Origin of the sequence: Mesorhizobium sp. M0514 (genome assembly GCF_040321145.1) — a bacterium.
In the GTDB taxonomy this organism is placed as follows: Bacteria; Pseudomonadota; Alphaproteobacteria; order Rhizobiales; family Rhizobiaceae; genus Mesorhizobium.
Genome location: NZ_JAMYQZ010000007.1, coordinates 1 through 57671, shown reverse-complemented (window position 1 = coordinate 57671; position 57671 = coordinate 1). Strand labels below are relative to the sequence as shown.

51 protein-coding genes and 1 riboswitch (1 of these 52 running past the window's edge) are annotated in these 57671 nt (G+C 63.0%); of the genes, 20 read left to right on the top strand and 31 right to left on the bottom strand.

Annotated features, from left to right (window positions below; genetic code table 11):
- Positions 1-473, bottom strand: the beginning of a protein-coding gene (locus NKI61_RS05130; RefSeq protein ID WP_352838952.1) for a hypothetical protein. The gene continues 1039 nt to the left of window position 1, outside the view; only the first 473 of its 1512 coding nucleotides appear in the window; its start codon is at positions 471-473; its stop codon lies off the left edge, out of view.
- 99 nt (positions 474-572) lie between these two features.
- Positions 573-1148 (bottom strand): GNAT family N-acetyltransferase, encoded by a 576-nt coding sequence (locus NKI61_RS05125; protein ID WP_023821406.1) that lies wholly within the window; start codon positions 1146-1148, stop codon positions 573-575.
- A 67-nt stretch (positions 1149-1215) separates the two neighbouring features.
- Between NKI61_RS05125 and NKI61_RS05120 the strand changes: the two genes are divergently transcribed.
- Complete coding sequence (locus NKI61_RS05120) at positions 1216-2544, top strand: DNA polymerase IV (RefSeq protein ID WP_352838951.1); 1329 nt, start codon at positions 1216-1218, stop codon at positions 2542-2544.
- 6 nt (positions 2545-2550) lie between these two features.
- Here the strand turns inward: NKI61_RS05120 and NKI61_RS05115 are convergent, their stop codons facing one another.
- Positions 2551-3057: a hypothetical protein gene (locus tag NKI61_RS05115; protein WP_023681578.1), complete on the bottom strand. Its 507-nt coding sequence runs from the start codon at positions 3055-3057 to the stop codon at positions 2551-2553.
- 183 nt (positions 3058-3240) lie between these two features.
- Here NKI61_RS05115 and NKI61_RS05110 point away from each other — a divergent pair, with 183 nt between their 5' ends.
- Positions 3241-4122, top strand: a complete 882-nt coding sequence (locus NKI61_RS05110; RefSeq protein ID WP_023695433.1) for a DMT family transporter — start codon at positions 3241-3243, stop codon at positions 4120-4122.
- A 12-nt stretch (positions 4123-4134) separates the two neighbouring features.
- Here NKI61_RS05110 and NKI61_RS05105 read toward each other — a convergent pair whose 3' ends face one another.
- From NKI61_RS05105 to NKI61_RS05090, 4 genes are all read right to left on the bottom strand, one after another.
- Positions 4135-4938: a potassium channel family protein gene (locus NKI61_RS05105; RefSeq protein WP_023695434.1), complete on the bottom strand. Its 804-nt coding sequence runs from the start codon at positions 4936-4938 to the stop codon at positions 4135-4137.
- 153 nt (positions 4939-5091) lie between these two features.
- Positions 5092-5490 carry a nuclear transport factor 2 family protein gene (locus tag NKI61_RS05100; RefSeq protein ID WP_023667583.1) on the bottom strand — a complete coding sequence of 133 codons (399 nt, stop codon included), beginning with the start codon at positions 5488-5490 and terminating at the stop codon, positions 5092-5094.
- Positions 5491-5659: 169 nt separating this feature from the next.
- Positions 5660-9187: a DNA polymerase III subunit alpha gene (dnaE, locus tag NKI61_RS05095; RefSeq protein WP_352838950.1), complete on the bottom strand. Its 3528-nt coding sequence runs from the start codon at positions 9185-9187 to the stop codon at positions 5660-5662.
- 253 nt (positions 9188-9440) lie between these two features.
- Entirely contained in the window at positions 9441-11453 is a 2013-nt protein-coding gene (locus NKI61_RS05090) for an acetyl-CoA carboxylase biotin carboxylase subunit (protein WP_023815379.1), read from the bottom strand.
- A gap of 237 nt (positions 11454-11690) precedes the next feature.
- On the opposite strand from NKI61_RS05090, the gene NKI61_RS05085 reads away from it, so the two are divergent.
- The 6 genes from NKI61_RS05085 (at position 11691) to NKI61_RS05060 (ending at position 16512) form a co-directional block, all read left to right on the top strand.
- Positions 11691-12818, top strand: a complete 1128-nt coding sequence (locus NKI61_RS05085) for an S-(hydroxymethyl)glutathione dehydrogenase/class III alcohol dehydrogenase (protein ID WP_023681583.1) — start codon at positions 11691-11693, stop codon at positions 12816-12818.
- A 67-nt stretch (positions 12819-12885) separates the two neighbouring features.
- Positions 12886-13455: an S-(hydroxymethyl)glutathione synthase gene (gene gfa / locus NKI61_RS05080; protein ID WP_023729860.1), complete on the top strand. Its 570-nt coding sequence runs from the start codon at positions 12886-12888 to the stop codon at positions 13453-13455.
- 64 nt (positions 13456-13519) lie between these two features.
- Complete coding sequence (locus NKI61_RS05075; protein WP_023695438.1) at positions 13520-13993, top strand: YaiI/YqxD family protein; 474 nt, start codon at positions 13520-13522, stop codon at positions 13991-13993.
- A gap of 21 nt (positions 13994-14014) precedes the next feature.
- Positions 14015-14707: a DUF1345 domain-containing protein gene (locus NKI61_RS05070; protein WP_023688301.1), complete on the top strand. Its 693-nt coding sequence runs from the start codon at positions 14015-14017 to the stop codon at positions 14705-14707.
- A 136-nt stretch (positions 14708-14843) separates the two neighbouring features.
- Positions 14844-15719 (top strand): cytochrome b/b6 domain-containing protein, encoded by an 876-nt coding sequence (locus tag NKI61_RS05065; protein ID WP_352838949.1) that lies wholly within the window; start codon positions 14844-14846, stop codon positions 15717-15719.
- A gap of 1 nt (position 15720) precedes the next feature.
- Positions 15721-16512: a molybdopterin-binding protein gene (locus tag NKI61_RS05060; protein ID WP_352838948.1), complete on the top strand. Its 792-nt coding sequence runs from the start codon at positions 15721-15723 to the stop codon at positions 16510-16512.
- A gap of 151 nt (positions 16513-16663) precedes the next feature.
- Here the strand turns inward: NKI61_RS05060 and NKI61_RS05055 are convergent, their stop codons facing one another.
- Positions 16664-17665, bottom strand: coding sequence for a hypothetical protein (locus tag NKI61_RS05055; protein ID WP_352838947.1), 1002 nt, complete (start codon positions 17663-17665; stop codon positions 16664-16666).
- Positions 17666-17864: 199 nt separating this feature from the next.
- Positions 17865-17951: riboswitch (glycine riboswitch) on the top strand.
- Positions 17952-18100: 149 nt separating this feature from the next.
- Here NKI61_RS05055 and gcvT point away from each other — a divergent pair.
- Genes gcvT through gcvP form a run of 3 tightly spaced genes read left to right on the top strand, consistent with a single transcriptional unit; the run spans position 18101 to position 22403 of the window.
- Complete coding sequence (gcvT, locus tag NKI61_RS05050) at positions 18101-19201, top strand: glycine cleavage system aminomethyltransferase GcvT (RefSeq protein ID WP_023691145.1); 1101 nt, start codon at positions 18101-18103, stop codon at positions 19199-19201.
- A gap of 5 nt (positions 19202-19206) precedes the next feature.
- Positions 19207-19575, top strand: a complete 369-nt coding sequence (gene gcvH, locus NKI61_RS05045) for a glycine cleavage system protein GcvH (protein ID WP_023681591.1) — start codon at positions 19207-19209, stop codon at positions 19573-19575.
- Between the two features lie 17 nt (positions 19576-19592).
- On the top strand, positions 19593-22403 hold the full coding sequence (gene gcvP / locus NKI61_RS05040; protein ID WP_352838946.1) for an aminomethyl-transferring glycine dehydrogenase: 2811 nt from the start codon (positions 19593-19595) through the stop codon (positions 22401-22403).
- 12 nt (positions 22404-22415) lie between these two features.
- Here the strand turns inward: gcvP and NKI61_RS05035 are convergent, their stop codons facing one another.
- The 10 genes from NKI61_RS05035 to cpaB form a co-directional block, all read right to left on the bottom strand.
- On the bottom strand, positions 22416-23585 hold the full coding sequence (locus NKI61_RS05035) for a GGDEF domain-containing protein (protein WP_352838945.1): 1170 nt from the start codon (positions 23583-23585) through the stop codon (positions 22416-22418).
- Between the two features lie 141 nt (positions 23586-23726).
- Complete coding sequence (locus NKI61_RS05030) at positions 23727-24197, bottom strand: hypothetical protein (RefSeq protein WP_023667596.1); 471 nt, start codon at positions 24195-24197, stop codon at positions 23727-23729.
- 133 nt (positions 24198-24330) lie between these two features.
- Positions 24331-25167 (bottom strand): PA3715 family protein, encoded by an 837-nt coding sequence (locus NKI61_RS05025; RefSeq protein WP_352838944.1) that lies wholly within the window; start codon positions 25165-25167, stop codon positions 24331-24333.
- A gap of 147 nt (positions 25168-25314) precedes the next feature.
- Positions 25315-26280: a type II secretion system F family protein gene (locus NKI61_RS05020; RefSeq protein ID WP_352838943.1), complete on the bottom strand. Its 966-nt coding sequence runs from the start codon at positions 26278-26280 to the stop codon at positions 25315-25317.
- Position 26281: 1 nt separating this feature from the next.
- Positions 26282-27247, bottom strand: a complete 966-nt coding sequence (locus tag NKI61_RS05015; protein ID WP_023704530.1) for a type II secretion system F family protein — start codon at positions 27245-27247, stop codon at positions 26282-26284.
- A 4-nt stretch (positions 27248-27251) separates the two neighbouring features.
- The gene (locus NKI61_RS05010; RefSeq protein ID WP_023667600.1) at positions 27252-28673 is read right to left on the bottom strand and encodes a TadA family conjugal transfer-associated ATPase; all 1422 of its coding nucleotides are present in this window, start codon (positions 28671-28673) and stop codon (positions 27252-27254) included.
- Entirely contained in the window at positions 28670-29884 is a 1215-nt protein-coding gene (locus NKI61_RS05005) for a CpaE/TadZ family protein (protein WP_352511669.1), read from the bottom strand. The genes NKI61_RS05010 and NKI61_RS05005 overlap by 4 nt, the downstream gene beginning before the upstream one ends.
- 44 nt (positions 29885-29928) lie before the next feature.
- A complete protein-coding gene (locus NKI61_RS05000; RefSeq protein ID WP_023667602.1) occupies positions 29929-30195 on the bottom strand; it encodes a hypothetical protein in 267 nt (88 codons plus the stop codon).
- A gap of 4 nt (positions 30196-30199) precedes the next feature.
- Positions 30200-31645, bottom strand: coding sequence for a type II and III secretion system protein family protein (locus tag NKI61_RS04995; protein ID WP_502899847.1), 1446 nt, complete (start codon positions 31643-31645; stop codon positions 30200-30202).
- Positions 31646-31678: 33 nt separating this feature from the next.
- On the bottom strand, positions 31679-32584 hold the full coding sequence (gene cpaB / locus NKI61_RS04990; RefSeq protein WP_352838942.1) for a Flp pilus assembly protein CpaB: 906 nt from the start codon (positions 32582-32584) through the stop codon (positions 31679-31681).
- A 257-nt stretch (positions 32585-32841) separates the two neighbouring features.
- On the opposite strand from cpaB, the gene parE reads away from it, so the two are divergent.
- Positions 32842-34896, top strand: a complete 2055-nt coding sequence (gene parE / locus NKI61_RS04985; protein WP_352838941.1) for a DNA topoisomerase IV subunit B — start codon at positions 32842-32844, stop codon at positions 34894-34896.
- Positions 34897-34998: 102 nt separating this feature from the next.
- Complete coding sequence (locus NKI61_RS04980) at positions 34999-37065, top strand: FUSC family protein (protein WP_352838940.1); 2067 nt, start codon at positions 34999-35001, stop codon at positions 37063-37065.
- Positions 37066-37069: 4 nt separating this feature from the next.
- On the opposite strand, the gene NKI61_RS04975 is transcribed toward NKI61_RS04980, so the two are convergent.
- On the bottom strand, positions 37070-38191 hold the full coding sequence (locus NKI61_RS04975; protein WP_023701210.1) for a DUF2336 domain-containing protein: 1122 nt from the start codon (positions 38189-38191) through the stop codon (positions 37070-37072).
- A 91-nt stretch (positions 38192-38282) separates the two neighbouring features.
- Between NKI61_RS04975 and NKI61_RS04970 the strand changes: the two genes are divergently transcribed.
- Positions 38283-38795, top strand: a complete 513-nt coding sequence (locus NKI61_RS04970) for a MaoC family dehydratase (RefSeq protein ID WP_460221791.1) — start codon at positions 38283-38285, stop codon at positions 38793-38795.
- Positions 38795-39670: an HpcH/HpaI aldolase/citrate lyase family protein gene (locus tag NKI61_RS04965; protein ID WP_352838939.1), complete on the top strand. Its 876-nt coding sequence runs from the start codon at positions 38795-38797 to the stop codon at positions 39668-39670. The genes NKI61_RS04970 and NKI61_RS04965 overlap by 1 nt, the downstream gene beginning before the upstream one ends.
- On the opposite strand, the gene NKI61_RS04960 is transcribed toward NKI61_RS04965, so the two are convergent.
- Complete coding sequence (locus tag NKI61_RS04960; RefSeq protein WP_352838938.1) at positions 39667-41568, bottom strand: CASTOR/POLLUX-related putative ion channel; 1902 nt, start codon at positions 41566-41568, stop codon at positions 39667-39669. The two genes, NKI61_RS04965 and NKI61_RS04960, sit on opposite strands and share 4 nt — an antisense overlap.
- 107 nt (positions 41569-41675) lie before the next feature.
- Positions 41676-42260 carry a nitroreductase family protein gene (locus NKI61_RS04955; protein WP_023741478.1) on the bottom strand — a complete coding sequence of 195 codons (585 nt, stop codon included), beginning with the start codon at positions 42258-42260 and terminating at the stop codon, positions 41676-41678.
- A gap of 165 nt (positions 42261-42425) precedes the next feature.
- On the opposite strand from NKI61_RS04955, the gene NKI61_RS04950 reads away from it, so the two are divergent.
- Positions 42426-43388: an RgsD C-terminal domain-containing protein gene (locus tag NKI61_RS04950; protein WP_023735302.1), complete on the top strand. Its 963-nt coding sequence runs from the start codon at positions 42426-42428 to the stop codon at positions 43386-43388.
- Positions 43389-43447: 59 nt separating this feature from the next.
- Here NKI61_RS04950 and NKI61_RS04945 read toward each other — a convergent pair whose 3' ends face one another.
- The 6 genes from NKI61_RS04945 to NKI61_RS04920 all read right to left on the bottom strand — a co-directional run bounded on the left by NKI61_RS04945 (position 43448) and on the right by NKI61_RS04920 (position 50184).
- A complete protein-coding gene (locus NKI61_RS04945; RefSeq protein ID WP_352838937.1) occupies positions 43448-44386 on the bottom strand; it encodes a lysophospholipid acyltransferase family protein in 939 nt (312 codons plus the stop codon).
- A gap of 85 nt (positions 44387-44471) precedes the next feature.
- The gene (thrS, locus tag NKI61_RS04940) at positions 44472-46445 is read right to left on the bottom strand and encodes a threonine--tRNA ligase (protein WP_352838936.1); all 1974 of its coding nucleotides are present in this window, start codon (positions 46443-46445) and stop codon (positions 44472-44474) included.
- Positions 46446-46665: 220 nt separating this feature from the next.
- A complete protein-coding gene (locus NKI61_RS04935; RefSeq protein ID WP_352838935.1) occupies positions 46666-48429 on the bottom strand; it encodes a tetratricopeptide repeat protein in 1764 nt (587 codons plus the stop codon).
- Positions 48430-48557: 128 nt separating this feature from the next.
- Positions 48558-49373, bottom strand: coding sequence for a class D beta-lactamase (gene blaOXA, locus NKI61_RS04930; RefSeq protein ID WP_352838934.1), 816 nt, complete (start codon positions 49371-49373; stop codon positions 48558-48560).
- Between the two features lie 160 nt (positions 49374-49533).
- The gene (gene yidD, locus NKI61_RS04925; protein WP_023667617.1) at positions 49534-49902 is read right to left on the bottom strand and encodes a membrane protein insertion efficiency factor YidD; all 369 of its coding nucleotides are present in this window, start codon (positions 49900-49902) and stop codon (positions 49534-49536) included.
- A gap of 123 nt (positions 49903-50025) precedes the next feature.
- Positions 50026-50184, bottom strand: a complete 159-nt coding sequence (locus tag NKI61_RS04920) for a hypothetical protein (protein WP_023667618.1) — start codon at positions 50182-50184, stop codon at positions 50026-50028.
- A 93-nt stretch (positions 50185-50277) separates the two neighbouring features.
- Here NKI61_RS04920 and NKI61_RS04915 point away from each other — a divergent pair, with 93 nt between their 5' ends.
- Complete coding sequence (locus NKI61_RS04915; RefSeq protein ID WP_352838933.1) at positions 50278-51207, top strand: LysR substrate-binding domain-containing protein; 930 nt, start codon at positions 50278-50280, stop codon at positions 51205-51207.
- Here NKI61_RS04915 and tolA read toward each other — a convergent pair.
- On the bottom strand, positions 51204-51662 hold the full coding sequence (gene tolA / locus NKI61_RS04910; RefSeq protein WP_352838932.1) for a cell envelope integrity protein TolA: 459 nt from the start codon (positions 51660-51662) through the stop codon (positions 51204-51206). The two genes, NKI61_RS04915 and tolA, sit on opposite strands and share 4 nt — an antisense overlap.
- A complete protein-coding gene (locus tag NKI61_RS04905; RefSeq protein ID WP_352838931.1) occupies positions 51659-52105 on the bottom strand; it encodes an iron-sulfur cluster assembly scaffold protein in 447 nt (148 codons plus the stop codon). The genes tolA and NKI61_RS04905 overlap by 4 nt, the downstream gene beginning before the upstream one ends.
- A 241-nt stretch (positions 52106-52346) precedes the next feature.
- Here NKI61_RS04905 and folE point away from each other — a divergent pair, with 241 nt between their 5' ends.
- The 3 genes from folE to NKI61_RS04890 all read left to right on the top strand — a co-directional run bounded on the left by folE (position 52347) and on the right by NKI61_RS04890 (position 54532).
- Complete coding sequence (gene folE, locus NKI61_RS04900) at positions 52347-52982, top strand: GTP cyclohydrolase I FolE (protein ID WP_352838930.1); 636 nt, start codon at positions 52347-52349, stop codon at positions 52980-52982.
- A 35-nt stretch (positions 52983-53017) separates the two neighbouring features.
- Positions 53018-53476, top strand: a complete 459-nt coding sequence (gene hisI, locus NKI61_RS04895) for a phosphoribosyl-AMP cyclohydrolase (protein ID WP_023741482.1) — start codon at positions 53018-53020, stop codon at positions 53474-53476.
- An 84-nt stretch (positions 53477-53560) separates the two neighbouring features.
- Entirely contained in the window at positions 53561-54532 is a 972-nt protein-coding gene (locus tag NKI61_RS04890) for a patatin family protein (protein ID WP_023667624.1), read from the top strand.
- A 15-nt stretch (positions 54533-54547) separates the two neighbouring features.
- Here NKI61_RS04890 and recJ read toward each other — a convergent pair whose 3' ends face one another.
- A complete protein-coding gene (recJ, locus tag NKI61_RS04885; RefSeq protein WP_023729883.1) occupies positions 54548-56332 on the bottom strand; it encodes a single-stranded-DNA-specific exonuclease RecJ in 1785 nt (594 codons plus the stop codon).
- 248 nt (positions 56333-56580) lie between these two features.
- Positions 56581-57671: homoserine dehydrogenase (locus tag NKI61_RS04880; protein ID WP_352838929.1), on the bottom strand; the 1091-nt coding region annotated here is incomplete at its 5' end.

Sequence of the window (57671 nt, the reverse complement as noted above, 5' to 3'; positions counted from 1 at the left end):
AATTGACTGACTTGGCGCGACGTCATCGTCATGCCCGCAATCGAACTGGTGCCGCTGGTAAATGCCGCCAGTTCCGGGTCATAGACGCCCGTGAACTTGCCATCCTTGACAACGATTTGCCCGGTGTTCAGGCCATTTGGGCCATTTACCTCGATGGACCCAGTCGTAGAGAAATCCGAGGCGACATCCCAGCCTCCGTCGCTGCGCGGTTTGATCCGCAGCGTGACGGGCGGGAAATCGAACCGCTTCAGATCCTGCTTCGGCATCTTCGCCACAAGCGCCTTCACATCGAAGGTGATCTTGTAGGCACCCTCCTCGGCTGAGATCTTCAAAATGCCTTCATTGAGCGCCTGTTTGCCGACATAGCGAGAGAGCTCATCGGAAAGTTGCTTGGCACCTTGGGCATCGACAGCCTGGCCAAAGGCAGGAGCGCTGAGGGCGAGAAGGAAAGCAAGCGGCAAGACACGGTTCACAAAATTCTCCATTTGACCAAAAAGGAACGCTTCGTTCGTCTGCTATGAAACCAACCTACAGCTTCCACAGGACATCAACAAACGCCGACGGGTAATTAACTACAACACCAGCCGCATCAGCGGCCGGCCGGCCTTGCGTTCGAGGAGCCGCTCGAAGCCGGCCTTTTCGAACACACGCGACGAGCCGACGAACAGCCCGATCGAACGCGAATCGCGCGACACGTCGATCGGACACGCCTCGACCAGCCGCGCCTTGTTCTGGCGGGCAAAAGCGATGCCGCCCTCGACCAGGCGGTGGCTGACGCCCCGGCCGCGCGCGCTGGCGCGGATGAAGAAGCAGGAGATGGCCCAGACGCCGGGATCTACGGCGTCGGTTGGATCGACCGGCGCCGAGCCCCTGCCCCGATTGTTCCATTCGGGCACGTCGGCGCGCGGGCCGATCTGCATCCAGCCGACCGCTATGCCGTCCTCGAAAGCCAAAAGCCCCGGCGGCGGCCCTGCGTCGATGCGCGCCTTGATATGATCCTTGTTGCGCTGTTTGTCGCTGGCCCGCCGGACCGCCGGCGCCATCCGGAAATGCGTGCACCAGCACCCGTAACAGGCGCCCTGCTTGCCGAAAAGATCCTCGAAATCCGCCCATAGGTCAGGCGCCAGCGGCGCTATGGTGGTGCTCATGAGTTCTCTCCCGGCTAACCGCTTGTGGCGGCTTCCGTCCTGACGTACCATTGCATCTGTTCTCTTTATGTTCGCAGCGATGGCGGCCCCTGTCAACAATCCCGAGCACGGTTTTTGCCGCGACTGCCTGACCTTTCAGCGCAGCGATACCAGGCGCTGTGAGCGTTGCGGCAGCCCTCGACTCACCCGCCATCCCGAGCTCTACCAGCTGCATCTAGCGCATATCGATTGCGACGCCTTCTATGCGGCGATCGAAAAGCGCGACAATCCGGCGCTGAAGGACAAGCCGCTGATCATCGGCGGCGGCAAGCGCGGCGTCGTCTCCACCGCCTGCTACATCGCCCGCATCAAGGGGGTGCGCTCGGCAATGCCGATGTTCAAGGCGCTCGAAGCCTGTCCGGAAGCGGTCGTCATCCCGCCCAACATGGAGAAATACGTCCGCGTCGGCCGCGATGTCCGCGCCTTGATGCAGGCGCTCACGCCGCTGGTCGAACCGCTCTCCATCGATGAGGCGTTTCTCGACCTTGCCGGCACCGAGCGCCTGCACGGCATGCCGCCGGCGGTGGTGCTGGTGCGCTTTGCGCAGACCGTCGAAAAGGAAATCGGCATCACCGTTTCGGCCGGCCTTTCCTACTGCAAGTTCCTGGCCAAGGTTGCCTCCGATTTCCGCAAGCCGCGCGGCTTTTCGGTGATCGGCGAAGCCGAGGCGCTGGGTTTCCTGGCCGAACAGCCGGTGACGCTGATCTGGGGCGTCGGCAAGGCTTTTGCCGCAACGCTCGAACGCGACGGCATCCGCAGCATCGCCCAGTTGCAGCGCATGGAGCGCGCCGATCTTATGCGCCGCTATGGCGTGATGGGCACCCGGCTCTACCATCTCTCGCGCGGCCAGGACGACCGCCGTGTCGATCCCGACCAGGATGCGAAAAGTGTGTCGGCCGAAACCACTTTCGACACCGACATAGCTGAAATGGGCGAACTGGTTCCAGTGCTGAGGGGATTGTCGGAAAAGGTCTCGGCGCGGCTGAAGAAGTCAGGCATTGCCGGGCGCACCGTGGTGCTGAAGCTGAAGACGCAGGATTTCAAGCTGCGTACCCGCAACCGCCAGCTCGGCGACCCGACCCGGCTGGCCGACCGCATTTTCCAGACCGGGCTCGAGCTGTTGCGCAAGGAGGCGGACGGGACAAAGTACCGGCTGCTTGGCATCGGTGTCAGCGATCTCTCGGATGACGAGAAGGCCGATCCGCCCGATCTCGTCGACGTCGGCTCGCGCAAGCGCGCCATGGCCGAAAGCGCCATCGATACGCTGCGCGACAAGTTCGGCAAGAAGGCGGTGGAAACCGGCTACACCTTCGGCAAAGGCCGCAACGCCAACCCGCCGGAGCCGATCGAGGAGTGAGACGGCTTAGATACGCTTGAGATCGATGCGGCTCGTCACCACGTTCTTGCCGGTTTTCGGATCGACGTCGGTAACGGTCAACCGCATTCCGTCGCCGCTGGTTTTCTCGACCGTCAACCGCGCCTTACGATCGCCATTGACCTCCGCCGCCCAGCGAATGCCGAGACTGATCGCGTTGCCAGAACGGCTGCCGGCGAGCTGTGCCGGCCCGGTGCGCGACCCGACATAGACGCCTGTATACTTCGCCCCGCGGGCCTTCAGATTGGCGCTGATGGCGCGCGTCACCACGACAAGACCACGGCAATTGCCGTCAAGCGACAATGAGCTCGAGGTCGCGTCGGAATTGAAGGTGCAGGACACATTCACCGTCGGTGCGTCGGTGGTGACCTTGACTGTCCCCTTGCCGGAGAAATTCCCTTGCAAGGAGCTGAGAAAATTCGCCTCGTCGGCATGGGCCGCGGCGCTTGCAGTTAGCAGGCAGCCGGCTAGCAGAAACCGCGCGAATGATTTCATCGGAATCTCTCCCCCCTTGATGTTTAAGAAACGATGCGTCCAGCAATTGGCCAATACCGGGAACCAACGCCTGCCGTTGCGTCAGGTTCCACTTCCAGCATGGCTGTTTTGCAACGGGTCTGGCCCAGTCGAATGCGTCGCCTAGCGGTTGCGATGGAAGCCCCGGCTTGCGACATAGCGCCTATGGCACCTTCCCCATCGATCCCCAAAGCCGCGTTCTGGATGGCGCTGTCGATCGCCTCGTTCCTGGCGATGTCGGTCGCCGGCCGCGCCACGACCGCGGAGCTCAACGTGTTCCAGGTGCTGGAACTGCGCTCGGTGATCGGCTTTTTCATCCTGCTGCCGCTGGTGATTGTGAGCGGCGGCTTTGCGGCGATGCGCACGCAGCGCCCCGTCGCCCATCTCGCCCGCAATGTCATCCACTATACCGGCCAGGCGGCATGGCTTTACGCATTGACACTGATCCCGCTGGCCGTGCTGATTTCGATCGAATTCACGACGCCGATCTGGACGGCCCTGCTGGCGGTGGCCTTCCTCGGCGAAAGGCTCTCCCGACCCAAGCTGGCGGCGATCGCGCTGGGGCTGATCGGCGTGGTGATCATCGTGCGGCCCGGCGTTGGCGCCGTCGATCCGGGGCACCTGATCGTGCTCGGCGCCGCTGTCTGCTTCGGCATTTCGGTGGTCATGGTCAAGTCGCTGACACGCACCGACAGCGTCGTGCGCATCATCTTCTGGATGCTGATCATCCAGTCAGTGGTCGGCCTGATCCCGGCGCTTTATGAATGGCGCAACCCACCGCTCGAACTCTGGCCATGGATCCTGCTGATTGCCTTCACCGGCATGTCTTCGCATTTCTGCATGGCCCGCGCACTCGCCTATGCCGACGCGACCGTCATCTCGCCGATGGACTTCTTGCGCGTGCCTTTATCGGCGCTGATCGGCTGGCTGCTCTATAGCGAGCAGATCGACGCCTTCACCGCCGGCGGCGCCCTGCTGATCCTGCTGGGCAACCTGCTCAACCTGCAGCGCAAGGCGCCGCAACCAGCGGAAGTGGCTACGTCATAGCACCGCCGCCAATCAGCTTCCTTCGTCGGGGATGTTGAGGAGATGCCCGCAGGCCTTGCAATGCACGGCGTCCGGTTCGTGCCGCTGCAGGCCGCATTGTGGACAGGGAAAGAGCACCTTGGCCGGTCGGAAGATCGCTGTCGCCAGCCTGACGAACAGCGAGATGCCGATGATCATGGTGACGATTGCGGTCAGCTTGCCGGCAATTCCCGGCAGCACGATGTCGCCGAAACCGGTCGTCGTCACCGTGGCAACGGTGAAATAAAGCGCATCGACATAGTTTTCGAGGCCGGCGCCGGAGCGGAAGAAGAAGGTGTAGACGAAACCGGTGATGACGAAGAGAAACGTCAAAAGGTTGATGACCGCCTGGCTCGCCTCGCGCCATGGCCTTAGCCCGCGCATCTCGAAATGCCGCCACAGCGAGCCGCTGCGCGACAGCGACCACAGCCGCAGGATGCGCAGGAACGCCAGATTTGCCAGCGCCGTCGGCATCAGCAGCGTCAGAAGGATGAAGACATCGACCCAGGATGTCGGCTGTTTCATCAGCCGCAGCATGTCGTTGGAGGCTAACAGCCGGGCAATCAGGTCGGCGGCGACCAATGCGGCGACGGTATAGTCGAGCCACAGGAATGACGGCTTGTCCTGGAGCACCGGCGTGGCAACGAAGAAGGCGATGATGGCGAGGTCGATGATGACCGCCACCAGCTGAAACCGGAACGCCGCCGGCGTGCGTCCGTGATAGAGCTTGCGCAGCCGGTCACGCAGCCGCGCCATCGCTGAGCTTTGCTGCAATCCGTCCTTCTCGGCTGCTTTCATCACCAAGTGCGTAACTGTCCCAGCCGGGGCCGTCTAGAGCATGATCCCAAAAAGTGGGTGCCGGTTTTTGGAAAAGATCATGCTCCAACAAAGGGTTAGATCATGATGAGATTTCAACCAAATCTCATCATGATCTAGTGGCCCCGGTGACCGTCAGCCCTCCACCACCTTGCCGTCCGGCCCGACGAGGCGCCAGGCCGAGGCGGTGTCGTAGACGAACCGCTCCTCCGCAATCCGGTCACCACGCCAGCGCTGCAGGGCCACCTCTTCCAGCCGGCGCACGGTGCCGGCCTTGTCGACACGGTCGAAGGTCCAGCGGATGGCGACATTGTCGCCATCGACCAGGAATGTCTGGACAGGATGGGTGTGCATCTTCTCGATCCGGTCGAGTGCTGCCTGCTCATGCGCCATCAGTGTTTCCTTGCCGCGCCGCGGGACGCCGAGATTTTCCTGCATGGTGGCATCGTCATGGTAGAAGTCGGCGATCGCTTTGACGTGGCTGCCTTCGACCACCTCCTTGAGGAAGGCTTCGACGCGTTCGCGGCTGGGCATGATTGTGCGTTCCTGTGAAGTTTCTGCTCAACGCATGTGGTTCAAAGGAAGGTCAGGTCAACCACGCCCCGCACGCTGGCCCTATCGGCTGCAATGTCAGGCCCAGAGCATCTTTATGCCGTCATGCACTGGCCGACGTCGATGGGATTGCCGTGTATATCAGCGCAGCCTAGACGAGCTCGACTTCGACCACACCCGGCACCGCGCGCATGGCCGACGCGATCTGCGGCGAGATGCGGTAGCGGTTGGGCAATTCGATCTCGATCTCGCCCTGCGCCTCTTCTTTGATGACGATAATGCTTACCTGACTTTCCCCACGCTGGGTAAGCTGCGATTGAATCGCCGACGCAGGCCCGTCATTTCGAACGAAGATGCGCAGCGCCTTCTGGATACGGCTGGCCTCATCCTCCAGCGACTGCACCGTCTGGATGCGCAGATTGACCCCTTCGGGCCTATCCTCGGCGGAAACGGTGATCACCACCGAACGTCCGGGCTCGAGCAGATCGCGATACTGCGCCAACCCTTCCGAAAACAGCACGGCTTCATATTGGCCAGATGTGTCGGAAAAGGCGATGACGCCCATCTTGTTGCCGGTTCGGGTCTTGCGCTCCTGCTTGGTGGTGACGGTGCCGGCGAGCCGGCCCGCGGCGGCACCGCGTTTGACCGCAGCCGAGAACTCGCCCCAGTTCTGCACGCGCATCTTCTGCAGGGCCGCCTTGTACTCGTCGAGCGGATGCGCCGAAAGATAGAAGCCGACGACCTGGAATTCACGGTGCAGCCGGTCGGCGGCAAGCCACGGATCGGTCTGCGGCAAATTGAGCGCCTGCTGCTGCGCGCCGAGCGACGCGCCGAAAATGTCGTGCTGGCCCGAAATGGCATTCTGCTGCGCCAGCGAAGCCAGCCCCATCATCCGTTCGACGCCGGCCATCATCTGGGCGCGGTCGTGGCCGAAGCAGTCGAGCGCGCCGGCCATGATCAGGCTTTCGAAGACGCGCTTGCCGACGATCTTGGGATCGACCCTTTCACAGAAATCGGCGAGATTCTTGAACGGCTTTTCGCCGCGCATGGCGACGATGTGCTCGACCGCAGCGTCGCCGACGCCCTTGAGGGCCGCCAGCGAATAGTAAATGCGGTTCTCGCCGACCTCGAAATTGCGGAAGCTGGTCATCACCGACGGCGCCACCACCTCGATGCCGAGACGCAGCGCATCCTGGCGGAAATCGGCGAGTTTGTCGGTATTGCCCATGTCGAGCGTCATCGACGCCGCCAGGAACTCGACGGGGTAATGCGCCTTGAGATAGGCGGTCTGGTAGGACACGACGGCGTAGGCGGCCGCGTGCGATTTGTTGAAGCCGTAGTCGGCGAACTTGGCCAGAAGGTCGAAGATGAAGTCGGCCTGCGGCTTGCCGACGCCGCGTTCGACCGCACCGGTGACGAAGCGCTCGCGCTGCTTGTCCATTTCGGCGCGGATCTTCTTGCCCATCGCGCGACGCAGCAGATCGGCTTCGCCGAGCGAATAGCCCGACAGTTCCTGCGCGATCTGCATCACCTGTTCCTGGTAGACGATGACGCCTTGCGTCTCCTTCACCAGATGGTCGATCTTGGGATGGATCGATGCCATCTCCTCTTCGCCATGCTTTCTGGCGTTGTAGGTCGGGATGTTCTCCATCGGGCCGGGACGGTAGAGCGCCACCAGCGCGATGATGTCCTCGATGCAGTCGGGCCGCATGCCGATCAGCGCCTTGCGCATGCCGGCACTTTCCACCTGGAACACACCGACCACTTCGCCGCGCGACAGCATGGCGTAGGTTTCAGGATCGTCGAGCGGGATCGTCGCCAGGTCGATCGCGATGCCGCGCCGGCGGATCAGCTTCACCGCCGTCTCCAGCACCGTCAGCGTCTTCAGGCCGAGGAAGTCGAATTTTACCAGCCCGGCCTGCTCGACATATTTCATGTTGAACTGGGTGACCGGCATGTCGGAGCGCGGATCGCGGTACATCGGCACCAGTTCCGACAAGGGCCGGTCGCCGATCACGATGCCGGCGGCGTGCGTCGAAGCGTGGCGGTAGAGCCCTTCCAGCTTTTGCGCCATATCGAGCAGCGTCTGCACGATCGGCTCCTTCTCGGCCTCCTCGGCAAAGCGCGGCTCGTTGGCGATGGCATCCGCCAGCTTGACCGGATTGGCCGGGTTCTGCGGCACCATCTTGGAGAGCTTGTCGACTTGGCCGTAAGGCATTTGCAGCACGCGGCCGACGTCGCGCAGCACCGCGCGCGCCTGCAGCGTACCGAAGGTGATGATTTGTCCCACCTGGTCGCGGCCATATTTCTGCTGGACGTAGCGGATGACCTCTTCGCGCCGATCCTGGCAGAAGTCGATGTCGAAGTCGGGCATCGACACGCGGTCCGGATTGAGGAAGCGCTCGAACAGCAGCGAGAAGCGCAGCGGATCGATATCGGTGATGGTGGTGGAATAAGCGACCAGCGATCCGGCGCCCGAACCACGGCCCGGCCCGACCGGAATGCCTTGCGCCTTCGCCCATTTGATGAAGTCGGCCACGATCAGGAAGTAACCGGGAAATTTCATCTTCTCGATGATGGAGAGCTCGAAATCGAGCCGCTCGCGGTATTGTTCGACCGTGTAGCCGGCGGTGGGTCCATGCGCCGCCAGCCGGGCGTCGAGACCTTCATGGGCCTGCCGGCGCAGTTCATCGGCCTCCGCTTTCAGCGCCACCTCATTGTCGGCGACATCGCCGCCGGTAAAGCGTGGCAGGATCGGATTGCGGGTCTTGGGATAATAGGAACAGCGCAGCGCGATCTCGACGGTGTTGTCGATCGCTTCCGGCAGGTCGGCGAACAGCCGCGCCATATCCGCCTGGCTGCGCAGGAAATTGTCCGAAGTCAGCCGGCGACGGTTGTCGGCGGCAACCACCGAACCCTCGGCAATGGCGATCAGAGCATCATGCGCGTCATAGTCGTCGCGGGCGGCGAAGAACGCCTCATTCGTGGCGACCAGCGGCAGATCATGGATATAGGCAAGGTCGACCGATGATTTCTCGATAGCGCGGTCATAACCGGAAACACGGTCCAGCTCGACATAGAGCCGGTCGCCGAACAGCGCCTTGAGTGCCAGAAGCCGCGTCTCGGCAAGATCTCGGCGATCCTCCTTCAGCGCCCGGCCGATCGGGCCGCGCGGCCCGCCGCTGAGGCAGATCAGGCCATCGCTATGGCCTTCCAGCATTGCTGACGTCAGATGCACGGGCTCGCCCGGCGGCGTCTCCAGATAGACCTGGCTGACCAGCCTGACGAGGTTGCTGTAGCCGGCCTCGGTGGCGGCGAGCAGCACCACGGCGTGCATCTCCGGACCATGGCGGCGGCGGTCGCGCTGCGCGTCGCTGGTCTCGCCGGAAAAGGCGAGATCGATCTGGCAACCGATAATCGGCTGGATGCCTTCCTTCACCGCCTTCTGGGCAAATTCCAGCGCGCCGAACAGATTGTTTGTGTCGGTGACTGCGATTGCCGGGCACTCGTCCTTGACGGCATGACCGACAACGGCGGCGACCTGCAAGGCGCCCTCGAGCAGCGAATACGCCGAATGCACCCGCAGATGGATGAACGGCCGCGCCGGCGCCTCCGGGCGCGCAGCAGCGAGCGCTGCTTCGCGCCTCAGGGGATCGCGTGGAAGTTTGTCATCCGCCATGATGTTTCAAATTGCTCGAAGGGCTTTGAGTCGATGGAGATGTATTGTCCCGGACCGGGCGATGCCAGTCCAGCACAAATGACCACCGACCACAGGCTTCCGTACCCAGCCGCACGGCTCAGAGATTGTTTCGAAATTCGAGTCATATGATGGTGGTTCCGAGAACCGGAGCGCAGCGGCCATTGGTCCGTGAGCACGGGAAGCGCAGAAACCACCTTCAGATGGCCGCCGGAGTAGAATTTCCAAACAATCTCTAGGCGAACTCCATGATCACCGCATCGACAGCCAGGCTGTCACCCGGCTTGGCGTTGAGCTTCGACACGACAAGATCGCGGTCGGCGCGCAGCACGTTTTCCATCTTCATCGCCTCGACCACGGCCAGCGTCTCGCCGGCCTTGACCTCCTGCCCCTCGGCAACCGCGATCGACACGACCAGGCCCGGCATCGGGCAAAGCAGCATCTTGGACGTGTCCGGCGCCACCTTCTCCGGCATCAGCCTTTCCAGCTCCGCCGTTCGCGGCAGCATGGCGCGCGCCGTCACCGACATGCCCTTCCAGGCGATGCGCAGGCCGTTCGGCAGCGGCCTGATCTGCGCCGTGACCTTGCGGGCACCGACAGTGCCGCGCCAGATGAGGTCGCCCGGCCGCCAGTCGGACGCCACGGTCAGCGCTTTGCCGCCATCGACCGACAGATCGATTTCCATCGGAATGGAGATCATGCCCTCGATGATCGAAGCCTGGAGATAGTCGTCGCCGAGCTTCACCACCCAATCGCGCTTGAGTGCGCCCGAATGCGGCGCCAGCCGCCCGCCCAGCCGGTCAAGCCGATCGCGGCGCAGAAGCTCGACCGCGGTGGCGATCGCCGCCAGCACTGCCTTTTCATCGCCATTGGGCACGATCGGCGCGAAGCCGTCAGGATATTCCTCGGCGATGAAGCCCGTCGATATCCGCCCCTCGCGCCAGCGCGGATGCTGCATCAGCGCCGCCAGGAACGGGATGTTGTGCTCGATGCCGTCGACGACGAAACTGTCCAGCGCTTCCGACATGGCATCGATGGCCTCGATACGCGTGGGCGCCCAGGTGCAGAGTTTTGCCACCATCGGATCATAGAACATCGGAATCTCGGAGCCTTCGGTGACGCCGGTGTCGTTGCGGATGACGACATCGCCGAACGTGCCCTCCTCCGGCGGCCGGTAGCGCGTCAACCGGCCGATCGAGGGCAGGAAATTGCGATAGGGATCCTCGGCATAGAGCCGGCTTTCCACCGCCCAGCCGTTCAGCGTGACGTCGCTCTGCTTGATGCCGAGCTTTTCGCCGGCGGCGACGCGGATCATCTGCTCAACCAGGTCGATGCCGGTAACAAGCTCCGTCACCGGATGCTCGACCTGCAATCGTGTATTCATTTCAAGGAAATAGAAGTTCTTTTCAGCATCGACGATGAACTCGACGGTGCCGGCGCTCTGGTAGTCGACCGCCTTGGCCAGCGCCACGGCCTGCTCGCCCATCGCCTTGCGCGTCCTGGCATCGAGGAATGGCGACGGCGCCTCTTCCGCCACCTTCTGGTTCCGACGCTGGATCGAGCATTCGCGCTCGCCGAGATAGAGGGCGGTGCCATGCGCGTCGGCCAGCACCTGGATTTCGATATGACGCGGATCGACGACGAACTTTTCGATGAAGACGCGGTCGTCGCCGAACGAGCTTTTCGCCTCCGAGCGCGCCCGGTCGAAGCCGTCGCGCACTTCCGACTGGCTCCAGGCAATGCGCATGCCTTTACCGCCGCCGCCGGCCGAGGCCTTGATCATCACGGGATAACCGATCTCGCCGGCGATCTTTTCGGCATGGTCGGCATTTTCGATGACACCAAGCCAGCCGGGAACCGTCGACACCTCAGCGGCCTTGGCGAACTTCTTCGATTCGATCTTGTCGCCCATCGCCTTGATAGCCTTGGGTTTCGGACCGATGAAGACAATGCCCTCAGCCTCAAGCGCGTCGCAGAAGGCGGCCCGCTCCGACAGAAAACCGTAGCCGGGATGCACGGCCTGCGCGCCCGTCTCCTTGCAGGCAGCGATGATCTTTTCAGGCAGAAGATAGCTTTGCGCGGCAGGCGATGGCCCGATATGCACGGCTTCGTCGGCCATTTCGACGTGCACGGCGTCGCGATCGGCGTCGGAATAGACCGCTACGGTGGCAATCCCCATCCTGCGCGCCGTCTTGATGACGCGGCAAGCAATCTCGCCGCGATTGGCGATCAGGATTTTCGTGAACATCGAAGGCGTTTCCTCGGTCTTTCGTCCTTCTTATGGGCTTCGGCAGCCGGGCTCAAGCACCGCCGGCAGCGCACCCATCAAGACACTCCCTGCCCGCCAGGGCCGTGCCGAGGGGCGAAGGTTGGGCTCGCCGACGACTGGGCCAAGATTTGCGCCATATTTGGTCGCCAAATCGGGTTGAAACAGTATAAAAACCCTGAAAGCCTGAAGACCAATCGCCTTGGGAGGAATTGCCTAATGAAAACCCGCGCCGCTGTCGCTGTCGCCGCCGGAAAGCCGTTGGAAATCATGGAGGTCGACCTCGACGGACCGCGCGAAGGCGAGGTGCTGGTCGAGATCAAGGCGACCGGCATCTGCCACACCGACGAGTTCACCCTGTCGGGCGCTGATCCCGAAGGCCTGTTTCCGGCAATCCTCGGCCATGAAGGCGCTGGCGTTGTCGTCGATGTCGGCAAGGGCGTCACCTCGGTCAAGAAGGGCGACCACGTCATCCCGCTCTACACGCCGGAATGCCGGCAGTGCCCATCCTGCCTGTCGCGCAAGACCAATTTGTGCACCGCCATCCGCGCCACGCAGGGCCAAGGCTTGATGCCCGATGGCTCCTCGCGCTTCTCGATCGGCAAGGACAAGATCTTCCACTATATGGGCTGCTCGACCTTCTCCAATTTCACCGTTTTGCCCGAGATCGCCGTCGCCAAGGTCAACCCGGACGCGCCCTTCGACAAAATCTGCTACATTGGTTGCGGCGTCACCACCGGCATCGGCGCGGTCATCAACACCGCGAAGGTCGAGCAAGGCGCGACTGCTGTCGTCTTTGGTCTCGGTGGCATCGGCCTCAACGTCATCCAGGGCCTGAAGCTCGCCGGCGCCGACATGATCATCGGTGTCGACCTCAACAACGACAAGAAGGCATGGGGCGAGCGCTTCGGCATGACGCATTTCGTCAATCCGAAGGAGATCGACGGCGACATCGTTCCTCACCTCGTCAACTTGACCAAGCGCGGCGCCGACCAGATCGGCGGCGCCGACTACACATTCGACTGCACCGGCAACACCAAGGTGATGCGCCAGGCGCTGGAAGCCTCGCATCGCGGCTGGGGCAAGTCGGTCGTCATCGGCGTGGCCGGCGCCGGCCAGGAGATTTCGACCCGGCCGTTCCAGCTGGTCACCGGCCGCACCTGGATGGGCACCGCCTTTGGCGGCGCACGCGGCCGCACTGACGTGCCAAAAATCGTCGACTGGTACATGGACGGCAAGATCCAGATCGACCCGATGATCACCCATTTGCTGAAGCTGGAAGACATCAACAAGGGCTTCGACCTCATGCATGAGGGCAAGTCGATCAGGAGCGTCGTCGTTTATTGAGGAGAAGAAGCCGCCGACCGAAGGGCCAGCGACTGTAGTTGCATGGGTTCAACAAGGGAGGAAGATAATGCCTGAGAAACTGCATCCGAAAATCGACAATGGCCTGCCGAAGGAAAGCGCAAGCTTTGCCGGCGGCACGCTGGTCTGTGCCTGCACCAGCAAGCCGGTGAAGGTGAAGGTCAAGGGCCAGATCGCCCACAACCATGCCTGTGGCTGCACCAAATGCTGGAAGCCTGACGGCGCGGTGTTCTCGGTCGTGGCCGTAGCCGGCACCGGCGATGTCACAGTCACCGAAAACGGCGACAAGCTGAAAGTGGTCGACCCCTCGGCACTTATCCAGCGTCACGCCTGCACCGGCTGCGGTGTCCATATGCACGGACCGGTCGAGCGCGACCATCCGTTCAAGGGTCTGTCCTTCATCCATCCCGAGCGCTTCCAGGAAGACGGCTGGTCACCGCCGGGCTTCACCGCTTTCGTTTCGTCGATCATCGAATCCGGTGTCGACCCCAAGCGCATGGACGGCATTCGCGGCCAGTTGAAGTCGATGGGCCTCGAGCCCTATGACTGTCTCAATCCCGGCCTGATGGATTACATAGCCACCTGGACGGCGAAGAAGTCGGGCGCGCTGCCGGCCTGACGGTACGAGATTTCTGGCATGGGGCCGGGTAACATGCCGGCCCCATGTCCGTTTTGGAGAGATAATGCCCGCACCCGCCATCTACGTCGACGCCGACGCCTGCCCGGTGAAAGCCGAGGTCGAGAAGGTCGCCGAGCGCCATGGTGTCGTCGTCACCTACGTCTCCAATGGCGGGCTGCGTCCGTCGCGCGATCCGATGATTCGCAACGTCGTCGTCTCTAAAAGCGCCGATGCCGCTGACGATTGGATCGTCGAGAACGCAAAACCCAACGACATCGTGATCACCGCCGACATCCCGCTTGCCGCTCGCACCGTGGCGCTCGGCGCGCATGTGCTTGGGCCAACCGGCCGGCCGTTCACGCCGGAGACCATCGGCATGGCGGTTGCAATGCGCGATTTGAAGCAGCATCTGCGCGAAACCGGCGAGAGCAAGGGCTACAATGCCAGCTTTGCGCCACAGGATCGCTCGCGTTTCCTGGGTGAGCTCGACCGTATCTTGCGGCGGGCTCTGAAATCCGTCACACCCGACCAGACGTGAAGCATCATCCGAGGTCGGGCTATGGCCGACACATCGCCGAATAACCCCTTGCAGCGGCACAAGCAGTTCTTTGTGTCGCTAGCCGTCGGTCTGGTCGTATTTGCCGCGGTATTGCCTTTGATTGGATCGCTCCCCGTCTCCACGCGGCTTGCCTATTCGATCTCGATTGCCGCCGATTCCTTCTTCGTCGTCTTCATCGCGCTCGTCATCGCCAAGATGCCGCTGCTGTCCGGCCGCTATCTCAGCAAGAACGCGCGCGAACTGGACCTCCCAGTGCTGGGCATCTTTGCCATCACGCTCGGCATCGTCGCCATGGCCATTGTCCTGCTGTTCCTTTTGATCAATCACAAGGATCGCGACCCCATCGAACTCGGCTTCGCCATGCTGTCGATCCCGCTTGGCTGGTTCACCATCCATGCTATGGCCGCCCTCCACTATGCGCATGTCTACTGGATGGACGGCGACGCGATCGATGCCGAAACCAAGAAGAAGATACCGGTCGGCGGCCTCGATTTTCCCGGCAGCAAACGGCCGGACGGTTGGGACTTTCTCTATTTCGCGACGGTGATCGGCATGACCGCGCAGACCGCCGACACCGCGATCACGACCTCGCATATGCGCCGCGTGGTGCTTGTCCATTCGATCCTGTCGTTCTTCTTCAACGCCGTCATCGTCGCCGCCGTCGTCAATCTCGCGGTGAGCCTCGGCAATTGAGTATCCGTGCCCGCGATAAACCCGTGCCCGTAATAAAAACGTGACCGCATGAAACATCGCTTTCGATAGCGACGTATTGGGAGGACAAGGACGAGCGCGGCCATCCCAGGATCGCGCAGCCGGAGGCGAGGAAAAGATGGAAACCATTACCGTGAGTCAGCCCGGCGCAGGCGTCGATGCCGCCTCAACGAAGGATGCGACGCTGATCTACCGGCAATCGCGCTGGACGCGTCTGACGCACTGGCTGTGGGCCATTTCGCTGTTCTTCATGCTCTTGTCCGGCCTGCAGATCTTCAACGCCCGCCCGCAGCTCTACATCGGCAAGCAATCCGGCTTCGGCTACAACAACACTGTCTTTGCCATCGGTGCCGAAAACACCGCGACCGGCCCGCGCGGCTACACCGAAATCTTCGGCCATCGCTTCGACACCACCGGCGTGCTCGGCTGGTCGGGCCCGGCCGGGCAGCAAACGTCGCGTGCCTTCCCGTCCTGGGCGACAATCCCGTCCTATTACGATCTCGGCACCGCCCGCGTCGTGCATTTCTTCTTCGCCTGGATACTGACAACCACCTTGGTCGTCTGGCTGGTCGCCAGCCTGGTCAACGGCCATCTGCGCCGCGATCTGGCGCCGCGCCTTGACGATCTCAAGCGGCTGCCGCAGGACATCATCGAGCACGCCAAGCTCAGGTTCCACCACACACGCGAATACAACACGCTGCAGAAAATGGCCTATGGCGGCGTACTGTTCGCGCTGTTGCCACTCATGATCATCACCGGCCTTGCCATGTCGCCGAGCATGAACTCGGTGCTGCCCTGGCTCAACGAACTGCTCGGCGGAAGGCAGACGGCGCGCACCATCCATTTCACGGTGATGGTGCTGCTGGTCGGCTTTTTCATCGTCCATATAATGATGATCCTCGCCGCCGGCCCGATCAACGAACTGCGCTCGATCATCACCGGCTGGTACCGCACCGATCCGCCAAGGCATGGCGACACCGAGAGGAGTGCGTGAGATGGCCAAATTCCAGATCAGCCGCCGAAAGTTCCTGACGGGCGCCGGCCTCGGCGTTTCCGGCATCATGTTGTCGGGCTGCGATGCCTTCGACAGCCAGCTCGGCATGGGCGATGGCCTGCGCAGTTTCCTCGAAAACGCCAATGGCCTGACCTACCGCGCGCAACGCTGGCTTGCCGGCCGCGATGCTCTGGCGCCGGAATTCACCGAGGCCGACATCCGCCAGCCGCAGCGGCCGAACGGCGTCACCGCGCCCGAGGATGACACCTACAAGGGCCTGCTCGCCAACAATTTCGCCGACTGGCGGCTGGAGGTAACGGGCCTGGTCGAAAAGCCGCTGTCGCTCAGCCGCGAGCAGTTGGAGAACATGCCGAGCCGCACGCAGATCACCCGCCACGACTGTGTCGAAGGCTGGAGCTGCATCGCCAAATGGACCGGCACCCCGCTGTCGCTGGTGCTCGACCAGGCTGTGGTCAAGCCGCAGGCCCGCTATGTCATGTTCCACTGCCTCGATACGATCGATCGCAGCCTCTCCGGGGAAATCAAATATTACGGCACCATCGACCTGATCGATGCCCGCCACCCGCAGACGATCCTGGCCTACGGCCTCAACGGCAAGCCGCTGCCGGTCGAAAACGGCGCGCCGCTGCGCGTGCGCGTCGAACGACAGCTCGGCTACAAGATGCCGAAGTATCTCTACAAGATCGAGCTCGTCGACAGTTTTGCCAATATTGGCGGCGGCCGCGGCGGCTATTGGGAAGACAATGGCTATGACTGGTATGGCGGGATTTGATAGGCCTCGCATTCTGACCGAGCACGATCTGACTCCGACGAACCGAGCTTGCCTGAGGAAGCCGGTTTCGAGGGCGTGGCCGAACTTGGCGATTGGCCTGAAGACACTCCAATATCGTCCTCTGCAAAACGGTCGCAGAAAACGGCGCGGCTTAAGCAACCTTGTCGAGCAGCGGCTTGAGCGCCGGATGTATCTCGGGCGAGGCGAGTTTGATCAGCGTCAGCAGCGCGCGTTCATTGTCACGCAGCGGGCGGTCGGTGCCGATGCGATCGGCCAGCCATTTCGCCTCGCTGGCGTCGATCGTCTCGGCGCGGCGCGCGAGTGCCTCGGCGGCACGGTTCTTCGAGTCCCATTCGGCCTCGATATCGCCGGGCGAACGATAGGCTTCCATGATGCCGGCCAGTCCGCCCGACACCATGCGGCTGAAGAAGCCACCAATTTCGGGCTCGGCCTGGTCCAAGAAACTGTCACGACGCAGCGCCACATCGCGCGTCGGCGCTTCGTAGCCGGCCGAACACATGACGAAATTGGCGAGCGCCTTGACGAACAGGTCGTTCCAGGACGGGTCGTTGTGGGCCGCTGCGGTCTGCTCGTTGATCTGGAACAGCACCTCGGCCTCAACCCGTGTGATGGCAATGTTACCGTCGCCGCCATAGGCATGGAGAATGCGGCGCAACAGATCGACCTCTGCCTTGGCGACCAGCCCGGGAACCAGCGCCCCGCCGAGCATCAGTGGTCCCTTGCCGTCGACCACCGCGTTGGCGACCTGCTCGAGCGCGTAGGCGGAGAGCCGGCCGGGCGATGATTTCGCCCTTTCCAGCACATGCACCAGCAGCTCCAGTTCGGTCACACTGTCGACCATTCCGTCGCGCGAGATGGTCTGGATCAGCCAACCGGCATTGTCTTCAGAGATATAGCCTGCCGGCTTTTCCTGGTAGACGATGTAGTCGGTAACGGCCTCGACGAAGAATTCAGGCCATTGCGGGCATTTGTCCGTCGCTGTCGCATCGAGCGCGAACAGTGCTTCAGCCTCGCCGCGCGTCACCACGCCGTCAGCGAACACTTCGCGACGCAGCATGACGACATCTTCCGCCGTGATGCGGTCCTTCGAGGCCAGCCCCGCCACCGGCGCGCTCCCGATCCGTTCGCCCATCTGTCAATCCCCATCCGCCGTGCCCAACGCAATTGCCGGCCAAACCGTCAGCCCAGAATATCGCCATTGTCTTGAAAAACCGGCAAACGGCGTGGTTAGCGAAGACTGTAAAGACGACGCGCTTTACGTGTCGCTGGCAGGTGACAAGGTGTCGCCGACAAGCTATGGATGGCGCGTCGAGGGCTTAAGTTTTGAGTCCTACCTGTTTGCGGGAGAGAGCAGCGCGAGCTGCCGCCGAAGGGGAAATCGCCCGAAATCTCTCAGGCAAAAGAACCGTAGACGGGAAAGACACTCTGGAAAGTCGGGGCTTGCCCCCGCGCCGAAGGTGTAAGCGTCGCCGACAGAGTTCCGGTTGCGCGAGTCTCTCAGGCTTCAGACAGAGGGGCACGGACTGGTCGCCAGCAGCGGCCGATTGCGTGCGACTCTGGAGATGACATGACGGGCGACGACACCAAACACCTTCCTCTCGAAGATCTGCACACCGCCGCCGGCGCACGCTTTGGCGCCTTTGCGGGCTGGTCGATGCCGCTGACCTATCCGGCCGGCGTGATGAAGGAGCACCTTCACACCCGCGAACATGCCGGCCTGTTCGACATTTCGCATATGAAGCTGTTCGCTGTCAGCGGACCGGGCGCTGCGGCACTGCTCAACCGCGCCAGTCCGCTCGATGCCGGCGCGCTTGAGATTTCACAGTCCAAATATAGTTTCTTCCTCAACGAGGCCGCCGGGATCATCGACGATCTGATCGTCACCCGGCTCGGCGCCGAGCGCTTCATGGTGGTCGCCAACGCCGGGAATGCGGTCGAGGACGAGAAGCATTTGCGTGCGCTGGCCGCGGACTTCGACGTCAAAGTCGATGCGCTCGACCGCGTCTTCCTGGCGATCCAGGGGCCGGAAGCCTGGGCTGCCTTGTCCCGCGCCGGCATCGAGACCGGCTCGCTCTTGTTCATGCATGGCATCGAGCCGAAGCAAAACTGGTTCATGAGCCGCTCCGGCTACACCGGCGAGGACGGCTTCGAGATCGGCCTGCCGGAGGCGGATGCGCGCGCTCTGGTCACGAAACTGCTCGAGGACGAGCGTGTGTTGTGGATCGGCCTTGCTGCCCGCGACTCGCTGCGGTTGGAGGCCGGCCTGTGCCTGCACGGCCAGGACATCACGCCGGAGATCGATCCGGCGAGTGCCGGCCTGATGTGGGCGATCCCCAAAGATCTCCGCGCCGGCGGGTCCTTCATCGGCGCCGATGCGCTGCGGTCCATCCTGGAGCGCGGGCCGTCGCAAAAGCGCGTCGGCCTGAAGCCGGACGGCCGCCAGCCGGTGCGCGCCGGCGCTGCTTTGTTCGATGCCGACGGCGATCCGGCCGGCTACGTGACATCAGGCGGCTTCGGCCCGTCGGCCGGCCATCCCGTCGCCATGGGCTATGTGTCAACGGCCTTGGCCAAGCCGGGCACGAAACTGTTCGCCGACGTTCGCGGGACGAAAATCCCGGTCGATATCAGTTCCTTGCCCTTCACTCCTCATCGCTACCGCAAAGGATAATTCCGATGGCAAAAACCTATTTCACACAAGATCACGAATGGCTGAGCGTCGAGGGAGGCATCGCCACCGTCGGGATAACCGACTATGCGCAGGAACAGCTTGGCGATCTCGTCTTCGTCGAACTGCCTCAAATCGGCACCAAACTCAGTAAGGGCGACACCGCCGTGGTCGTTGAATCCGTCAAGGCGGCATCCGATGTTTATGCGCCGGTTGATGGCGAGATCACCGACGCCAACGGCGCGCTGTCCTCGGACCCGTCGCTGGTCAACTCCGCTGCGACCGGCGACGGCTGGCTGTGGAAGATGAAGCTCGCCGACGAAGGCCAACTCGCAGGCCTCATGAATGAGGCCGCCTACAAAGCCCATATCGGTTGACATCAGGACCTATTGCCATGAGCGCAGCACTTACCCCCTTCTCGGCCCGCCACATCGGTCCTGATGTAAACGACGTCAGAGCCATGCTTGCCGTGATCGGCGTTCCCTCCGTCGAGACGCTGATCAGCCAGGCCGTGCCGCAGTCGATCCGCCTCGATCTGCCGCTAGCCCTTCCCGCGCCGGCGAGCGAAGCCGAAGCGCTGGCCGAATTGGCTGCGACCATGGCAAAAAACAGGGTGCTGAAGAGCTTCATCGGCGCCGGCTATCACGGCGTCCATGTGCCGCCGGTCATCCAGCGCAACCTGTTCGAGAACCCGGCCTGGTACACCGCCTATACGCCCTACCAGGCCGAGATCAGCCAGGGCCGCCTGGAAATGCTGTTCAACTTCCAGACCTTGGTCACCGAATTGACCGGCCTGCCGGTGGCTTCGGCCTCCCTGCTCGACGAAGCGACGGCGGTGGCCGAAGCGGTCGGCATCGCGCTGCGCCATCACCGCGACAAGCGCACCAAGGTGGCGCTGGCCGGCACGCCGCATCCGCAGACGCTGGACGTCGTGCGCACCCGCGCCGAGCCGCTCGGCATCGAGATCGATGGCGAGACCATCGACGACAACACCGCCGCCCTGCTGGTCTCCTGGCCGGACACGTTTGGCGTCTATGGCGACCACAAGGCGGCGATCGAGAAGGCTCGCGCCACCGGCGCCGTGGTCGTCTTCATCGCCGATCCGCTTGCGCTCACGCTGACCGAAGCGCCGGCCAGGCTTGGCGCCGACATCGCCGTCGGCCCGATGCAGCGCTTTGGCGTGCCGATGGGCTTTGGCGGCCCGCACGCCGCCTATTGCGCCGTCTCCGACAAGCTGACCCGGCTGATGCCCGGCCGCCTCGTCGGCCAGTCGATCGACAGCAAGGGCCGTCCCGGCTATCGCCTCGCCCTGCAGACGCGCGAACAGCATATCCGCCGCGACAAGGCGACCTCCAACATCTGCACCGCGCAGGCGCTGCTTGCCAACATGGCGACCGCATACGCGATCTGGCACGGGCCTACTGGTTTGCAGGCGATCGCAGCCCGAATTCATGAGCTCGCCAACGGCCTCGCAGCAGGCCTGAAAACCGCTGGTGTTTCCGTGCTCGGCTCAAGCCGTTTCGACACGGTGACGGCCGAAGTGAAGGGCAAGGCAGCTTCGATCGCCGCTGCCGCTGAAAAAGGTGGCCGGCTGCTGCGCGTCATCGATGCCGACCGCATCAGCATCGCCTTCGACGAAACCTCGACCGAGGCGGATCTCGAGGCTATCGCCGCCCTGTTCGGCGCCAAGTCCGGCGCTACTGAGGCCGGCGCGATGCCCGGCAAGCCGCGCGGCAAGGAGTTTCTGACCCAGCCGGTTTTCCGCGAAAACCACTCCGAGACCGACATGATGCGCCTGCTGCGCAGGCTAGCCGACAAGGATTTGGCGCTCGACCGCACCATGATCCCGTTGGGCTCCTGCACCATGAAGCTCAACGCGGCGGCCGAAATGACGCCGGTCAGCTGGCCTGAAGTCGCCAACCTGCATCCCTTTGCGCCGGCCAGCCATTCGGCCGGCTATCGCGCCATGGTCGGCGAGCTGGAAGGCTGGCTGGCGCAGATCACCGGCTTCGACGCCGTCAGCCTGCAGCCCAATGCCGGCAGCCAAGGCGAATATGCCGGCCTGCTCGCCATCCGCGCCTATCACCGTTCGCGTGGCGAAGGCCATCGCACCATCTGCCTGATCCCCCAGTCCGCGCATGGCACCAATCCCGCGAGTGCGGCGATGGCCGGCATGAGCGTCGTCGTCGTGCGTTGCCTGGAGGACGGCAATATCGACATGGACGATATGCGGGCCAAGGCCAACGAGCATTCGAAGAATCTCGCAGCCCTGATGTTCACCTATCCCTCGACGCACGGCGTCTATGAAGAGGGCGCGCGCCACCTGTGCGGTCTCATTCACGAGCATGGCGGCCAGGTCTATTTCGACGGCGCCAACCTTAACGCCCTGGTTGCTTTGGCGCGGCCCGCCGATATCGGCGCCGATGTCTGCCACATGAACCTGCACAAGACCTTCTGCATCCCGCATGGCGGGGGCGGTCCGGGCGTCGGTCCGATCGGCGTCAGGGCGCATCTGAAACCCTATCTGCCGGGTCATGTCACGGAGGGCTCGGCGCATGCCGTGTCCGCTGCCCCGTTCGGCAGCGCTTCCATCCTGCCGATCACCTGGATGTACATCCGCATGATGGGGGCCGCCGGCCTGAAGCAGGCGACGGAGACGGCGATCATCTCGGCCAACTATGTGGCGACGCGGCTCGCGCCGCACTTCCCGCTTCTCTACAAGGGCAGGCACGATCGCATCGCGCATGAATGCATCCTCGACACGCGCGTGCTCAAGGAGAGCGCCGGCATCAGCGTCGACGATATCGCCAAGCGGCTGATCGATTACGGTTTTCACGCACCGACCATGTCGTTCCCTGTCGCCGGCACGCTGATGGTCGAGCCGACCGAATCCGAGCCCAAGCGGGAGCTCGACCGGTTCTGCGAGGCGATGATCGCCATTGCCGGCGAGGCCGCGAAAGTGGCGAAGGGTGAATGGCCGCTCGAAGACAACCCGCTGGTCAATGCCCCGCACACGGCGGCCGAAACCCTTGCCGGCCAGTGGACCCACCCCTATTCGCGGCTGGAAGCGGCCTACCCCGCCGGCGATGTCGATACAGCGGCCAAATACTGGCCGCCGGTCTCGCGCATCGACAATGTCGCCGGCGACCGCAACCTCGTCTGCTCCTGCCCGCCGCTGTCGGAATATCTCGGCGCCGCTGAATAACACTCTGGCCTGTCAGGCTGAGCGCAGGGCCGGTCCGTCGGCCTTGCTTACCCGGTTCAGCACAAGCACGCGGTTCCGCCCCGCGTGCTTGGCCGCGTAAAGCGCTTTGTCGGCCTCGGCCAGGACGTCCTCGAGGCTGCTGCCGTCTTCCTTGCCAAAGCCGATGCCGCCGCTGACGCTGCTGCGCAACGGCCCGCGCGGCGTCGGCACCACTTCCGTGCCGAAAGCGACGCCGATCTTGCTGGCGAGGTCATGGGCCTTGTCTTGCGGCATCCGCGACATGACCAGCGCGAACTCCTCGCCGCCCAGCCGAAAGGCGTCGACGCCAACCCGATCATATTTCTTGATGATTGCCGCGAAGCGGCACAGGACCCGGTCGCCGACCGGATGGCCGTAGACATCGTTGGTCCGTTTGAAATGATCGAGGTCGAACATGGCGATCGACATGAACGGACCGAAGACGCGCTCGCCATAGAGCGAGTTCAAGGCACGCCGGTTCATCAGACCGGTCAACGGGTCGGTCAGGGTCTCGGCCTTCAGTTCGATCTGTGCCTGCAGATGATGCAGCGACAGCGTCAGCGCGCCGAGAGCCGTCATGCAGGCGACCGCCACGACCGAATTCAACCGCTCGGCCCAATTGTCGGGTGCGACGCCGAGCACCCACTGGCCCTTAACCAGAAGCACGGCGCCGCAGAGCCCGAAGGATACGCCGCAGACGCCGCTTAGCGCCGAAACGACCAGCAGAATGCCGCGATCCTGACCGCCCTTGATCCAGAACATCACCCCGATCGAGGCGAGCAGCACTGTTACCGTCGTATAGGTGAGGATGAAGCCGACACCATCGAAACCGAGATAGGTCACGCCGGCGCAGACAGCCATCGCAAGCAGGGCCGGCAGGACAGCGCGACTGTAGTTGCGCACACCGAGATGTTGCATGGCCGAAAGTGAAAGCGCCAGGAAACCGAGGCTGAGCAGCGCCAACGCTGCCTGACAAAGCAACTGAGTGGGCTCCCTCGTGTAGCGCCAGAAGACGATGACGTGGGCGACAAGGACGAGAATGCCGCACGCCACGGTCAGCACGAAGCGTGCACGCGGCGCCGTGAACCAGATCACAAACATGGTGACGCTCAGGCATGTGCCCGACAGCGCAGCCGCAAGCAATAGCGAACTGAAATCCAGCATGGATGAGCGGCAACCTTTGGGATCTTCGATTTGTGGCGCATCATAGGCATGCAACCGGCCGGAGATACCGTTTTCGGCCGGTTTTCAAAGCAACTACCGACAGGGTTTACAAAGCGTCGACTGCCGTCCCCGCGAAGAGTCTCAGCCCTTGTTGAGCAGCGCCAGATTGGCGTTGATCACGCTCGGGTCGGCCATTCCGGCCCTTGCTTCCATGAGCAGCGCCCTCGCCTTCTTCTTGTTGCCGCGCAGCAGCTGCGAATAGCCCATATTGTTGACAATCTGCGGCTTGCGCCCGGCAACCTTCAAAAGCTGGTCGTAGGCGCGGTCGGCGAAGTCGAAGCGGCCGAGTTCGTCATAGGAGGCGGCAAGCCCCATCCATCCCTCGGCACTGTCGGCCTTCAGTTCCACGGCCTTGCGGAAATGCTGTTCGGCAAGGCCGTAATTGGCCTCGCGGAACTGCGCCTTGCCTTGCGCAAGGTCGGAGGTGCTGACGTCTTTTGCCACCGGTTGGATCGATGTGGTCTTGGTTTTGTCGACGTTGTCGGTCGTGCAGCCGCCGACCATCAAGACCGCCGCTAGCGCGGCCATTGCCGTGAAACTTCTGTGACGCATGCCCCTGGCCCCAATCGCCCGATTTACCGGGTCGTTCTCTGAGGAAGCAGACTACAACAGGGCGATTAAACTTCAGTGCGGAAACGCGCCTAAAATTTGGTTTCGGGCACAGAAGCCATTAACCAACCGAAGCCTATTCCGGCTCCAGCGCCTTGAGCCCCGCCGGAAACTGATAGCGCCTGCCGTCGTAGCGCAGCCGGTAGGTTCGTTTCATGGACCTGCCGGGATGGGACTGGCACTCGCCATTCTTGTCGACAGACGGATTGTCGGTGTCCAACCGCTCGAACACTGTGATGTCGTGATAGCCGTGATGTCTCGCCGGGCTCGTCGCCAGGCTGACCCGGCTGGATTGAAAGGATCCTGCGCAATTGGTGTCGCCTTCGCCGCCAAAGCCGGCCACGACGATGCCGTCGAGCACCAGGCGCAGAGCACCGCCGTCAAGGGCATAGAGCCGCAGGTCGGTTTCACTGAAAGGATTCGGCTGCGAATGGTTTGCCATGTCGATGCGCAGGCCGAAGGCGCCGACATCGGGCGCCAATCTGTAGCGCCCGGTATCGAAGTCGATCTCGCGGATGCCGACGGCATCATCGGTCATCAGCCCGGGCTGGAGCAGGCGCTGGCGCACCTGCCGGGTCTTCCTGTCGACGACCAGAAGCTCGACATCGCCGACATGCCCGTCGTCGCTGGATTGGGAGCTGTCGATCAGCGGCACGGCGACCAACAACAGGTCGTCATGGGCGGGCCAGATCTTGCAGACCACGCCGAATGGCGCATCGCCATCCCAAAGCGTCTGGGCGATGCTGGTATGAGGCTCGAGCGTGAAGGAGGCGCCATCGGCACTCTTTTGGGCCTTTGGATATGCCTGCTGCACCAGAGCGACAGCGTCGCCGCAATCGTCGGCCGCGGCCGAGGCCGGCGACAGACTGGCGGCGGCGAGGCAGAGGAAGGCGGTGCACAAGACTATTCGCATGGACGGCTCACTCATTTTGCTTTTTGCGGATTTTGCCGAAGGAGAGCGGCCAAACCGGCCGGATATGACTATCCAGGCGAAGCGTAGTTGAAGTGAGTAACCGCAGAAAGCCGCCGGGCGGCCACTTGGTATCTACTGCCTTGGTATCTACTGAACCGCCGTCATTTTGACGATGATCGGGATGACGGCGATCATCAGCACCACCGGCAGGATGCACACCACCACTGGCACCGACATCTTGGCCGGCAAGGCATGTGCCTTCTCCTCGGCCAACGACATGCGCTTGTGGCGCATTTCGTCGGAGAACACGCGCAGCGCCCCGGCGAGGCTGGTGCCGAGTTCCTTCGACTGCTGCAAGAGCGTGGCGAAGGAGCGCACCTCGTCCAGGCTGAGGCGGTCGGCGAGCGCCTTCAATGCATCGTCGAGGCTGCGGCCGGCCCTGAGTTCCAGCGACACCAGCTGCAGGTTTTGGCTCAGCGACGGATAGGTCTTGGCCAGTTCCTTCGAGACGCGCTCGATGCCGGCCTCCATGCTCATGCCGGCATCGGAGCAGACGATCATCAAATCCATGAAGTCGGGAAAGCCGTTGCGGTATTCGCGCATCTTTTCCCGCACCTTCTGGCTGAGCACCAGGCCGGGCACGAAATAGCCGGCGGCTCCCGACAGGATGATGAAGGTCCAGCGGCTGGTCGCGGTGGAATCGGCGCTGCCCATCCAATGGTTGACCAGGAACGCGCCGATCGTTGCGCCCACCAGGCAGGCGAAGCGGATCAGGAAGAATGTGCCGATCGCGCGCGGCTCCATATAGCCCGCCTGGATCAGCTTCATACGCAACCGGGCGACATTTTCCGGATCGCTCTTGGCGTAGAATTCCTGCGCCCGCTTCACTGCCTTCTCGCGCACGACGCTCTGGTTCTTCTTCGGCGCCGCCTCGGCCTGTTGGGGAGTCTTGCTGTCGTCGATCTTGAGCCGGCGCTTGAGATCGTTGCGGTCGCCTTTGGCTACCACGAGCGGCCATGCCACCGCGCTGCCACCCAACACCAGCAGCAGCGCGGCTACCGGCATCAGCGACGTCGGCGCCAGCGATGCAAGAAACTGGATTATCTGCTCCATCTCAGAACCGGAAGTTCGACATCTTGAACATGATGATGTTGCCCAGCATCAGCCATGTCACGGAACCGCCCAGCAGATACCACGTCTTCGGTACATCCCAGACGCTCTGATAGAATTGCGGCATCATCACCATGATGGTGGCGAACAGCAGTGCCGGCACCGCCGTCAGGATATAGGCCGACATACGACCCTCAGTCGAAATGGCGCGCACCTTGCGGCGCAGCTTGCCGCGTTCGCGGATCGTCGTCGACAGCCCGTCGAGGATCTCGCGCAGATTGCCGCCCGAACTCGTCTGGATGGAAACCGCGGTGACGAACAGCGGCAGATCCTCCTGGCCGACGCGGTCGAACAGTGAATTCAGCGCAGAAACCAGGTCGGAACCATAAGTCACCTCGTCGGAGATAACGCCGAATTCGGTGCCGATCGGATCGGACATCTCGCGCGACACCATCGAGATCGCCACCGGAACCGGATGCCCGGCCTTCAAGCCGCGCGTGATCAATTCCAGCGCCTCCGGCAACTGCACGCCGAAACGCTTCACCCGCCGGGCACGCTTGGAACGCAGCACAATTACCGGCAGCAGCGCTGTCAGCACCACAAACAGCAAAATGGCGAGCAACAGCGGCAGCCCGTACCAGAGCGCGACGAGCATCATCGCCAGCGCCACGCCCGTCGTCATCGTCAGGAATTTCGGCAACGGCATCACCATGCCAGACTGCGTGCGCAGCGCGCGAAAACGGTCGGGCGAGAAGAATGACGTGCCGGAATCGAGGCCGCGTTCCTTGCGCAGCTGAATCAGCACCTGTTCCTGGCTGATCTTGTTTTCCTGCAGCCTCATGCGCCGGTTGATGGCCAGGCGCTTGTCGCTGCGGCCGGCATAGAGCAGATAGCAGCCTTCGGCGATCATGATGCCGGTCAGCGCTGCCGCGGCATAAACGACATAGATCGGGCTGAAATTCTCGAACACCCGGCTACTCCTGCGGCCGGCCGGGTTCGAAATATTTGCCGGGGAATTCAATGCCCATATTGCGCAGGTCCTCGAGGAAACGCGGGCGAATGCCGGTCGCCTCGTAGTGACCGAGGATCTTGCCGTCGGCCTCCATGCCAGTGCGCACGAAGCGGAATATCTCCTGCATCTGGATGACGTCCCCTTCCATGCCGGTCACCTCGGCGACGCTGGTCACCTTGCGCTTGCCGTCCGACAGTCGCGTCAGCTGGACGATAAGGTCGAGCGCGCTGGCGATCTGACTGCGGATCGACTGCACCGTCATCGGCATGCCGGTCATGCCCAGCATCTGCTCGAGGCGTGAAATGGCGTCGCGCGGCGTGTTGGCGTGGATGGTCGCCATCGAGCCTTCATGTCCGGTGTTCATCGCCTGCAGCATGTCGAAGGCCTCCTCGCCGCGGCACTCGCCGAGGATGACGCGGTCGGGGCGCATGCGCAGCGCGTTCTTGACCAGGTCGCGCTGCTTCAGCTCGCCATGACCTTCGATGTTGGCGGGGCGCGTTTCCATGCGCGCGACATGCGGCTGCTGCAGCTGCAGTTCGGCCGCGTCCTCGATGGTGATCAGCCGTTCGTCTTCCGGAATGAAGGCCGACAATGCGTTGAGCATCGTCGTCTTGCCGGTGCCGGTGCCGCCCGAGATGATGGTCGTCTTGCGGGCGTGGACTGCAGCCGCCAGCACCTCGGCCATGTTCTGGGTGATGGCGCCGAACTCGACCAGCTTGTGCAGGCCGAGCTTGTTCTTTGAAAACTTGCGGATCGACACCAGCGGCCCGTCGACGGCGACCGGGCGAATGGCGGCGTTGAAGCGCGAGCCGTCGAGCATGCGGGCATCGACCATCGGCTGCGATTCGTCGACCCGGCGGCCGACGGCGGCGACGATCTTGTTGACGATGCGCAACAGGTGCGCCTCGTCCTTGAACGGGATATGGACCTGCTGCAGCTTGCCCCGTTTTTCGACGAAGCAGTTCTGGTGGCCGTTGATCAGGATGTCGTTGATGTCGGGGTCCTTGAGCAGCGGTTCCAGCGGGCCGAGGCCGACCATCTCATCGACGATGTCATCGACCAGCGCTTCAAGTTCGACGGTGTTGATCGCCATACGCTCCTGGCGGGTCTTTTCCGACACGAACTCCTGCACCTGCCGGCGCATCTCATCCTTGGGCAGGCGCTCCAGCGCGACCAGGTTGATTTCCTCGAGCAGCAGCCGGTGGATGCGCACGCGGGCATCGAGCACCTTGTTGGCGCTTTTTCCCGGTGTTGTCTCCGGCTTCGGCGGCAAGGCCTTGCGGTTCGTCGGGATGACCACGGCGTGATGCGCGACCGGCGCCGCCTCGGCCGGCTTCAGAGCGCGGACGTCACGGTTCTGCAGGGTCGAGAAGCGGCTGGTCATCCGGCTTTCCTCTTCAGGAGGCCCCTGCCGATGCCGAACAGCGAGCGCGATTTCTCCGGCGTCACCACGGCTTCTTCCGGCAGGATGATCCTCTTCAGATCGTTGACGACATTGGCGTTCGGGTCGATCTCATGCAGCGGCACGCCGCGGTCGACCGCTTCACGCACAAGCCGGTAATTGTTGGAGATGCCGCCGACGAAATGCTCGCCCAGGATTTCCTGGACATCCGCCTGCTTGATGCCGTTGTCGAACATCTTCTGCTCGAAACGGTTGACGATCACGTTCGGCTTCACTTCCTTGCCTGCCGTCTCGTAGACCGCCTGGATCAGCCGCTGCGTATGGCGCAGGCACGGCACCGTCATTTCGGCGACGATGTAAAGCTTGTTGGAGCCAAGCAGCACCGTTTCCGTCCACGGAAACCAGGTGCGCGGCATGTCGATGACGACGTTGTCGAAATAGGCCGAGACGAGATCGAGCATGCGCACCACGACGTCGGTCTTAAACGAGCGCATTTCCGACGGATGCGTTGGCGCCGCCAGCACGCAGAGCCCGCTCGAATGCTTGGACAGCATCACATCCAGCAGCTGACGGTCGAGGCGCTCGGGCTGGTTCTCGATTTCGGTGATGTCGAAGCGCGGCTCAAGGTCGAGATATTCGGCGCAGGCGCCTTGCTGGAAGTTGAGGTCGACCACGCAGGTCGACGCGCCGCGCGTCACCGAATGATGCAGCTGGAAGGCGGTCTGCAGCGCCAGCGTCGTGGTGCCGACGCCGCCGGCGGCCGGCATGAAGGTATAGATCTGCGACTCTGTGTTTTCCTCGCGCCCCGGCCCTTGCAGCGCGCGCACGACCGACCGCACCAGATCGGCAGTGGTGATCGGCTTGACCAGGAAATCGGCGACCTGGAGCTGCACCAGGATACGCACTGCGGCTGCGTTGAATTCCTGGGTGACGACGACCACCGGAACGCGGCCTTCAAGCCGGCGCATGATGCGCTGCAGCGACTCGATCTCTTCCAGCTTTGCCGCATCCATGTCGACGATGAGCGCGCCGAAATCGGCTTCCTGGACCTCGCCGCGCAGTTCGGTAATGTTCTTCTCGACGGTCGAAAGCTGGATCACCTCCGAGGCCGCGAACGCGGTGCGCGTATCCTGCGCAAAGGTCCGGTCGCTGGACACCAGCAGGATCTTCTTGGTCTTGATGCCGCTTGCCATTTTGTCAGCCTGTCAGGTCATTCCCGGTCAAATCACCGGGCAAATCAATCGGTTGTCGCTGTCGGTTGCACGGCCTTGGCAGCAGCAGCCTGGTCGGCGGCGTTGACTGCCGCCTCACTGCGCTGCGCCGGCACCAGCAGCCTGGTGTTCTGGACGCCGTATTTCCAGGGATCGACCATCTGCATGGCCGTATTGGCGGCCTGTGCGTTGCCGGCGGCAATCGTCGGTCCCTCGGAGCGGACATAGTCGTCGCTGGTGCAGCCGCCGGCGAGGCCGGCGATCAGCAGGGCGATGCATGATTCCACGCGCATGGCTTCAATCCTTCGGCAGGTCGAGGAAATGCCCGACGGTGGTGACCGCGGCCGGCTGTGCCGTACTGCCGCTGGCCATTGTCACTGCACGATTGGCTTCGGACGATTTCACTTCCTCGGTGTTGTTGAGGAAATAGTCGACATTGCTGGCCGGCTGCGTGCCGTCGGTCGGCTCGAGCAGCTTCTTCGACGGATCGACCGGCTTGACCAGATAGGGGGTGACGATGATCACCAGATCGGTCTCGCGCCGCTGATAGGATTTGGAGGAGAACAGCGAGCCGAGCACCGGCAGCTTGCCGAGGCCGGGAAGACGCGATGTGGTAATGTCGTTCTGTGACTGCAGCAGGCCGGCGATCATGAAGCTCTGGCCATTCTTCAGGTCGACGGATGTTTTGGCGCGGCGCACGATAAAGCCCGGGACCGAGATATTGCCGATATTGTAGGAGGCCGAAGCGTCGATCGAGGACACTTCCGGCGCGATGTCGAGGCTCACCAGCCCGTCCTTGAGAACCGTCGGCGTGAAGTCGAGGCTGACGCCGTATTTCTTGTAGCTGACGGAAATCTTGCCATTGTCCTCGGAGACCGGGATCGGGAACTCGCCGCCGGCGAGGAAGCTTGCCGTCTGGCCCGAGCGGGCGATCAGGTTCGGCTCTGCCAGCCGCCGGGCAAGGCCACGTTCCTCCAGCGCCTTGATGGCGACGTCGATCGACAGGCCGTTGGACAGCAGCCGGCCGATGATCTCGCCATTGCCGGCTCCCGGCACCGAGCCCGGCTCGATGGTGACGTCGCGCCCGCCAATGCCGTAAGCAAAATTGGCGCTGTATTTGGCGCCGAGATCCTGTCCGGCCTGGCGATTGATCTCGACGAAGCGGACGTTGAGCTGAACCTGCTGCGAGGACGAGATGTTGACCGAATTGATCACTTCCTCATTGCCGGAGAAACGGCTGGCGATCTTGCTTGCCTTCTCGGCGGCGACCGCGTCATCGGCCTCGCCCGACAGCACGACGCGGCCATTGGCCGAGCCGACCTTGATCTTGGCGTCCGGCACGCTGGCGCGAATGGTGCTGGCCAGCTGGTCGGTGTCCAGCGTCACCTCGATGTCGACGGTGCCGACCAACTGCTTGTTCTCGTCGAACAGTGCGATGCCGGTGGTGCCGAGATTGTTGCCCAGCACATAGAAGGATTTGTCGGTCAGCGGATTGACGTTGGCGATCTCCGGATCGCCGATGACGATCTGGTAGAAGGCGGCATTGGTCATGACCGTCTTCGGCTTGCCCTTGGCTACCTTGATCGACGCATTCGTTGTCGACGAGACATGGACGATATCGTTGTCGGCCTTGGCTGGCGCACTGAGGCCGAGCATTGCGGCCGCGGCGAGGCAAGCCCCCACCGCAAGCGCCCGCATTGTGCGCAGCCCTTTCGTCGTCTGAAATGCATGAAGTCCCGACATCTGTCCCGTCCCTCGCCCGGTCCCCACCGGCAGTTATTGCTGGTCCCGCGCAGGAACCTGGTATTCTTCGACCTGCGTGCCGCGCGTCACGATGATCGTCTTGAATTTCGGCTTCTCAGGCTCCTTGGTCGCGGCAGTGAACAGCGCGCCGGCAGCGGCCTGGACGCCGGAGGCGACCGATCCGCCGAAGGACGAGATGGTGGTGACGCCGTCCTTGGCGGCACCACCGTCGGCGGCCGAGCGGAGCGACAGCGACAAGGTGCCGACGGTGCGGGCAAGCGCCACTTTCTGCGCGCCTTCGGTCGTCACCTCGATGGTCACGGAATTGGCGATCTGCGGCGTGGTCTGGCGCTCGTCGGCGCCCTGTCCGACGGTCAGCACCTTGGCGTCGGAGACGACGATCTCGGAGGTAACGGTCGATCCGGCAGCGCCCTGCGCGTTCTTGGCCACTTCCTGGATTTCGCCCGCATCGCGTGTCAGCACCACGTCGACCCGGTCGCCCGGCATGACGAAGCCGCCGACGCCGGCGATCTCGTCGGTGCGGATTGTCACCGCCCGCATGCCGGGCGTCATCATGTTGGACAGCGTCGCGCGGCCGTTCGGCCCCGACAACTTGCTGATCAGCACCGGCTCGTTGATCTCGATCGGCGACAATACCACGCGGCTGCCTTCGGCGAGCAATGCATTGACTGTGGTGAACGCGCCCTGCGGCACCGAATCCTCGGACCATGGGATTTCGCTGAGCTGCGCCCGGTCAAGCTCCATGCCGTAACGCAGCGGCGCGTTGGCCACCACGATGGTCTTGAAGACGACCTTGGGGACGGCGGACGCCGGGATCGACGCCGTTTTCTCTTCGGCATCGGCCTTGGCCTGGCTTTTCACCCAGAAATCCGCGGCAAAGATTGAAATCGCGCCGAAGACGGCAGCGATGCCAATCATCGTTATGGCCTTGCCCCTCACAACCAACCCCTGACTCTCGTGGTCTTTTGTTTTGTTGGGGCGACGCTAGGCCGCTTTGTTAAAGATTCAGGAATCCCAGCGGCTCCGCACGGACCTATTTCCGCCGGCTTGGTTATCGAAAGGTTTTAGGATAAGAAGGGGTTAATCCCCGAACGTAACAGGAACTTCCGTCGCTTGGCGCCGAAAAGCGTGGCAGTATCGACGGGTGATTCGCGGCACCGGATTCTATGGCAGGCATGGACGACAACAACGATCTTTTCGGCAATCTGGAAAAGCAGCCGCAACCGGCTCGGACACCTTCGCGCCCGGCCGACCCGCTGGTGCAGGCCACGAAGCGTCCTGCCGCGACCAAGGACGGCAGCGAGGGCTATAGCGCCGCCGACATCGAGGTGCTGGAGGGGCTGGAGCCGGTGCGGCGCCGTCCCGGCATGTATATTGGCGGCACCGACGACAAGGCGATGCACCATCTGTTTGCCGAGGTCATCGATAATTCGATGGACGAGGCGGTCGCCGGCCATGCCACTTTCATCGATGTCGAGCTGTCGGCCGACGGGTTTCTGACCGTCACCGACAATGGCCGCGGCATTCCGGTCGATCCGCATCCGAAATTCAAGAAGCCGGCGCTCGAAGTCATTATGACGACGCTGCATTCGGGCGGCAAGTTCGATAGCAAGGTCTATGAGACCTCCGGCGGTCTGCACGGTGTCGGCGTCTCGGTCGTCAATGCGCTGTCGGACCATCTTGAAGTCGAAGTCGCGCGCGGTCGCCAGCTTTACCGCCAAAGGTTCTCGCGCGGCGTTCCGGTGAGCGGGCTGGAGCAGCTCGGCGAAGTGCACAACCGGCGCGGCACCAAAATCCGCTTCCATCCCGACGAGCAGATTTTCGGCAAGGGCGCCGCCTTCGAGCCGGCGCGGCTCTATCGCATGACCCGCTCGAAAGCCTATCTGTTCGGCGGCGTCGAGATCCGCTGGAGCTGCCACCCATCGCTGATCAAGGAAAAGGACCAGACGCCGGCCAAGGCGGAGTTCCATTTCCCCGGCGGCTTGAAGGACTATCTCAAGGCATCGCTCGGCGATGATTTCCAGGTGACCCGCGAAATCTTCGCCGGCAAGAGCGAGAAGCAGGGCGGCCACGGTTCGCTGGAATGGGCGGTGACCTGGTTCGGCGGTGACGGCTTCGTCAACTCCTACTGCAACACCATCCCGACCGGCGAAGGCGGCACGCATGAGGCCGGCTTTCGCAATGTGCTGACGCGCGGGCTTCGGGCCTATGCCGACCTGGTCGGCAACAAGCGCGCCTCGATCGTCACCTCCGAAGACGTGATGATCTCGGCGGCAGGCATGCTGTCGGTGTTTATTCGCGAGCCGGAATTCGTCGGCCAGACCAAGGACAGGCTGGCAACGATCGAAGCCATTCGCATTGTCGAGACCGCCATCCGCGATCCCTTCGACCACTGGCTGGCCGACAATCCGCAGGAAGCCTCCAAGCTGCTGGAATGGGTAATTGCGCGCGCCGACGAGCGGGTGCGCCGGCGCCAGGAAAAGGAAGTGTCGCGCAAGAGCGCGGTGCGCAAGCTGCGCCTTCCCGGCAAGCTCGCCGACTGCACGCAGAATGCCGCCGCGGGCGCCGAACTGTTCATCGTCGAAGGCGACTCGGCCGGCGGCTCGGCCAAGCAGGCGCGCGACCGCGCCAGCCAGGCGGTGCTGCCGCTGCGCGGAAAAATCCTCAACGTCGCCAGCGCCGGCAACGACAAGCTAGCCGCCAACCAGCAGATTTCGGACCTGATTCAGGCGCTCGGCTGCGGCACGCGCTCGAAATACCGCGACGAGGATTTGCGCTACGACCGCGTGATCATCATGACCGACGCCGACGTCGACGGCGCTCACATAGCCTCGCTGCTGATCACCTTCTTCTACCAGGAAATGCCGAACCTGGTGAATGGCGGCCATCTCTATCTGGCGGTGCCGCCGCTCTATTCGATCCGGCAAGGCGGCAAGGTTGCCTATGCCAGGGACGATGCGCACAAGGACGAGCTGTTGCGCACCGAATTCACCGGCCGCGCCAAGGTCGAGATCGGCCGCTTCAAGGGCCTGGGCGAGATGATGGCCGCGCAGCTCAAGGAAACCACCATGGACCCGAGGAAGCGCACGCTGCTCAGGGTCGATGTTATCGACGCCGTGGCGGCGACCAAGGATGCTGTCGACGCGCTGATGGGCACCAAGCCGGAAGCCCGCTTCCGCTTCATCCAGGAACGCGCCGAATTCGCCGCGACGGAAGTGCTGGATATCTGAGCGCCGGCCAACTCTTCGTTTTGACGCAGTTCCGGGCGGAAAACCGTTTCACACTTTTCCTGCAATTGCTCTAGCCTGCGCTTCCGATACGGAGACCAGCTTGTGATCTGGGCGCGGCTGAAGAGCGACTTCGAAACCAGTTTGGCGGGCCTGACGCAGCCGACGCGCTCGGATTGGATTTTCGCCCTGCGCACGGTTTCGGCCGGTCTGATCGCGCTTCTCGCTGCTTACGCGCTAAAACTCGACCACCCGCAATGGGCGATGATGACGGTCTTCATCGTCGCCCAGCCGGTCGCCGGCATGGTGCTGGCGAAAGGTTTTTACAGGCTGCTCGGCACGCTGGCCGGTGGACTTGCGGCGATCGGCATCACCTCGGTTTTCGGCACCAATCCCTGGCTGCTGGTCACGGCGCTGTCCGTCTGGATTGGGCTGTGCACGCTGGTTTCGTCGCTGCTGCGCAATCCGGAAGCCTATGGCGCCGCACTTGCCGGCTATACCGCGATGATCATTGGGCTGCCGGCTTTCGGCCAGCCGCACGTGGTCGTCGATCTCGCTGTCGCGCGCTGCGCCGAGATCGTGCTCGGCATCGTCTGCGCCGGCCTGACCAGCCGGCTGATCCTGCCCAAGCTGGCCGCTGACGCCATCATCTCCAGGCTGAAGCGCAGCATCCTCGACCTTGCAACCTATGCAGGCGGCGCTTTTTCCGGTGGCGACCCGGCGACGCTGGCCGGCCTGCACCGCAAGCTGATCACCGACGCCCAGATGCTGGCCGAGATGCGCGCCTATGCCCGGCTCGAAGCACCGAGCTTCGCCACCCGCGCCCATCCGGTCCGCCTAACCATCGGTCAGCTTCTCTCGGCGCTGTCGGCGGCACGCGCGCTGCATTCTCACGCCGCGCCGAAAAACGCAGCGCTCATTCCGGTGCGCTCGGAACTGCAGTCGCTGGTCAGCGAACTGGCAGCCACGCCCGAGGCGCTGGAGGACACGTCGCCCTGGGGGACGCGGCTCGACGCGATTGCCGGCAAGGCCCGGCAAATGCCCGATGCCTCGACCGATCAGGACGACAGGGTCGGCACCATCACGCGCCTCACCATCGCCGCCGATTTCGCCGAAGCCTTCAAGCAGGTGCTGCGCGGCCTCGACGCCCTGCGCGCACCGGTGACGCGCCCGAGCCGGAGCAACAGGCAGCTGCCTGCGCTGGTGGTGCATCGCGATTATCCCGGGGCTTCGCGCAATGCCATACGCGCCGCCCTTGCCACGCTGGCGGTCGCCGCCTTCTGGCTGACGACGAAATGGTCCGACGCGGCCGGCACCGTTATCCTCGTTGCGGTCGTCTCCAGTCTTTTCGCCGCGCGGCCTGACCCGGTGCGGGTGTCCTGGGGCTTCTTCAAGGGTACGCTGCTGGCTTTGCCCTTTGCCTTCCTTGTTGGCCAGGTCGCGCTGCCTGCTTTGCCCGGCTTCGGCTGGTTCACGCTGTTTGTCGTGCCGATCCTGGTACCGACGGCGCTGGGCATGGCCAATCCGCGCACCGTCGGCGTGGCGACGGCCTTTGCAATCAATTTCCTCGCCTTCCTCAGCCCGCATCAGGCGATGGCCTATGCACCAGGCCCGTTCTTCGCCGGCTCGGCGTCGGTGCTGGTCGGCATCCTGCTGGCTATCTGCGTCTTCATCGTGGTGCTGCCGGTGGATCCATGGCGCGCGGCCAACCGCATCGTGCGCGCCATGCGCGAGGATCTGGCGCGGCTGTGCCTGCATGAGCGGGTGCCGCGGCGTTCGGCCTTCGAGAGTCTGGCCTATGACCGCATCAACCAGCTGATGCCGCTCTTGCAAAATGCCGGCAGGAAAGGCGATGCGATCCTGGGCGGCGGGGTCGCCGCCGTTACCGTCGGCCTCGAAATCCTGCGCCTGCGCGCCGCGCAGCAGAGGCCGTCCACTCCTACCGACACCGCGCTCTCGATCGCCAATTTCCTGCGCGGCCTCGCGCGTGAACTGCTCTTTCGCGCAACCGGCGATCCACAGACAGCAACTGTCACTGTGGCCCGGCAATATGCAGCCAGCCTTTCAGAGCGCAGCGGCGGTGCGGATATGCTGCAGATCGCAGCCTCGCTGCGCATCATCGCCGCCGCGATCGAGGATTTCCCGGATTTCTTCGCCAAGGACCGAGTTTAGGGCGTCAGGCCGCGGCTATCGCCAGCGCATGCCCGCGCGCGTTTTCCCGCAGCGCGTCGAGGTGGATCGACTTGACCAGGCCGGCGAGATCGCCCTCGGTGGCCGGACCGCCGAGCTCCTTCAGCATCAGCCAGCTGACCTCCTGCACGCCAGCGAGGCGCTTGCCGTTGGCGACTTCGCGCCAGATTTTGAGCGCGCGCAGGATGATGCCATGGGTGGAAGCGGCAAGGCCGGCGCCGCGGAACAGCGCCTGCAACGCAACGTCCTGGCCGCCTGCGAGCAAGGCCCGCACCCGCTGCTCCGACTGCTGGCTGAGCGCAACCAGGGCCGAGCCGAAAAAGTCGACCTTGCCGTGGGCAATGGCACGGATGATGAAACTTGCGGTCAGGTCGCCGCGCAGGCGCAGATGTTCGATAAGTGCCGCATGTTCCTCCGCGCGCGTGCCTTCGACCAGCCGCACCGAAGCCTTGACGCAAGCATCGCGCGTGACGCGCTCGGCTCTGGCCGCCCCCATCAGCGCCATCACCAGCGGCGAAGCCTTCAGCGTTTCGCCGAGCTTGACCAGTAGCATGTGCCGGCAGTCGGCCGGCAGCCGCACATCCGTGACCATTGCCTCGCGCAAATGAGCGATATGGCCATGCCGCTCGGCGATGCGGCGGAAGGAGAGCGAGGCTATGTCGGCGCCGTCATTGGCGAGCAGCGCCGCACACGCTTCCGGTTCGCCGATCTCGGCGATCGCCGCGGCAACCGCCATCGAAACGACCGGCCGGTCGGCGATCAGTTTTTGCGTCGCCTTGTGCCCGGCCGCGACGCGGTCGATCAGGTCGGCGTCCGTCAGCAGCGGGGAGCGCGCCAGCACCAGGGCTGCCACTTCCGGCTGATCGGAGGCAAGCGCGCTGATGATCTGCAGCGGCGCGTGATGGCTCATCGACAGCGCTTCGGCCATAGCCAGCCGCACCTTCGACGAGGCGTCGTCGAGCAGCAGCGTCAGCGCCGCTTCGGCCGCGCAACGGTCTTCGAAAGGCAGGTCGGAATTGACGTAGGCGCGGGCCAGCGCGCTCGCCGCCGCGGCGCGCTCCGAAACTCTCGCGGTGTAGATCCATTTGAGAAAATGCGAGACAACCATACTGCCTGCTACGCCCCTTGCCGGAAAGCTTCCGGCCCCAGGAATGACCCTAGGCAGAAATGGTTTACGAACGGTTCACCATGTTTATTAACTGGCTTGCGGGTGGCATGGGCAGCGCCTATCAACCGTCAGGCAGCGGAGGAGAAAAACGATGCCCGGGCTTTATCTCGAAGAGTTCGTCGTCGGACATGTCTTTCGGCACACGCTGCGCAAGACCGTCACCGAAAGCGATAACATGCTGTTCTCGGTGATGACGCTGAACCCACAGCCGCTGCACATCGACTTCGACTTCGCCGCCAAGAGCGAATGGGGCAGACCGCTGGTCAATTCGCTGTTCACGCTCGGCCTGATGATCGGCATTTCCGTCAATGACATCACCGTCGGCACCACAATTGCCAATCTCGGCATGAGGGAGACGGTGTTTCCGCACCCGGTCTTCCATGGCGACACCATCCGTGTCGAAACGACTGTGATCTCGGTCAGGGAATCGAAATCCAAGCCGGACCGCGGCATCGTCGAGTTCGAGCATCGCGCCTACAATCAGAACGATGTGCTCGTCGCCAAATGCACGCGCCAGGCGATGATGATGAAAAAGGCGGCCTGATGCGCTCGCTGCTGTTTGTGCCCGGCGATTCCGAAAAGAAGCTGGACAAAGGCTTTGGCGCCGGCGCCGACCTGGTCATCGTCGACCTTGAGGATTCCGTGGCGCCACAAAACAAGGCGTCGGCACGCGACATCGCGGCACGCTTTATCGGCGGCAACCGGCAGCAGACAAGCTCCGCCATCTATATCCGCGTCAACGATCTCTCGACCGGATTGACCGACGACGATCTGGCCGCCCTGGTTCCGGTCAAACCCGACGGCATCATGCTGCCGAAGTCGAACAGCGGCCAGGATGTCCAGCAGCTATCCGTAACGCTCCGCGTACATGAGGCCGAAAACGGATTGCCGGATGGCGCGATCAAGATCCTGCCGATCATTACCGAGACCGCTGCTGGGTTGCTGGCCGCCGCGACCTATGCCGGGGCAAGCGCCAGGCTTGCCGGCCTCACCTGGGGTGCCGAAGATCTGTCGGCGGCGATCGGCGCGCAGGCTGCGCGCGACGACAACGGCCGCTACACCGATGTCTTCCGGCTTGCCCGCACCATGACCATCCTCGCTGCCGGCGCGGCCGAAGTCCCGGCGATCGACACGGTTTTCCCCGCCTTTCGCGACATGGCCGCCTTCGAAGCCGAATGCGCCGAGGCCGAGCGCGACGGCTTTACCGGCAAGATGGCGATCCATCCGGCGCAAGTGCCGGTCATCAACGCCGCCTTCACGCCATCGGCCGAGGCGGTGGAGCGCTCGCAGGCGATCGTCTCTGCCTTCGAGGCGGCAGGAAATCCTGGTGTGGTCGGCATTGACGGCAAGATGTACGACCGGCCGCATCTGCGGCTGGCCGAACGGATTCTGGCCCGGGCCAAGGCGGCCGGGGTTTAGTCCCGCGCCAGCACGATGACCCGGTCCTCCGGCAGGTAGGCCAGCGCTTCCGACTTCAACGGGTTGACGGTGACGCCGCCCAGCGCCCGCTCATCGGCTTCAGCAGTGCGGACGCGCCGGTATCCGATGGCGATCTCGCCACGCAACCGCGCCGATTCCGCGATCGTCCAGAACGTCACCGGCTGGTCGATGGCGACATAGTCGCCGACCGGGCGCATGTAGATTTCGGAGCCCTCTTCGTCGAGCAGATCATCGAAGATCGCGGCGAGATACTGGTTCTCCGACGCCTGCGCCAGCATCAGGCTGACCAGCCGGTTGCTGACGACGAAATCATCGGCCTTGGTCACCGCTGCCAGCTCGCGGTTGCGCACATCGATCATCTCGCTGACGATGCTGATATGCGTGCCGGCATCATCTGAAATCTTGCGCAGATGCAGCAGCGTCACCAGCGTGCGCGTATCGGCGGGCTGCGCCGCCATGGTCTCGCTGTAGCCCAGCACGAGCACGTGGTCGTAGGAAGGCACGTCCAGGCTGGCAAGCTCGGTGCTGCTCGACGTGTCGGTGATGCGGCAGGACACCGACAGATTGTCGCCCACGACCGGCAGTCCGGCAACTTCCTGCTCGAGGCCGGGTGTGTCGGCGGCGATGGTCAGGATCGAGCCGGGCGCGACATAGCGCGACAGTTCATAGGTGATGATCGGACCGCGGCGGTTCCAGCCGAGGATCAGCGTGCGCTCGGGCTTCGCCTCGACAGGCTGATGGCGAAGGATCGCCGCGGTATCGATCTTGGCCGCCGCGCCTCCCAGCTTGATGGCGGCATCGTCCTCGGCAATGATGATGGCGCGCATGTCCTTGCCGATCACCAGCTCCGACGACGGGTTGAGATTGACCCGCCCCTTTTGGTCGCAAAGCCCGATCAGCGCGCAATGCTCATACGCCATCACCGCCTCGCCGAAGGTCTTGCCGACCAGATCCGGTTGTTCGGTCGTGTAGATTTCGCAGCCGTCGAAATCGAGCAGCTCCGAATAGACGCCGCTGAGACCCGACTGCCGGCTCGAATGCACGACGATGCGCGAGATCAGCTGATCGGCCAGCACGAGCTGCACCTCGGCCCCGCCGACGACGCGGGCGACCTCGGCGTTCTTGCCGTCGCGGATTTCGGCGGCGATGTTGTAGGGCGCGGTGCGCCGGTTCGGGTCGTTGGCCAGCGCCAGCACCGTCTTGATCACCTGCGAATCCGGATCGTCGCCGTCCGGCGACAGCACGATGATCGAGCGCGAAGTCTGCGGGTTGACGATGGCGAGGTCATAGAGGTCGGTCGGGTCGCCGCTGCGGCAGATGATGCGCGTGTTGCCCAGCCTGTCGACCTTGGCCGCGATCTCGTCCTCCATCGCGACCTTGTCCATATTGGCCATGACCACAATGCGCGGATGGCGGCGGCTGGCATTGGCAATGACGAGTTCGGAGATGACGTCGAAGATCGACGGCGACCAGTTGAGGATAATGGTGTGGTCGCTCTCCAGCACCCGCGAACGGCCCTTGCGCAATTCATCGAGCTTGCTGTCGACGCCGGCGCTGAGCACGCCGATGAGCGCCGACACGACGAAGATGCCGGCAAGCGTGACAAAGAGCATGACGAGGCGGAAGGCCCAGCCGGTGTCGCCGCCCATCGTGCCGGAATCGAGCGTGCGCATCAGCGATTCCCAGAACGCTTCGAAGAAGCTCAGCGGTTCGCCGCCCTCCGGCGCGATGCGGGTCACCGCAAGGAAAGCCGCGGCGGCGATGATGATCAGCAGGGAAGCGACGGCGAGCCAGCCGATCAGCGCGATAGGGCCGGCGGCCATGCTCTTGTCAAACCCGTAGCGCAGCCGGGTTCCCAGCGAGTCTCGTTTCTTCATGTCGCCGGCGTCCCCCAATATCCCTATGGTCGATGCGCCAACCCCAACGCATCGCCGAAGCCGCTGTCTTAGCCTGTGTTTAAATAAAGGGGAATCGCTTTCGGGTGTCAGCCGTTCCACGGCCCCTCATAATCGGCATAGAGCTTTGCCGGATCGGGTCGCGGCCGTTCCGGCGCCGGGCCCTGGTAGGAGCCGATATGGATAAAGCCGACGACGCGCTCCTGCGGCGCCAGCCCCAGGATCGCCCTGCCCTCGGCCACATCGGAATACCAGTTGCTGATCATGTTGGTGCCATAGCCCAGCGCATTGGCTGCAATCATCAGGTTCAGCGCCGCCATGCCGCCGGACAGGAACATTTCCCATTGCGGGATTTTTGGATTGTCCTTCGGAACCGACACCACGCCGATCACCAGCGGCGCGCGGGAAAACCGCGCAAGCTCCTGGTTGCGGCGGTTTTCCGGCAGCGGCCCTTCGCGCTGTTCGGCGAGCGCCGCCAGCTTCCTGCCGATCTCGACGCGCGCCTCGCCGCGATAAACGATGAAGCGCCACGGCTCCAGTCGGCCGTGATCGGGCACACGGCTTGCAGCCGCGATCATGGTCGCGATATCGCCATCGCTGGGCGCCGGTTCCTTCAATTCAGGAATCGGTGCGGAGTTTCGGGTCAGCAGGAAGTCGATGATCGGCGACGCCATGGGGGCCAGGTCTCCTAAAGCACTCGATTTTGAGCTGAAGCGCGCCATTGCGGATCGGGGCGGCTCGGGCATTGGCGCGGGCGCGCCGGACGAAAGAACCTGTTGCCAAGGCGGTCGGACTCTTAAGCCTTGAAATTGCCACCGCCTTGGGCTTCAACGCAAGGCATGTTTGAGGGGACATCGCGCCTTTTCCTGATTTGGCTCGCCGTAGCGCTGTTTGCGCCGGCCTCGATGGCCATGGCGCAGAATGCCGACGGCATCGGCAATCTGAAACTTCCCGATATTTCGAGCTATGCGACGCCCAAGGGCGAGACGCCGCTGGCGCTCAGTGGCGGCGGCGCCATAACGCTGTCGGCGCAGTTGACCGACAAGGGCGCCGACATCACGCGCGGCATCGTCTGGCGCGTCTTCAAGCCCGAGGCCGCCGGCGACGGCAAGCTGCCGATGGTGGCTTCCGCGCATGGCGGCAGCGCTGTGTTCCAGCTCGAGCCCGGCAGCTATCTGGTCCACGCCTCCTACGGACGCGCCGGCGCCACCAAGCGCATCACCGTCGGCAAGGACGCCAGGCGCGAAAGCCTGGTGCTCGATGCCGGCGGCCTCAAGCTCGACGCGGTGCTGTCGGGCGGCGTGCGTATTCCGCCGAAAAAACTGCGCTTCTCCATTTATGAGGGCACCGCCGAGGCCAATGGCGACCGCGCTTTGATCATTCCCGATGTCGAGCCGAACAGCGTCGTGCGGCTCAACGCCGGCGTTTATCATGTCGTCTCCACCTATGGCGCGGTCAATGCCGTCATTCGCTCCGACATCCGCGTCGAAGCCGGCAAGCTGACCGAAGCCACCGTCGAGCATCGCGCGGCGGAGGAGACCATGAAGCTGGTGCGCGAGACCGGCGGCGAGGCCATCGCCGATACATCCTGGTCGCTGCTCAACGAATCCGGCGATCCGATCAAGGAGGCCGTCGGCGCCTTCGCCTCGATGGTGCTGGCCGAAGGCCAATACACCATCATCGCCAAGAACCGCGACCGCATCTACCAGAAGGATTTCACCGTCGTTGCCGGACAGAACCAGGAGATCGAGGTCCTGGCCACCGAAGCCTCGGCCATCGATCCCGAGGAAGGCGCCGACTGACCGGCGCGCCCATTGGCCTCGGTTTGGCTGCTCAGTTGAAGTGGTAGTTCAGGGCTACGTCAGGCGGCCTTGCGCAGGCGGCGCTGCAGGAAGTGGACCCGGCCACGCGGCGCGTCGGGCGCCAGATCGAAGACGCCGCGATGAAGACGCTCAAGCAGCGCCTTGCGATCGCGCAGCGATTCCAGCTCGGCCCAGCTCAACAGGTTGCCGACGCGCACGTCGATCGTCTTGCCGGACAGCCGCGCAAATTCGCGGATGAGCATTGAAAGGCGCAACGTCAGCGACGCCTTGCCGACGAATTTCGCCAGCCTTCCTTCGCGCTCGGCCATGTTCATCGGACCGCTGACCAGATGGAACAGCCGGCCGTTCTGACCTGAAAAATGCATCGGCACCACCGACGCCTTGGCGTCCTGCACGAGGCGCGCCGGAAACATCTTCCACGGCAGGTCGCGCGCCCGGCCAAAGCCTCTCGGCGCGGTGGCGACGCCGCCGGCCGGAAATACCACGATGGTGACGCCCTCTTTCAACAGCCGCACTGCCTCGTGGCGCACCGCCATGTTGTTCTTCACCGCGTCCTTGGTCTCGGAAAAGTCGATCGGCAGCGAATACGGTTCCATCTCGCGGATCTTCAGCAGATCCTTGTGGATCATGACGCGGAACGGACGCCCGAGCTGCTCGACGAGCGACAGCACGGCAATGCCGTCGCCAATGCCGAACGGGTGGTTGGCGACGATCACCAGCGGCGTGTCGGGCAGCCCCGCCGGCGGCCACTGATCGGTGCTGCGCACCTTGACGTCGATCAGCTGCAGCATGCGGCTGAACACCCGCTCGCCGGTCGGCGCCACCTGGCGGCGCCAGAAATCATAGAGCGCGGCAAAGCGGTCGCGGCCCGACAGGCCTTCAATGGAATGGATGAACCAGCGCGTCAGCACCGGCTGGCTCGCATTAGCGTAGGAGAGTTCGGGAAACGGTCTTTCCCGTATCTTCAGCTTGAGCATGGGGGCTCGTTACAAGGTTGGCGTGACAGGCACGTGAAAATGGCGGTGGATCGCTCCACCGCCATTTCTCCGAAATATTGATTGCTCAGGCCGCGCTGCGCCTGCGGTCGGGCGAAACAGCCTCGTCGGAAAGCAGCTTCAGCGCGTCGGCCAGCTTGAGCGATTCCTGATCGCGCGAGCCGAGCCGTCGGATGTTGACTGTCTCCTCCTCCGCCTCGCGCTTGCCGCAGACGAGGATCACAGGAACCTTGGCCAGCGAATGCTCACGCACCTTGTAGTTGATCTTCTCGTTGCGCAGATCCGGTTCGGCCAAAAGTCCTGCCGCCTTCAACTGTGCGACAACCTTTCGCGCATAGTCGTCAGCATCCGAGGTGATCGTCGCCACAACCACCTGCAGCGGCGCGAACCATAGCGGGAAATGGCCGGAATAATGCTCGATCAGGATGCCGAGAAAGCGTTCCATCGAACCGCAGATGGCGCGATGCACCATCACCGGCTGCTTCTTTTCCGAATCCGAACCGATGTAGAAGGCGCCAAAGCGTTCCGGCAGATTGAAGTCGACCTGCGTGGTGCCGCACTGCCATTCGCGGCCGATGGCGTCCTTCAGCACATATTCGAATTTCGGCCCGTAGAAAGCGCCCTCGCCCGGATTGATCGAGGTCTTGATGCGGTTTCCCGAGCGCGTCCTGATTGTATCTAGCACGTTGCCCATGATCGCCTCGGCATGATCCCAGGCCTCGTCGGTGCCGACGCGCTTATCCGGCCGCGTCGACAGCTTCACGCTGACATCGTCGAAGCCGAAATCGGCGTAGGTCGACAGGATCAGATCGTTGATGCGCAGGCACTCCGCGGCCAGCTGCTCCTCGGTGCAGAAGATGTGCGCATCGTCCTGCGTGAAGCCACGCACGCGCATCAGTCCGTGCAAGGCGCCGGACGGTTCGTAACGATGCACATTGCCGAATTCCGCAAGCTTTACGGGCAGATCGCGATAGGATTTCAACCCATGCTTGAATATCTGCACGTGGCCCGGACAATTCATCGGCTTTAGCGCGAACACGCGGTCGTCGTCGGTGTCGTCGCCGGCCACCGTCACCTTGAACATGGCATCGCGATACCAGCCCCAGTGGCCCGACGTCTCCCACAGGCTCTTGTCGAGAACCTGCGGTGCGTTGACCTCCTGGTAGCCTTGCTCGTCGAGGCGGCGGCGCATGTAGTTGACCAGATTCTGGAACATCTTCCAGCCCTTGGCGTGCCAGAAGACGACGCCCGGCCCCTCTTCCTGGAAATGGAACAGGTCCATCTCGCGGCCGAGCTTGCGGTGGTCGCGCTTCTCGGCCTCTTCCAGCATCGTCTGGTAGGCATCGAGTTCAGCCTGCTCGGCCCATGCCGTGCCGTAGATGCGGGTCAGCATCGGGTTGTTCGAATCGCCTCGCCAATAGGCGCCGGCCACCTTCATCAGCTTGAAGGCGTTGCCGATCTGGCCGGTCGAGGCCATGTGCGGGCCGCGGCAGAGGTCGAACCATTCGCCCTGGGAATAGATCTTGAGATCCTGGTCTTCGGGAATGGTGTCGATCAGCTCGAGCTTGTAGCGCTCGCCCTTCTCGGCAAAGACCTTTTTCGCCTTGTCGCGCGACCAGACTTCCTTGGTGAACGGCTTGTTGCGCGCAATGATCTCGCGCATCTTCTTTTCGATCACCGGGAAATCGTCAGGCGTGAACGGCTCGTTGCGGGCGAAGTCGTAATAGAATCCGTTCTCGATCACCGGCCCGATGGTCACTTGCGTTCCCGGCCACAGTTCCTGCACGGCCTCCGCCAGCACGTGTGCTGCATCATGACGGATGAGCTCCAGCGCGCGCGGATCGCTGCGGGTGATGATCTCGACCTTGCCGGACTTGCCAAGCGGGTCGGAAAGATCGCGAACGGTGCCGTCGATGGCATAGGCGACAGCCTTCTTGGCCAGCGACTTCGAGATCGATTCGGCGAGGCCCGCACCGGTCATCGCCGCGTCATAGTCGCGGACGGAGCCATCGGGAAATGTCAGGGAAACGGAATTCAGCATCGGGTATCTCCTATCCAGTCCCGCAAACGAGCGCGGGTGGTCGTGGTGTGAAGCCGGAGGTCCGGCAGCGGGCGGGTTTTAGAGGCAGCACGGTGTGAGGTAAAGAGCGCTGGTAGTGTGTCAGTTTGAATTCCAGTTGGAACGTTGCCATCGGCCTCCCCGATCGGAACGACCAAGGACCGCCACTTTGCAGCCGTTCAAGGCTAGCGCGAGCTTTCACTCACTCGCGCAGGCCTGCCTTGCGCAAGTTCTCGCGAAGATGTTCCAAGTCACCTGAGTTCTTGTATGGCGCCATGTCCGAGGTCGTTCTCATCGTGATTGTGGCTCGCGGCTCCAGCTGCAAAATGTGCTCGATGACCTGCTGCGCTTCGTCTTCGCTCCCTAAAGCCGCGTAGCTCGCTGCCAGGTATAAGTGTTGGTATACGGTGTCGAGGGTTCGTAGACCTTCCAACGCCGCGATCGCTTCACGATATCTGCGAACGTCGTAGTAAATCTGGCCAATCTGTAGGATGTACCACTCGGGGTAGTGAGGGTTGAGACGCATGGCTTTTTGCGCCGTCTCAAGGCCTTCCTGTGCCCTCCCACAATAGCTTAGGCAGGAACCGTAATCCAACAGCACGTCGGCGTCATTTGGATTAAGCTCAAGGGCCCGTTGATACTCAACGATAGCGCGTTCGTATTGTCCGCAAAATAGGCAGTGCCCTGCGAGCGCATAGTGCCCCCATGCCTCGGCGTCGTCCCGTTCGATCGCCAAATTGGCGTATTTCAGGCCACATGCCAGTGAAGCCTCGGGATTCGCGCTCCAACCGTCGCTTGCGTCGATCATGTGCGTCCAAGCGAGCTTGGCAAACGCCTTTCCGAACTTCGGATCGAGTTCGCCTGCCTTCTCAAAGAGTTCCCGAGCACGCAAGTTGTCTTGTTTTGTGTAGCGGTTGAGAGACTCCATGCCGCGCACGAAATAGTCCAGCGCCTCAAAATTCCGCGTCCCCGCGACTTCCGGGCGCTCTTGCCACGCCTTTAACAATCGGCCTCCGTACGCTGTGGCTAAACTGCCGATTATTCTTTCAGTGACATCGTCCTGCACGGCAAAGATGTCCTCGATGCCTCGGTCGTAGCGCTCTGCCCAAAGGTGCCGCCCAGTCTTGCCGTCAATGAGCTGGGCGGTAATCCGGACCCGGTCCTTCGACCTCTGTACACTGCCCTCCAAGACATAGCGGGCACCCAGCTCTCGGCTGGCATCCTGTATCTTCGTGGCTTTGCCCTTGTAAGCAAACGTCGAATTACTGGCGATGACGGAAAGATCGCGAAACCGAGACAATCCGGTGATGACGTTCTCTGTGATCCCATCCGCAAAGTAGTCCTGCTGACGGTCGTCGCTCATATTGACGAACGGCAGCAAAGCGATGGATGGCTTATCAGCAAGCGACGCCGGCGAAGTGGGGGCCGCTTCGGGACCGTCGAGGCGCACCGCATAAGCTCGCACGGGGCGTTCAATATTTTTAAGTATCTGCTCACCAATGTCGTCGAATTGCAGTTCAAGCCGGTTTCCGAGGTGATCTCGCACCGTGCCCGAAACCATAACACCTCCAACAGGAGCGATGCCTTCGAGCCTTGTCGCCACGTTCACGCCGTCACCCAACAGATCGTCATCCTCGACGATTACGTCACCGAGGTTGATCCCAACGCGGAATTGTATTCTTCGGTCCTCGGACAGTTTTGCGCTGCGACCCGACATGGCACGCTGCATAGCAACGGCACAAGCCACGGCGTTCACGACACTTGGAAACTCGGCGAGGATGCCGTCGCCAGTCGTTTTGAAGATGCGACCTTGGTGCTCGGCCATATTTGGGTCGATAAGGTGGGCCCGTATCTCCTTCAGTTGGGCAAGTGTGCCGGCCTCGTCGCTGCCCATCAGGCGCGTATACCCCACCACATCAGCGGCCAGAATTGCGGCAAGACGGCGTTGGACGCGTCCTTCGGTCATGTGGTGCATTGCTTTCAAGAGCAACAGGACCGGGATTGTAAGGGCGACGGCCGACAGAGTCCACGAGCCGGAACGTCGACTGATACATTTCCGCAGCGGTCATTGGCACAGCCGCTTGTCGCGGCAACTCACTTCACCAGCTGCGTCAAATCCTTCAGGAACGCCGCGCGTGTCGCCAAGCCCTTCGGTGTGTCGATCGGTTTGGTATCGACGACCAGCCGGGCGAAGACGATCCGCCGGCCGCCCTTTTCGGCCCAGCCGACGAACCAGCCCAGCGAGCGCTTGTCCTTGCTGTTTCCCAGCCTGGTGCTGCCGGTCTTGCCCTGCACCGTCCAGCCGTCGGCCTGAAAACTCGGCAGGATGGCTCGGGTCATCTCGTGCGCCTTGGCAGAAACCGGCATCTTGCCGGCGAGCAGCTGGCGCAGGAAGGCTGTCTGTTCGATCGGCGATATCTCAAGCGAGCAATTTATCCAGGATTGCGTGAGCCCGTTGTCCTTGCCGGCATCGCCTGAGACATCCATGTTGCCGTAGCCGAATTTCGAGACGTAGCCGGCAAAGCTTTTTGCGCCGAGCCGTCGCACGATTTCGCGCGAATACCACACGATCGAGTCTCGCTCCCAGATCGTCGGGTCGACGGTTTTGTGGTCGCGCTTCACAGCGTTGAACTCAGGCTTGTAGTCCCAACTCGGCGTATGCGCGTCGCTAAGAATACCGGCGTCGTAGCCGATCAGCGCCAACGGCACCTTGAAAGTAGACGCCGGGCTGAAGCGCTGGTCGCAAACACCATTCTGGTGGAGCGTCTCGCCGCTTGCGGCATCCTGGATCAGCGTGCATTCGACATCGCTGAGCGGCGCCGATTGCGCCCGCATCGGAAATCCCAAAAACCAGGCCAGCAGGAAGAGGACCGCGGCAATGATGAAGGGATGGGTTTCGATCCGGCGCATGCGAGCTCTCTCCTGGGGAATGACCAGGAGCCGCTTAGCGAACTGTCTTGGCTCGATTTTGACTCAAATGCGCAGTCTTTGTGCAGCCCGTTGTTAAGCTTACCGGATTGTAAAGAAATGCCGCGCTGGCGATCTGGATCAGGGACCAGCGCGCCCGCCGTCAGGCCTCGCCGCGCTTCCTGCCGATCTGCCAATAACGCCATGGCATGAACCAGACATAGCGCTGATCGAGTACCTCCGGCACGCGATCGATGCCATGCGAACCGAAAGGGCCGCAGCGCAGCACGCGGAACAGCCCCATGAAGCCGCCGGCCCACAGACCATGGCGGGCGATCGCCTCATGCGCGTATTCGGAACAGGTCGGCAGATGCCGGCAGGAATTGCCGACAAATCCGGACAGCGTCAGTTGATAGAGGCGCACCAGCGACGTGCCGAAAATGCGGCCGGGTGTTTTGCGCCAGGGACCGGGCCAGTTGCGCCCGCGCCGGGTCCGTCCGGCGGCATGCACATGCCGATGCTGGTCGCCCACCGCAGTCTCTTTCCGAACGCGACCCGAAACCGGCTTCCGGGTCAGCTTGCGTTTCCAAACCGATAGATGTGAGCTTCGGCCGGCAAACGCAATCCTCTTCACTCACTCGCCTCTTTGTCGGCTTCAGGGTCGCGAGCGGCGAAAGGGATGCCGCTCCGCTGGAGCCGCCCAGCGGGTGGCCGGCCTTTGCTCGGTGCGCTGCACATGATGCTGCCTGTCGCCACGCCATTGAAACGTCGCGATCCGCATCACATCGCCAAAGATTTCCAGAAACTGGATCATGTCCGTGTCTCCTCTAGAGCGGATTAGACGCCCGCTGGCCTTCGCCTTCAAACGAGTATAATTTCCGTTTCGGATAACTCTGGGTTATGCGAAATGAAGCGCGGACGGTTGCCCCTGACGGCGTTGCGAAGTTTCGAGGCAGCCGGCCGGCAATTGAGCTTTAGCCGGGCCGCCGAGGAGCTGTTCGTCTCGCAGGCCGCCATCAGTCGGCAGATCCGCGAACTCGAGCAGTTCCTGCACCAGCCCTTGTTCCACCGTCATCACCGCCGCGTCGAGTTGACCGAGGCCGGCCAGCGCCTGCTCGATCAGCTGGTCAGGAGTTTCGATGACATCGACAGGCTGCTTTCGGACTTGGTGGCTGTTCCGGCGCAGTCGGTGGTCCGCGTCAGTGTCGAGCCGTCGCTGGCCTCGGTATGGCTGTTGCCGCGGCTCAACCGCTTCAGCCAGTTGCGGCCCGATATCGACGTTTCCCTCGAAGTTGACCCAAGGCCGATCGAGTTCCGCAGCGATCAGCCCGAACTCGCCTTGCGCTTCAGCGCGCGCGCCACCTCATGGCCGCGCAGCGAGGCCGAATGGCTAGCCTCGACCGTCGATTCACCGGTCCTGTCGCCGGCCTTGCTGGGATCGGGCCCTGCCCTCGAAAAGCCGCTCGACCTTGCCCGCTACACGCTGTTGCACGAGGAAAATCGTCAGGGCTGGGCGCGCTGGTTCGAAGCGGCTGGCGTCGCCGCCGACGCCATTCCGGCGCGCGGCCCTATGCTGGCGGATGTGTCGCTGTCGAAGCAGGCCGCCCTGCTCGGCCACGGCGTGGCGCTGGGCGACCTCTTGCAGATCGGCGAGGAGATTGCGTCCGGCGCGCTGATCAAGCCGTTCGACATCGACGTCGCATCCGGCGCCTACTGGCTGGTGGCCAGGAGTTTGAAGGATTTGCCCGAACCGGCCAAGGCATTTGCCGACTGGGTGAGAAGCGAATTTGCCGAAAGCAGACGGGCGCAGGAAGCGAAAGCCGGAGCCGCCGGCTAGTTTGGTTTCTTGCGGTATTTTTCGAGAAGTTGATCAAGCTCCTTCGCATCGATTCCGAGAGGTTTGTCCGACGTATCCTCTCCCGGGTTGAATATGAGGACCACATCACGCCAAAGTTCGTAATGGGCCGCATAGGATGTCAGCCCGGGAAATGGTGCACAACGCGCGATGGCCTGGACAGCGGACTCGGCAAGCTTGTCCGGCAGCGGTGTCACGGGACCGACAATTTTTGGCGGACCGGAAAGCGACCCGTCCTTGTTCAGACTGATCTTAACGCGGGCGATGCCGCGGGTGTTCACGGGTATGTTCCAGCAGAGCTGGATTGCCTTCATGAGATAGTCGCCGATATCGCGCTGGACGACCACGTCCGCCCTACTCACGCCGCTGCCTAACGCAAGCGAAACGGCAAGGCTCGCGGCAATCACCAGGCTCTGGCGATCAGATAGCAGGGTCACGCCGCTTCTTCGGCGCGTTTCTTCTCGATCTGACCGATGGCATCGACGACCGCATCGAAGGTCAGCATGGTCGAGGCATGACGCGCCTTGTAGTCGCGCACCGGCTCCAGATATCTCAGATCGGCAAAGCGGCCTTGCGGCGGCGCGCCATTTTCCTTGAGCATCTTCAGCATGGTGTCGCGCACCGCCCGCAATTCGTCGGCGCTGGCGCCGATGACATGTTGAGCCATGATCGAGGACGAGGCCTGGCCGAGGGCGCAGGCCTTCACGTCATGCGCGAAATCGGTGACGACGCCATTGTCCATCTTGAGGTCGACGGTTACCGTCGAGCCGCACAATTTGGAATGGGCCTTGGCCGTCGCATCCGGATGATCGAGCCGGCCTATGCGGGCGATGTTTCCGGCAAAACCCAGAATTTTCGCATTGTAGACGTCGTCAATCATATTTTTCCAATCCGTCGCCGCCAAGCGAACAGCGATTGCCGCTGTGGCGTCTTTCATTCGCTGCGCACGACCATATATAATGCTGGCAGTCGGGTATCGACAAGGCAACGCAAAGCCATCGTCCTTGCCCATTTCGTTCACGCCGCTTGCGGGCTGGAAACCGGGCGAGTTTTCAGCAACCGAAAGGTCGTGGTCCGTTCAACTCGTTCCTCCTGAGAGAGGAACTACGGGAGACGCCTTTATGGATGCCGTCATCAAGAAAATAATGCCCCCTTCCGACTATCTGGACAAGCCGGTCACCGACAGGGCGAGCGAAGCCGAGGTCGAGGCCGCCGTGCGCACGCTGTTGCGCTGGACCGGCGACAATCCGGACCGCGAGGGCCTGATCGACACGCCCAAGCGCGTCACCAAGGCCTTTCTCGAAATGTTCAACGGCTATGACATGTGCCCGGCCGAAGAGCTCGGCCGCACCTTCGAGGAAGTCGCCGGCTATGACGATCTCGTCATCGTCAGGGATATCCAGTTCCACTCGCATTGCGAGCACCACATGGTGCCGATCATCGGCAAGGCGCATGTCGGCTACCTCCCGGACGGCAAGGTCGTCGGCCTGTCCAAGATTGCCCGTGTGGTCGATATCTTCGCCCATCGCCTGCAGACTCAGGAGGCCATGACCGCACAGATCGCCGGCGTCATCCAGGACGTGCTCAATCCGCGCGGTGTCGCCGTCATGATCGAGGCTGAGCATATGTGCATGGCCATGCGCGGCATCCGCAAGCAGGGCTCCACCACGCTGACCTCGACCTTCACCGGCGTGTTCAAGGACACGCCCGAGGAACAGGTCCGTTTCGTCACCATGGTGCGCGGCCTCGGGGCGTAAGCCCCTCGCCGGCATCGCTAGATCAAGGACCGGCGATGTCGGCACTAACATTTCCCAACGCTCCATCAGACAAGAAGGCCCTCGAAGAAGGCGCGGTGTTTTCCCCGCGTTTCGATGCTGCCGGGCTGGTCACCGTCGTCGTCACTGACGCCGCTGACGGTATGCTGCTGATGGTCGCGCATATGAATGCCGAGGCGTTGGCGCTGACGCTCGAAACCGGCATCGCGCACTACTGGTCGCGCTCGCGCAGCACGCTGTGGAAGAAGGGCGAAACATCAGGCAATTTTCAGACCGTCGTCGAGATGCTCACGGATTGTGACCAGGACGCCATATGGTTGCGCGTCAAAGTGTTGGGCCACGACGCAACTTGTCACACCGGCCGGCGTTCATGTTTTTATCGGACGGTGGGGCTAATCGGCGGCAAGGCAACGCTTGCCGACGATGGCAGCACGCCGCTGTTCGATGCGGAAAAAACGTATCGGAAGCCCGCGTGAACCATTCAACAGTCGCAAACCACTCATATTCACTATTCTCAAACGTCCTTCCTGTAGAACGGACGCGGGACAAGGGAGATCATGATGCTCGAGTGGGCGTCATTGCGTAGCAGACCGGACGTGCGGGAGGCCAATGGCCCCTCATCGTCCGGCGGCGTGCCTGACCCGCAACCCGCGGGCAAGACAGGCATTTCGCTCGCGCTGGGCGGCGGCTGCGCACGCGGCTGGGCGCACATTGGCGTGCTGCGCGCGCTCGATGAAGCCGGCATCGAAGTCTCGATGATCGCCGGCACCTCGATCGGCGCGCTGGTTGGCGGCTGCTATCTCGCCGGCAAGCTGGACGAACTCGAGGAGTTCGCCCGCAGCCTGACCAAGCGGCGCATCTTCGGCCTGCTCGATCTCAATCTGCGCGGCAGCGGCCTGTTCGGCGGCATGAAACTGGACGTCAGGCTGCGCGAGCACATGGCAGGCATCCGCTTCGAGGATCTGACGAAACCCTTCGTCGCCGTTGGCGCCGAAATTCGCACCGGCCATGAGATCTGGCTGTCCAGCGGTTCGCTGATCACCGCGATGCGGGCTTCCTATGCGCTGCCCGGCGTGTTCGAACCGGTGAATTGCAACGGCCGCATTCTGGTCGACGGCGCGCTGGTCAACCCGGTTCCGGTTTCGGTCTGCCGCGCCTACGAGCAGCCGCTGGTCGTCGCGGTCAACCTTCACTACGATCTGTTCGGCCGCGCCGCCGTCATCAAGCACAGCGCCGGCGAACTGCTCATCGAGAAGGACGCGCCCCGGCCAGGCCAGGCCAGCCCCGACCACCAGCCGCACCAGAGCCGTCTCGGCATCACCGGCGTCATGGTCGAAGCCTTCAACATCATCCAGGACCGGATTTCACGCGCAAGGCTGGCGGGCGATCCGCCCGACATGTCGCTCCAACCGAAACTCAGCCATATCGGCTTGACCGAATTCCACCGCGCGGATGAGGCGATCAGCGTCGGTTACCAGGCGACGATGGCGCAGATCAGCGAGTTGAAGCGGCTGCAGACGGTTCTCGCTTAAACCAAATCGGCAATGTCAGGCTTTGGCCGCATCGGTGATGCGGAACTGCACCGTGCGGTTGCCGTTCCAATAATTCCCCGACAGCGAGCCGGCTACATGGATCGTGTTGCCCCTGTTCTTGAACAGGAATTCGCCCAGCGCGGTATCGACGGATCGAAAGGCGATGCCCTGGATGCGGCCGCCGCTTTCCGACTGCAGATCAGCCCGGATGTGGTTGGTGCCGACGGCCCGCGCGTCGGCCAGCCGATGGCGCGGCAGCGCGAACACCGGCGCGACATGGCCGGCGCCGAAAGGCCCGGCCTTTTCCAGCGCATCGAGCAAAGCAATCGTCGCGCCCTCGGCGGCGAGCGCGCCGTCGACGGCCAGACTTTCTTCGTCCTGCAGCCGGAACACTTCGGCCGCCGCGCGCTCCTCGAAGAAAGCACGGAGTTCGCCGAGCTTGGCGCGTTCCACCGTGATGCCGGCGGCCATGCCGTGGCCGCCGCCCTTGACGATCAGCCCGGCATCGGCGGCTGCGCGCACCAGCCGTCCGAGATCGAAGCCCGACACCGAACGGCCAGAGCCGGTGCCGATGCCATTGGCGTTGAAGGCGATGGCGAAGGCCGGCCGCCGCGCATGGTCCTTCAGCCGCGAGGCGATCAAGCCGACAATGCCGGGATGCCAATTGGTGCTGGCGGTGACGATGATGGCCGGCCCGTTGCCGCCGGCAAGTTCGGCGTCAGCCTCGGCGCGCGCCGCTGCCAGCATCTCCAGCTCCATCTGCTGGCGTTCCTGGTTGAGCCGGTCGAGTGTCTCGGCAATGGTCCCGGCCTCAACCGGATCGTCGGTGGCGAGCAGCCGGCTGCCAAGTGCTGCATCGCCGATGCGGCCGCCGGCATTGATGCGCGGCCCAATCAGATAGGCGAGATGAAAGGTGCTTATCGGCTCACCGATGCGGGACACCCGCGCCAGTGCGGCGAGCCCCTCATTCTTCTGCTGCCGCGCCATCTGCAGTCCCTTGACGACGAAAGCGCGGTTCACGCCGATGAGCGGCACCACATCGCAAACCGTGGCCAGCGCCGCCAAGTCGAGCAACGACAACAGGTCCGGTGGCGCTGCGTCGGGCAATCGGCTGCGCAGGACCCTCGCCGTCTGCACCAGAGTGAGGAAGACGACACCGGCGGCGCACAGATGGCCTTGCCCGGAAAGGTCGTCCTCGCGATTGGGATTGACGACCGCGGTCGCCTCCGGCAGCGGGCCGCCGACCTGATGGTGGTCGAGCACCACCACATCGGCGCCTGCGGCCTTGACGGCATCGATGGAGACAGCGCTGTTGGTGCCGCAATCGACGGTGACGATCAGCGTCGCGCCGCGCGAGACCAGTTCGCGCATAGCCTCCGGATTGGGGCCGTAGCCCTCGAAGATGCGGTCGGGAATGTAGATCTCCGAAGGCACCGAGAAATGCGTCAGGAAGCGCTTGAGCAACGCCGAAGAGGCGGCGCCGTCGACATCGTAGTCGCCGAAGATTGCCACCTTCTCCTTGGCCATGACCGCTTCGGCGATGCGGGTCGCAGCCTTGCCCATGTCGGTCAGCGAAGCCGGATCCGGCAACAGATTGCGGATCGTCGGATCGAGGAAGCGCTCGGCCTGGTCCGCGGTGACGCCGCGCCCGGCGAGCACGCGCGCCACAATGTCGGGCACGCCGTGGCCCTGCGCAATGGCAAGCGCCGTCATGTCCTGCCGCTCGCTCAACCGGTGTTCCCAGGAAACACCGGTCGCCGACTGCCTGACATCGAGGAAGAGGCGTTTGTCGCCCGTCATAGGAGGCGTAATCTATAGATTGTCATTTCCGGCAATATGCGACGGCTAAACAGGAAAGTCTCAACTTTTCCACCTCCTGGTGACGCGCGTTGATCTCGCGGCTCACGCCTCCGCCAGAACCCGATGATGACTGGTGGGTTCGACCTGAAATCTCAATCCGGCTCCAAATCAAAGAGAGAGAGCATTATGGCGTCCGAACCACTTTTCAGCAGCAGCATCAAACGGTTAAAGGAGAAAAATGACTTGGCCTAGCCCGCACGCTCGATGCGGATAACCTGCGGCTTGTCTGTGAGGTGGCCGTCCTTGGTGATGCCGTCGACAGCCTTGCGCACCGCTGCTTCCGTCGTCTCGTGGGTGACCAGGATCACCGTCTTTTGCGCGTCCGTCTCGCCGCTGACGGCATGCTGGACGATCGATTCCAGCGAAATGTCATTGTCGGCCATGCGCTTGGCAATCGCGGCAAAGACGCCGATGCGGTCGTGCACGGTCAGCCGGATGAAATAGCCGCCGGCATGGCTGCGCATCTGCGCCTTCTTGTAGGGGCGCAGTTCCTTGGCCGGCAGACCGAACACCGGACCGTGCTGGAAGCCCGGCCGGCTCTTTGCGATGTCGGCGATATCGCCGACCACGGCGGACGCGGTGGCGTTGCCGCCGGCACCGGGGCCGGAGAGCAGCAGCTCGCCCAGAATGTCGGTTTCGATGGCCACCGCATTGGTGACGCCATGCACCTGTGCGATCACCGACGCGGTCGGCACCATGGTCGGGTGCACTCGCTGCTCGATGCCGCTGTCGGTGCGCTGCGCGACGCCGAGCAATTTTATCCGGTAGCCAAGGTCGCCCGCGGCGCGGATATCGGCCTGGCTGATATTGGAAATGCCTTCCATGTAGATGTCATTGGCCGCGATCCTGGTGCCGAAGGCCAGGCTGGTCAGGATCGACAATTTGTGCGCCGTATCATGGCCCTCGATATCGAAGGTCGGGTCGGCCTCTGCATAACCCAGCCGTTGCGCGTCCTTCAGGCACTCGTCGAAGGAGATGCCCTCGGCCTCCATGCGGGTCAGAATGTAGTTGCAGGTGCCGTTGAGGATGCCGAAGACGCGGGTGACCGAATTGCCGGCCATCGCCTCGCGCATCGTCTTGATGACCGGGATGCCGCCGGCAACTGCCGCCTCGTAGTTGAGCAGCACGCCCTTCTTCTCGGCGATTTCGGCAAGCGCCACGCCGTGCTTGGCCAACAGCGCCTTGTTGGCGGTGACGACATGACGTCCGGCTTCAAGTGCTGCCTTGACCGACGCGCGCGCTGCCCCTTCGTCGCCGCCGATCAGTTCGACGAAGACGT

Coding starts and splice junctions, on each gene's coding strand:
- NKI61_RS05090 (WP_023815379.1), bottom strand. CDS start 11,453: ATGTTCACGAAAATCCTGATCGCCAATCGCGGCGAGATTGCTTGCCGC.
- NKI61_RS05055 (WP_352838947.1), bottom strand. CDS start 17,665: ATGGGCGAACGGATCGGGAGCGCGCCGGTGGCGGGGCTGGCCTCGAAG.
- thrS (WP_352838936.1), bottom strand. CDS start 46,445: ATGCTGAATTCCGTTTCCCTGACATTTCCCGATGGCTCCGTCCGCGAC.
- NKI61_RS05070 (WP_023688301.1), top strand. CDS start 14,015: ATGGCCGACACATCGCCGAATAACCCCTTGCAGCGGCACAAGCAGTTC.
- NKI61_RS05115 (WP_023681578.1), bottom strand. CDS start 3,057: ATGAAATCATTCGCGCGGTTTCTGCTAGCCGGCTGCCTGCTAACTGCA.
- NKI61_RS04950 (WP_023735302.1), top strand. CDS start 42,426: ATGTTTGAGGGGACATCGCGCCTTTTCCTGATTTGGCTCGCCGTAGCG.
- cpaB (WP_352838942.1), bottom strand. CDS start 32,584: ATGATTGGCATCGCTGCCGTCTTCGGCGCGATTTCAATCTTTGCCGCG.
- NKI61_RS04995 (WP_502899847.1), bottom strand. CDS start 31,645: ATGTCGGGACTTCATGCATTTCAGACGACGAAAGGGCTGCGCACAATG.
- NKI61_RS05085 (WP_023681583.1), top strand. CDS start 11,691: ATGAAAACCCGCGCCGCTGTCGCTGTCGCCGCCGGAAAGCCGTTGGAA.
- gfa (WP_023729860.1), top strand. CDS start 12,886: ATGCCTGAGAAACTGCATCCGAAAATCGACAATGGCCTGCCGAAGGAA.
- gcvH (WP_023681591.1), top strand. CDS start 19,207: ATGGCAAAAACCTATTTCACACAAGATCACGAATGGCTGAGCGTCGAG.
- dnaE (WP_352838950.1), bottom strand. CDS start 9,187: ATGGCGGATGACAAACTTCCACGCGATCCCCTGAGGCGCGAAGCAGCG.
- folE (WP_352838930.1), top strand. CDS start 52,347: ATGGATGCCGTCATCAAGAAAATAATGCCCCCTTCCGACTATCTGGAC.
- gcvP (WP_352838946.1), top strand. CDS start 19,593: ATGAGCGCAGCACTTACCCCCTTCTCGGCCCGCCACATCGGTCCTGAT.
- NKI61_RS05065 (WP_352838949.1), top strand. CDS start 14,844: ATGGAAACCATTACCGTGAGTCAGCCCGGCGCAGGCGTCGATGCCGCC.
- hisI (WP_023741482.1), top strand. CDS start 53,018: ATGTCGGCACTAACATTTCCCAACGCTCCATCAGACAAGAAGGCCCTC.
- NKI61_RS04945 (WP_352838937.1), bottom strand. CDS start 44,386: ATGCTCAAGCTGAAGATACGGGAAAGACCGTTTCCCGAACTCTCCTAC.
- NKI61_RS05025 (WP_352838944.1), bottom strand. CDS start 25,167: ATGCGAATAGTCTTGTGCACCGCCTTCCTCTGCCTCGCCGCCGCCAGT.
- NKI61_RS04975 (WP_023701210.1), bottom strand. CDS start 38,191: ATGGTTGTCTCGCATTTTCTCAAATGGATCTACACCGCGAGAGTTTCG.
- NKI61_RS05075 (WP_023695438.1), top strand. CDS start 13,520: ATGCCCGCACCCGCCATCTACGTCGACGCCGACGCCTGCCCGGTGAAA.
- NKI61_RS05060 (WP_352838948.1), top strand. CDS start 15,721: ATGGCCAAATTCCAGATCAGCCGCCGAAAGTTCCTGACGGGCGCCGGC.
- NKI61_RS05020 (WP_352838943.1), bottom strand. CDS start 26,280: ATGGAGCAGATAATCCAGTTTCTTGCATCGCTGGCGCCGACGTCGCTG.
- NKI61_RS05100 (WP_023667583.1), bottom strand. CDS start 5,490: ATGCCCAGCCGCGAACGCGTCGAAGCCTTCCTCAAGGAGGTGGTCGAA.
- gcvT (WP_023691145.1), top strand. CDS start 18,101: ATGACGGGCGACGACACCAAACACCTTCCTCTCGAAGATCTGCACACC.
- NKI61_RS05030 (WP_023667596.1), bottom strand. CDS start 24,197: ATGCGTCACAGAAGTTTCACGGCAATGGCCGCGCTAGCGGCGGTCTTG.
- NKI61_RS05005 (WP_352511669.1), bottom strand. CDS start 29,884: ATGGCAAGCGGCATCAAGACCAAGAAGATCCTGCTGGTGTCCAGCGAC.
- NKI61_RS05105 (WP_023695434.1), bottom strand. CDS start 4,938: ATGAAAGCAGCCGAGAAGGACGGATTGCAGCAAAGCTCAGCGATGGCG.
- NKI61_RS05125 (WP_023821406.1), bottom strand. CDS start 1,148: ATGAGCACCACCATAGCGCCGCTGGCGCCTGACCTATGGGCGGATTTC.
- NKI61_RS04920 (WP_023667618.1), bottom strand. CDS start 50,184: ATGATCCAGTTTCTGGAAATCTTTGGCGATGTGATGCGGATCGCGACG.
- NKI61_RS04960 (WP_352838938.1), bottom strand. CDS start 41,568: ATGAAGAAACGAGACTCGCTGGGAACCCGGCTGCGCTACGGGTTTGAC.
- NKI61_RS04955 (WP_023741478.1), bottom strand. CDS start 42,260: ATGGCGTCGCCGATCATCGACTTCCTGCTGACCCGAAACTCCGCACCG.
- NKI61_RS05010 (WP_023667600.1), bottom strand. CDS start 28,673: ATGACCAGCCGCTTCTCGACCCTGCAGAACCGTGACGTCCGCGCTCTG.
- NKI61_RS05000 (WP_023667602.1), bottom strand. CDS start 30,195: ATGCGCGTGGAATCATGCATCGCCCTGCTGATCGCCGGCCTCGCCGGC.
- NKI61_RS04935 (WP_352838935.1), bottom strand. CDS start 48,429: ATGACCGAAGGACGCGTCCAACGCCGTCTTGCCGCAATTCTGGCCGCT.
- NKI61_RS05120 (WP_352838951.1), top strand. CDS start 1,216: ATGTTCGCAGCGATGGCGGCCCCTGTCAACAATCCCGAGCACGGTTTT.
- NKI61_RS05035 (WP_352838945.1), bottom strand. CDS start 23,585: ATGCTGGATTTCAGTTCGCTATTGCTTGCGGCTGCGCTGTCGGGCACA.
- NKI61_RS04915 (WP_352838933.1), top strand. CDS start 50,278: ATGAAGCGCGGACGGTTGCCCCTGACGGCGTTGCGAAGTTTCGAGGCA.
- NKI61_RS04890 (WP_023667624.1), top strand. CDS start 53,561: ATGCTCGAGTGGGCGTCATTGCGTAGCAGACCGGACGTGCGGGAGGCC.
- NKI61_RS04905 (WP_352838931.1), bottom strand. CDS start 52,105: ATGATTGACGACGTCTACAATGCGAAAATTCTGGGTTTTGCCGGAAAC.
- recJ (WP_023729883.1), bottom strand. CDS start 56,332: ATGACGGGCGACAAACGCCTCTTCCTCGATGTCAGGCAGTCGGCGACC.
- NKI61_RS04965 (WP_352838939.1), top strand. CDS start 38,795: ATGCGCTCGCTGCTGTTTGTGCCCGGCGATTCCGAAAAGAAGCTGGAC.
- parE (WP_352838941.1), top strand. CDS start 32,842: ATGGACGACAACAACGATCTTTTCGGCAATCTGGAAAAGCAGCCGCAA.
- blaOXA (WP_352838934.1), bottom strand. CDS start 49,373: ATGCGCCGGATCGAAACCCATCCCTTCATCATTGCCGCGGTCCTCTTC.
- NKI61_RS05110 (WP_023695433.1), top strand. CDS start 3,241: ATGGCACCTTCCCCATCGATCCCCAAAGCCGCGTTCTGGATGGCGCTG.